This window comes from Streptomyces sp. NPDC048142, from assembly GCF_043202835.1.
Classification (GTDB): domain Bacteria; phylum Actinomycetota; class Actinomycetes; order Streptomycetales; family Streptomycetaceae; genus Streptomyces.
This window is the reverse complement of sequence record NZ_JBIDBC010000004.1, coordinates 214,134-271,804: the sequence shown is the minus strand read 5'-3', so window position 1 is coordinate 271,804 and position 57,671 is coordinate 214,134. Positions and strand designations below refer to the sequence as shown.

The following is a 57,671-nucleotide window of genomic DNA, read 5'->3' as shown; positions in this document are numbered from 1 at the left end:
GGTAGGCGATGCGGCGCTGGGCGGGGTGGAGGAAGACGCGCCAGGCGTCGAAGGGCTTGCTGAGGATGTCCGCGAGTTCGTCGGGTCCGGTGACCAGGGCGATACGGCTGCGGGTACGGGTGACGGAGGCGGCCAGGTCGTCCTTGGCCTCCACGGCGTCGGCGGAGGCGCTCTTCCGTGCCGTGACCAGGTCGCGGTAGATGTCGTCGGGCTCGAACCCTTCGGTCAGCAGCCACAGCGCCTCGAATTGGTCCTCGGGCATCAGCGACCCGAACGCCTCCAGCTGCGCCTTGCCGATGATGGTCCGTGCCGCTCGCAGGGTGACGTCGTCTACGCCGAGGCCCCGCAGGATGGTGTCCGACCACTTCGCAAAGAGCAACTCGGGTGCGGCTGCCGCCTCCTGCGCGAAGAGCGGGGTGATCTGCTCCATCGCCGTCATGTCGCGCACCTCCAGGCAGAGGGTCACCGCGTTGACCGTAAAGAGGCGGCGCTTGGCCCAGGCGTACGCCTTGTCGTGCGGGAGGGCGTGCATGAAGACGAAGATGCCGCTGCCGTCGTCGGGGGCCAGGAGTACGATTCTCAGCCCGTCGTCGACCCTGATCGTGCGCATGCGGGGGTCGCGCGAGCTGACTACGGACTCCAGGTGAATCCCTTTGTCCGCGTACAGTTGACCGATCGTCAGCTCTTGGAACTTGTCCATGGCCTTGTGGACGCGGGTGCGGGTCGGCCCGTCCAGCCGGTTCACGCCTTCCCGGAAGGTCTTGGTGATCGCGATCTGCGGCACGGCACTGCACCTTTCGCCAAGGCCCACCCCACCGGTAGACGTTGACTCAGTTTACAGACCGCTCCATCATCTCCATAAGGGCTCCGCGTATCCAGTGGTGCCCGCGCGAACAAGGGACTTCCGGCATGACTTCGATCCACCCCGGCGCGATCGACCAGGACGACGGGTGCAGCGACGAGGGTGACCCGCTGGACCTCGCGATCGCCCGTCTGCGCGCAGGGGCCACACCGACGTCGGACGAGGTCTACGTCCTGACCCAAGCCGTACGCACCGCTCAGCGCGGGTTCGACGAGATCGGCCGGGCCAATACCGTCCTGGACCAGGCATCGGAGGCCGGCGACGACCTGGCGAGCCTGCTGGAGGACGCCCTGAAGCGGGAGGCCCGCGAAGAGATCCCGGCGGTGCTCGGTGCACTGCGCGCCGAGGCGCAGCGCGTCGAGCGCTCCGAGTCGGACCGGGCGGTCGCCCTCCGCATCCTCCACGGCGACCAGCCGGACGAGCGCGAAGCTCTCGACTCCGTGCCCGCCCTGACCGCTGACCTGCTACCCCGGATGCCGACGCTGTACGACGAAGGGGAGCCGTCCGGCAGCAGCCTCGCCGACTTCTGGGACCGCCCCCAGTTGAACAGTGCCCAGGGGCGAGTCCACCGCGAGCGCGTCGAGAAGGCCGCGGCGCACCTCCTCGACGTGGTCGAACGGGCCGCGGACCGCTCGTTCACCGACCCCCGCTACACCCGGACCGCCCTGGACGAGGCCGATCGCGCGTACGCACTGTGGTGTGCGTGCCTGGACGAGCATTGATTTGCTGGTCACAGGGTGAGGGTGACCCAGACCGCTCCCAGGAGCGCAACGGCCCGCAGCTCGCGGTCGCGCGTGAGCGTGGGCCGGGTTCGTCGCCGACCTCGGGCGGGACCAGTCGCACTGACTGCCCCACCCGAAGGTTTACGCGCACGCCGGGTGGCGCGGCCCCTCGCCCGGCGGCGGGTCCAGCAGTGTCCGGTACGCGCCGCCGGTCACACGGGCCTCTTCCATACGGTCGTAGGCGTTGAGGATGAGGTCCTTAGTGCGATAGGTGCCGTGGGTCGCTTCGTCGTCGCTCTTGATCCTCATGAATGTGTCCATCACGTACTCGACGCCCGCGCGGTCCAGCCCGTAGAGATGGAAGAAGGCAGCATCCAACTCCATTCGGATGGCTTCGCGACGACCTTCGTCCCAGCGGAACGGTCGGCCGTCGATGCCGACCGCCTTGGCGAAGGGCTTCATGTCGACTGCAGTGTAAGAGAGTTCCGCAACCCTAGCGGCGATCCACCCAGCGACGGTCCCCCCGCCCCATGGGCAGCGGGCGTCCCCTGTGCTCGGCGCGGGAACCGGGAGCTGGTAAGTGGTGAAGAACTTCAGGTGCGTGCCGCTGAACTTTTGGCGCGCCACGAAATCCAGGACATACGAGGACAGTGCTGCTTGAAGCAATGCCGGATTGCCCTCCGAAGGCAACATCAACAACGTTCCGTCGGGCACGGCAGTGCGGTGCAGCGCAGTATTGATCATCGTCCGGCGGTCGGAGCTACGGCAAATATCGCGCCAGCCCAGCAACCAGCCTTCGTGCCACTCCCGATCCGCCAGCTTCGTCGCCACCCCCGGCCACATGATCCGGTTGTTCTTCTTGTCCCGCTTCCCTGAGTCCACGTCGAACTCCGGCACCCAGTACCTCGGCAGCGGCGCGTAGTCCGGGTCGTCGTGCTGTTCCGGCGTCACCCTCGGCAGCGTGCCCACATTGGCCTGCGCCTGCGTCTGCCCCTCGTACGTGCCGAGGCGGTGGTCGTAGTGGTGGAGCATCTTCGCCTCGTACAGCGGTAGGTAGCGCCGACCGTCCGAGAGGTGGGTGAAAATGTTCCCGGTGAGCTTCCACCCCTCGTTCTCCAGCTCCGTCTTGCCCCGGAACAGGTGCGAGTCGTTGGACATGTGGAACATGGTCATGAAGGTCAGGCCCCACGGGTTGGTGGCGCCCTTGCCCTGTGCGTCTGCCTCCCTCATCAAGACCGGGACCCGCTTGTAGATCCCGAGGGTGATCTCCGCGTCGCGGCGGGTGCGGAAGACCGGCAGGGTGCCCGTGTTGGGGTTGACCAGCAGGATCTCCTCCGGCGGCATGGCGAACCGGCGGCTGTCGAGGTCCTCCATGTGCCGGGTGCCGAAGGCGAAGGACGCGTTGTCCACCGCCTCGTCCCGGCCTGTGACGGTCAGCAGGGAGAACCGGACGGAGTGGTGCACGTCCCGGCTGAGGATGAACGCCTCGTTCTCGAAGTCGAGGAAAGACGCCAGTCGGGCGGTGCGGACCAGGTCGGAGAAGAACGGCGCGGTCGTCGCGTCGGTGGCGATACCGGTCGGCAGCACTAGCCCGAACCGGCCGACAGGGGCGATCCCGAGCGAGGCGGCCTCGGCGAACACTGCGTACGTGTTGACGTCACCCCGCCCGGCGAGCGGAAAGCGTCCCGAGCCCCGCAGTAGGTGGCTGACACCTTCGGAGACACGGCGGGCTGCGATGAACTCGGCGTGCAGCGCCTGGTCCGCCTCCTCCTCGCTGGTGGCGAGCTTGTCGATGAGCCGCTCGCGGGCCGCCTTGTTCGCGGCTTTCGCGACCGTCTCGTCGCGGATGGCGAAGAACTCCTGCTCCTGGAGTTTGACCCGTTCCCAGGGCGGGTTGCCCAGCACGCAGCTGAACCCGCCCTTCCACCCTGTCCGATTGTCCACGCCCGGCGCGGCCGGATCGGCCGGCACCCGAAACACCTCCGGAAACTCCAGGTGCCAGTGGAAGAAGCGGTACGCCTTACGCAACCGCTTCACCTCCTTCACTGTGCCTGTCGGCAGGTCCGCTCCCCCGTCGGGCGAGTGCAGGGCCAGCAGCGAGTCGGTGGTGAGGGCGGGCGGGGCGGCCTTCTCCGTCTTCTCCCAGACGAACGCCGCGCACCACGCGTCGGCGAGTTCCAGAGCCCGCAGATAGTCCTTGGAGGTGGTGAGCTCACGGTAGGCGCGGGCCTGCCCCTGCACGTCCTCCAGCTCTTCCGAGTCAACATCGGTGATGTTCGCTGTGGCCGTTGCCGCCGCCTCGTTGGACACGGTGAGGACGTACTCCTCGGAGAAGAGAGCGTCCTGGCTGGCGCTGTGCTTCAGGGCTGCCAGCCACCGCCCCCGCTCCTCCGCGTTACGGGCCTTCAGTGCCCGCACCCACTTCGACTCGTCCCCCTCCAGGACCTTGAACGCCTCGTCGGGCAGTCCGTCGCCGAGCAGCTTCGGCGTCGTGCCGAGCAGGCCGTTGCCGTATTTGATGTGCGCGTCGAGGAAGGTGAGCGGCTTGCCCGGTTCCATCGCCTCGATCCACAGCGAGACCTTGGCGAGCTCGACCGCCAACGGGTTGAGGTCGACGCCGTACACGCAACGGGAAATGACGTCGCGCAGAGCGTGCCGTACGTCCTCCGCGCCCGGCTCGGGGTCGTCGGTACGGATCTCGGCGAGGCGACGGGCGATCCGGCGGGCACCGGCGACCAGGAAGTGGCCGCTGCCGCAGGCGGGGTCGCAGATGGTGAGAGCGAGCAGCGCCGCCTCGCGCTCATCCTTCGTGCTGCCGGAGCGGACCGCCTGGTCGATGACCGGGTCCAGGGTGGAGTCGAGAAGGCAGTCGATGAGCGGGGAGGGGGTGTAGTACGAGCCGGAGGTCTTGCGGTCGTTGCCCTCCAGCTTTGCCAGGACGTACGCGTCGGCGCCGTCGATGCGGGGTTCGAGTTCGAGCAGCGACTCGTACACCGAGCCGAGTTCGTCCGCACCCAGGTGCCGGTAATCGACCTTGCGGGGGCGGCCGAGCTTGGCATCGTAGATGACAGCGAGGGCCTTCACCGCCTCGTACAGGGCCTCGTTGGTCAGGCTCAGACCCTTCAATCTCTGGTCCACGTCGGTGGGTTCGAACAGGCCGCCGAGCGCGGGCAGGCCGAGCTCGGGGCGCCCACCGGACTTGCCGAGTCCCTTGATGACCAGGGACAGGGCCTCCCACTGGTCTCCGTGCGGGGTGCCGGGGCGGCGGGAGAGGCGCCGCAGCCGCGCGGTGGAGAAGTACTTCTCGTACGTGGTACGGGCGTCGTCGGACGCGTCTGGGTCCAGGAGCAGGCCGCGGTCCTCGGTGACGAAGAGGAAGAGGAGCCGGTAGACGAGCCGCAGGAGGGCCGGGTGGAGGTCGCGGACCGTTGTCGTGCGAGTGTGCAGGGACGCTTTCAGGGCCGAGTTGTCGGGGTGGGCGATGAGGCCGGTGCCGATGACCGTGAGCGCCTTCTCGACTCCCTTGCGGAGCTCCTTGAGCGCGCGGGTGCCGGAATCGATGGCCTCGGTGCGCCACTTCTCCAGCGGGCAGGAGGCCGGGGGCTCGCCCTCGAAGCGGGTGCGGTGGAGCAGGCGCCAGAGCAGGACGAAGTCGTCGGAGCGGTTGCCCTCGAACATCGCCCGCAGGTCGAACTCGATGAACGCCGCGCCCGTCAGGGACGCGGACTCGCGCAGCAGGCGCACCTGGCGGCCGTTGGACAGGACACCCCAGAGCGTCCTGTCGCCGGAGCGGTTGAGGTACTCCTGCACCATCGACTGCGGAGCCTGCGCGGCGACACCAGAAGTGCGGACGTCCAGCGGCACGTTCCAGCCGGTGAGGTGCACCGGGACGTGTGCCCACCGGTGGCTGACGGGGAAGTCCTTCGCCCCGTCGTGCGCGAGAAGGCCCGGTCCGGGCACGGCGGCGAGCGCGCCGAAGCCGAGCTGCTCGAACAGCGGCAGCAGCCAGCGTTCGGTGGTGAGGCCCACCGCGGGCACGTCGGGGTTGTCGTCCGCGCCGTCCCGTGCGAGGGCGTCCTGGTAGGCGGCCCAGACGCCGCGCAGGTAGCTCCAGGAGCGCTCGGCGGCGTCCCGTACGGACTCGTTCTTCGCAAAGAGGCGGTAGCCGGAGGGTTTGGAACCCGACTGCTCCTTGCCCTCCTTGATCCGTACGAGCAGGTCGTAGGGGAGGAGGCCGCCTACGGTGGCGACGGTGTCGGTGACCTGGGTCCTGGCGAGGCTCATGTGTCCGCTCCCAGCTGGATCGTGGCGGCCGGGCGGTAGAGGAAGACGCCGAGGACGTCCGGGTCTCCCTGCGGGAGGACCTTGAGGCCCTGGAGGCGGGCGCGGGAGGCGGTGCGCACGCGCCGGTGGGAGGCCTCCAGGACCTTTGCGGCGGTGGCAGAGCGGGTGCGCAGCTCGGCCATCAGGGAGTCGTCGGAGGCCGGGTCGAGGGCGGCGAGGATCTTCGTGATGTGCTCGGTGGCGAAGTCGGGGTCGGAGTTCCCCGAGGCCCGTGCCTCCAGGAGCGCGAGCGCCTCCTGCTCCCCGAGCCACTGCGGCGCTTCCGGCCGGCCCTGGAAGGCGACCACCCGGGCGTCCTCGGCGAGCTGGTTGCGTACTGATCCGTCACGGGCTGGCAGGTTCAGCTGGAAGCGGTGCCGTACGAGCAGCAGGGTCGTGGGACGTGACACGGCCGTCGTACGGACCACTCCGCAGCGGCGGGCCGGTCGCTGCCAGGCGAGGGACTTCTCGTGGAACTTGTCGTCCAGGGCCGTGTCCAGGACGAAGCGGGCGACGGCGGTCACCACCGGGTCGGTACGGGTCAGGGCCGCCTCGCCACGCGGGGCGCTCGGCGCGTCGTGGAATACGACAGGGCGGGGATGGCGCGGGCCGAGCGCCGCGGAGACGGTGTCCCGCAGCCCTTGCGGGAGGGCCTCGATGTGTGTGGTGAAACCGCCCTGTTTGCGATCGGCGGGAATCCCGCGCAAGGCCTTGAGCGCCCGGCGGGTGAAGTCCAGTACCTCGTCGCCGGTGCCGAGCGCGGAGCGGATCTCGGCGACCTCGGCGGCCACCTCTTCCTTTTTGATCGCGTGTTGGGCGTAGCGGGAGCGGGAGGCCTTCTCCTGATCGGCGGAGGACTCCCAGGCGATCTCCAGCTGTTCCACGTCCGGCACCTGCTCCTGCCCGAACAGCCCCTCCTGCTCGAACCCCGGGTTCTCGCCGCGCAGGATCAGCTCCTCGAAGACCGCCTGCATGGCGCTCTCCGCCTGCTGCGGCACGGGCACGGAGATGCCGGTGGCCCGGCGGATCCGCTCGTGCTTGCGGATCAGCACCTTCAGGACGATGTCGTCGACGGGGTTGTTCGCGCCGTACAGGGTAAGTGCCTTCACCGTGTCGGTGCGCTGCCCGAAGCGGTCCACCCGGCCCTCGCGCTGCTCGTGACGGGTCGGGTTCCAGGCCAGGTCGTAGTGGATGACGGCGTCGAAGGACTCCTGGAGGTTGACGCCCTCGGAGAGGCAGTCGGTGGCCACCAGGACCCGGCGCTCGGGCGCGGGGTCGCCGTTCTCGTCGGGACCGGTCAGCTCGGCGACCCGGGTCAGGCGCTGGTCGGGTGAGAGTTTTCCGGTGACCGAGGCGACGGCAACCGGGTGCTCGGTGTCCCGCTTGTTCAGCACCTTCTTCAGGTGGTCGGCCACGTAGTCGGCCGTCGCGATGTAGCGGCAGAAGACGATCGGCCGGTAGCCGGAGTCGAGGAGTTCGGTGACCATGGCGACCAGCTTTTTCAGCTTGATGTCGCGAACCGGGCCCGCGAGTTTCCTCGCGGCTTCGGCCATCGCCACCAGACGGGCCCGCTCCTCCTCACCCAGTGGGTCGTCACCCTCGGCGGAGGGCAGAAGGGTGCCGGGCTCCTCGTCGGCGGAGTGCGTGGTGTCGCTGTCGGCCGGGTCGGAAACGGTCTGTCCGCCCGTACGGTCCGCCTCGTCGGGGGTATCCGCCTCCTGGACGCCGGCCCGGGTGTGCAGGGAGCGCACCGCGGCGGCCGGGGAGGAGGACAGGGTCCGCAGCAGAGCCAGCGTCGACCACCAGCGCTGGCGCTGCTGGAGCGCTCCGTCGGCGGCCCGCACGGTCTCCCGGGCGTACGCCAGGACCTCGGCGAGGAGCCTGCGGTAGTCGCGGTGCAGGTCGTAGGAGACCTCGGCGGACTGCCGGGTGGACGGGAAGTGCGCGCCGTCCTGGAAGTCCTCCCGGATGTCGGCGCGGCGGCGCTGCACGAAGTGCTCGGCGAGCGTCCGGCGGCCCGCTTCGGTGTCGAAGCTGACCGTGGCGAGGCGCGGGTCGAGCAGCCCGAGCAGGCGGCGGAAGGGCTCCTCCTTGCCGCTGTGCGGAGTGGCGGTGACGAGGAGCAGGTGGCGGGTGCTGTCGTCGGCGAGCGCCCGCAGCAGCCCGTACCGCTGCTGCGTAGTGCGGGCTTTGGGTCCGGTCGGGGAGTCGGCGACACAGGTGTGAGCCTCGTCGACGATCACCAGGTCGGGGCAGTTGCGCAGGAAGTCCTCGCGGTGGCGGGGCGACTTGATGAAGTCGGTGGACACCACGTAGGTGCCGTCCGGGCGGAAGACCGACTGCCCGTACGGCGTCTCGCGCTCCAGGCGGCCGATGGTGGAGGGCAGCACGAGGCGGGCATCCATGCCGAACTTGCCGTGTAGTTCGGCCCGCCACTGCTCGGCGAGCGCGGGCGAGCAGAGCACCACCAGGCCGCGGGCGTCGCCCTGGGCGAGCAGCTCGGCGGCGATCAGCCCGGCCTCCACCGTCTTGCCGATGCCCACATCGTCGGCGATGAGGAGCCGGACCGTGTCTTGGCGCAGCGCCATGAGTAGCGGCACCAGCTGGTACGGGCGCGGGTCGACGGCGATCGACGCGAGCGAGCGGAAGGGCCCGGCGCCGGCCCGGAACCCGATCCGCAGGGCGGTGCGCAGCATGCCCGCGGTGTGCTGGTCGCCGAGGTCCGACGGCTTGGGCGGAGCGAACGTGGCCGGGACCACGGTCTCCAGGCCGGGCAGCACTCCCGCGATGTCGACGTCCGATCCGCCCAGGGGGCGCAGCACGAGGAGGGCGGGGGTGGAGTCGGGCAGCACGACCCATTCGCGGCCCCGGGCGTGGACGAGGGAGCCGGCGGCGTACGGCTGGACGGCGGTGGTCATACGGGCCTTCCGGGGCGGATGTCGTGTTCGAGGGGTGGTCGGGAGCGATGCGGCGCGTGGCCGCGGAAGCTCGGGCGGGCAGAGCGGGGCGACCGGGCTACGGCCGAGTTCCGTACGGCCGGCGGCTGGGCGCACCACCGGTCCGTACAGACGTCATAGCCCTGCCTGGTCCAAGGTCAGCGGCGTGCCTCGCCGAACACCTGAGGGTACTCGGCGACCTTCTGCGACCAGTCGTCGTCGTACCGGATGCGGATCACGTCCCAGCCGACGTCCTTCAGCCGCTCGACCGCCTCCTCGTCACGGAGTGTGATCTCCACGTGGTCGTGGTGCGGGCCGTCCACGAAGACCGCGACGGGGCCGAACCCGGTGTCGTAGACGAAGTCCGGCTTGGACAGGGCCGTGGACACCTTGACCTGCTGGTGGTCGGGCAACCGGTGGCCGTGCGACTTCAGGTAGTCCACGAAGCGCTCTTCCAGCCTGGAGTCCGCGCCCCCTTTCAGGACTTCGGCGTGCTCGTCCCGGGTGCGGCCTGGATGGCTTCCCTCGACCGTCCCGCCCGCGAAGGTCTGGAGCAGTTCCGCCACGAGCTTGCGGTCGATGGAGCGGTGGTGGCGCTGGTTGCCGAAAGAGAGCAGGCAGTCGTAGCAGCCCTTCTCGCACGGGTCGCCGTTGCGCTTCTCCGCTCCCCGGTCGCGTCCCACCTGGTCGTAGTGGATGATCTCCAGTGCCTTGCGGGCCGCCTGTGCCAGGGCTTTCGGCTCGGCCTGGAGGCGGCGCAGCACCCCGGCGCCACCCTCGGCGCTCTCGATGAACAGCAGGCGCTCGCGCGGGCCGTCGAAGGGCGGCAGCTCCTCGGTGTCGAGTTCGGCGTCCTCTAGCTGGAACTCCGCCTCGATGCCCCGCTCCAGGGCGTACTGGAGGGTGAGCGCGGTGTCCCGGTCGACGGGCTCCGTCAGCTTCAGGACGAGGATGTTCCGGGTGTCCTGCACGTACGGGATGACGGGAACCTTGCGGTGCGCCGTGTCGGCGTCCGCGAGGCCCTCCTGCTCCTCGGGGGTCTCCCTGCCGCCCCGCTTCGAGGTGGAGCCGGCCAGCCACTCCCCGGTAGTCGGGTCCATCCAGAAGCCGATGTCGCCTCTGGCGACGGCGCGGCGGTAGCCCAGGTTGGTGAGCCGGACGGTGGCGCTGTCGCCGTATGCGAGTTCCGCGAGCGCCGTGCCCGACGCGGCTCGTGCGGCGGCCCGCAGCGATCCGTCCCGGCCGTCTTCGTGCTTCTTGAAGCGGTAGGAGATCTCCACCTTGTAGCCGGTGCGCTGGCGCTCCTCCTCGTCGGAGGAGATCCGGTCACGACGGCGCGTGAAGACCGTGTGCAGGTGCAGCAGACCGGTCCGCACGTCATCGAGAGGGCTCTCGCAGACCGGGCAGGTGTCCTCGCGCAGTTCCTCCGGGGACAGGTACGCGCAGCGCCCGCACACCTTGGCGCTCTCGGTGGTCAGCTCACCGGCGGTGTCCGGCGGCAGCTGCACGCGGTCCACCTTGAAACGGCTGCCCTCGTGGTAGATCAGCGCACCCGGACCGAACTCGCGGATAGCGATGAACCGGGAACGCTGGAGGTAGTCGCCGTCGTATCCGCCACGACTGGTGACTCCGGTGCCGGGGATGTACGCGGCCAGCGGCAGCCTGGGGAAGGAGTAGCCGGGCAGGAAGCCCTCGGAGGCAAAGTAGCGGTACGGGTAGAAGTCGGACATCACCGAACGTTCGCCGCCCTGCTCGTTGGCGAGCAACTTGAGCTGTCCCTCAGCCTGCGCCCGACGGCGCTTGGCCTGTTCCTTGGAGCGGCCGGTGGCGGTGCGGTTGAGGATGTTGTCGTGCTGGATCTCCCGTTCCTCTAGGGCCCGCCAGAACAGGTTCTTCCAACGCCCGCACGCAAGGCGGAAATTGCCCGGAGCCGATCGGACCGTCTGCTCCAGCCACTCCTCGTGCCACCAGGAGGTGTCCCGCAGGACGTCGGCACACCCGGCCAGGACCGCACGGGCGCGGGCCAGAGCGCGTCGCTGCGCCGCCGGTTCGTCGATCTTCCCGGCCACCTCGGGGAAGAGTTCGAGGGAGGGCGACTTGCCATCGGAGTCGAGGAGCGCGGTCATGGTGCGGGTGAGTTCGAGTCTCGTCTCGGCCAGCCAGATCGCGTGGACGTGGGAGGTGAGGAGGTCTTCGTTGCCCAGGTCCAGACGCGGCGGGGCGACGGCCCCGGCGACCATCTGCTCGGGCCGGGAGAAGTAGTACTGGTCGTGGCTGTTGCCGGTCGCGCAGTACGTGGTCACCAGGGCGGGCTGCCCACTGCGGCCCGCGCGTCCCGAACGCTGGGCGTAGTTGGCCGGAGTTGGCGGCACGTTACGCAGGTTGACGGCGTTGAGGCTGGCGATGTCCACGCCGAGCTCCATCGTCGGCGAGCAGTAGAGCAGCGGGAGGGCGGTGCCCTTGCTGAAGAGCTTCTCGCGCTCCTCACGAATCTCGGGGTGGACCTGGGCTGTGTGCTCGGCCGCGTGCAGTCCGGCGAAGGTGGCGGCGATATCGCGGTAGAGGCCCTTGAAGAAGGCGTTGACGCGAGGGCCGCTGTCGTCGCGGTAGGTGCGGCGCAGCCGGTCGACCGCCCCGTGGTCGCCGTCGACGGCGTGCCAGCGGATCACCGTGTGGTTGATCCGGTAGCCCGGGTCCTCCCCCCGGCCCTGGGTGATCTCGGTCAGCACTCCGCCGGCGGCCAGCACCGTGAGCAGGTCACGAATGACGTCCTGCGCCTCATCGAGGGACAGTCCCTGGTTCGATGCGGGAAAGGTGGTGGGCTTGCGGACATGGCGGCCGAAGGCGCCACGTCCGGTGAGGTTCAGTTCGCTGCGCCCCCGTCCGGTGCGGCCGGGGCGTCCGGGGCGGGGGACGGCGAGCGCGGCGGGTAGCGGCGCGGCCTCGGTGTCGGCGACCGCCCAGGCGTCGTTGAGCTTGGCGGACTCCTTACGCAGCTCGGCGAATTTCGCCTCGGTGAAGTACGGGGTGTCCACGGCCCGCTGCCGGCGCAACTCGTCCATCAGGACCTTCGCGAGGTTTGCCCGTACGTCGGGAGTCGCGGTCCGCAGCGGATCCGCGGATTCCTTCCACCGCTCCTCGTCACCGGCGATCTCGGCCAGGCCCGCGTACTCCAGGCCGAGCAACCCGGTCTGTTCCAGGTTGGGCATGGTGACGCGCCAGCCGCGCTCCAGGTCCGTGAAGAGCCGGTACTCAGCGACGGCGGCGAGCGCCTCCAGGGTGACTTCGGCCAGCGGCTCCACCTCGGTGGGGTTGGCGGCGTACTCATGACGCGACAGGCCCATGGCCGCCACGACCTCCTCGCCGAGCCGCTTCCAACGCAGTCCGCTTTCACCCGCTTCGACCATGGCGCGGTAGAGGGCTCCGCGCAGCTGGGTGACCATGACGAAGTCGTTGAAGTGCCCCGCCTGAAGGCTGGCGTCCTGCCGGTTGTCGACGAAGGTGAGCAACTTGCGCGCGTCCGGACCGAGATCCTCTTCCGGCACGCTCTTGAGGTGGCGCACGATAGAGGCACTGACGACGGAGGTGGCCGTCGACCGTCCCTCCTGGTCCAGCGTCATCAGTTTGGCGAAGTCCCGCTCCCTGACACTCTCGTAGCCCACGCCGCACTCCAGGCAGAAGAGGAAGGGCGCCGGGAGGTAGGCGGCGTACAGTCCGTCGCGGTCCTTGCCCGCCGAGCTGCCGTCGGGACGCACCCACACCGGCTGCGGAGCCCGCTTCTTGCGGCTCGGAGTGAGGACCGGGGCGCCCTTCTTCTCGTCGAAGGTGAGCCAGCTGTCGGGGAAACGGCGCTGCTCGATGGCCACCCCGAGGTGCTCGGGCCAGGGGTTGGCGGAGGAGATATAGAGATATCCCTGCTCGTCGTCCTCGTCCTCTCGGGTGCGGAAGTGGACCGAGCCGTCGTCACGCTGCTCGCGGGCCACCGTCAGGTACTCCTGGCCGCATTCCCGGCAGAAGGACAGCGGAAGCAGAAGCTTGTCGGGGGCGCCGGGGACGCGTTGCTGGTAGGTGCGGGTGATGTGGCGCTTCCCCTCCGGCTCCAAGGAGACATGGGCGGATCCGCCCTTGGAGAGGAACTGGTGCAGCCTGAAGGCGAACAGAGGGCGGTCGCCGTCCGGCGGTCGGGTCTGCGAACCTGCCTGGAGGGTGGTCCGGATGGCCTCGGCGCACTCGGCGAACAGTTCGTCCTCGGGATGTTCCACCGAGACGTCGAAGGCTTCGGCGCGCAGGAGTGCGGCTGCCTTCTCCACGGTGACGGGTTCGGCGCGCACCAGCGGCGTACTGCCGTCCTCGTCCTTGGTGCGGACAAGGCCGAAGGTTGTCTCGATCCAGCGGGACAGTGGGTCGGCGGCGAGCTGCTCGTACTCCTTGGACGGGTTGTTCTCCCGCACGCGAGCGGCGAGTTCGGCCGGCGTCGGAACATCCGCTCCGGTTGCTCGGACCAGGGTTTCGCCGACGACTCGCTTGGGGTCGATCTCGGTGTCGAAAAGGGTCGAGGCGACCCGGGCGACCTCGCGGCGGCGGGCGGAGGGGGTGCCGCCCGTGGCCATGGTGGCGGAGGTGCCCACGCACTGCAGGGCGGGCGACTCGCAGGCCTCACGAACCCGGCGTACCAGCATCGCGACGTCGGCGCCCTGACGCCCCCGGTAGGTGTGCAGCTCGTCGAGGACGAGGAAGCGGAGCCCCTTGGCGTTGCCGATGAGCTGCTTTCGCTCCTCGGGGCGGGTCAGCATCAGCTCCAGCATCACGTAGTTGGTGAGCAGGATGTCCGGCCGGTCATTGAGGACGGCGGCCTTCTCCTCCTTGCTCTCCTGGCCGGTGTACCGGGCGTAGGAGACCGGCTCATTCTTCTTGCCGTAGCCGGCGGTGAGGAACTTCTCCAGCTCGCCCATCTGGCTGTTGGCCAAAGCGTTCATGGGATAGACGATGATCGCCTTGATGCCGGGGGCGGCACCCTCGTCCTTTTCCCGCAGAACCCGGTCGACGATGGGAACGATGTAGCCGAGACTCTTGCCTGAACCGGTGCCCGTGGTCAGGACGAAGCTGGAGCGGGAAGCTGCCGCCTCGATCGCGTCGCGCTGGTGGCGGTGGAAGGTTACGGGCCGCACGGTGGCGCCCCGCTTGGCTTTGCCCGTACGGAAGATGCGGGCACACTCCGGGTGCAGCAGTCCTCCCTCGACCGCGAGGTCGTCGACGCAACCGCCGGACTCGAAACTCGGGTTGAGTGAGAGGTAGGGGTCGGGCCACTGGTCGCCGTCGGCCAGCGACTTCGACACCTTCTCCTCGATGCGAGGGTCGTCGATCACCACCGATCCGGAGGTGTACTCCTTGTAGTCCCGGATGAGCCGCCGGTGCACTTCGAAGACGTCCACGTGATCCTCACTCGTTCCCGACGCGGTCCGCACGCCACGCTAGCTACCCGCGCCCTTCGCCGTGCGGTACTCCCCTGGATCGTACGGCTCACATAACATCACGGTCATGTGAACTTAGTCAACGCACATAGAGTTCACCAGGGGAGCCCTAACGGCCCATGCTCATGCCAGACTCTTCCCGGGGCGCCCGGGGAGGGGCTCATCGGGATACGGACGGGGTCGCACCGCGTATGGACATCGAACAGCCGATCGCCGAGCGGTACCGCATCAAGCACAGGATCGGCCGGGGCGGAATGGGGATCGTCTGGCTCGCCCGCGACGAGCACCTGGGGCGCGATGTCGCACTCAAGACCATGAACCCGCCGCCAGGCCTCACCGATGAACAGTTGGCTCGGGAATCCGAACGCTTCCGGCGCGAGGCCCAGGCCGCCGCCCGCCTCGACCACGCCGGTATCGCGACTGTCTACGACCTCGGCGAGGAGAAGGGCACCCGCTACCTCGTCATGCAGTACGTCACCGGCATCGATCTCGATGACCGAGTTGCTGAACAGGGGCCGCTGTCGCTCTTGGAGGCCGCCTCGATCGGCGTCCAGATCGCCTCGGTTCTCGGATCCGTACATGTCCGCGACATCGTCCACCGTGACCTGAAGGGCAGCAATGTCATCGTCCGTACCGACGGAGTGGTGAAGGTCCTCGACTTCGGCGTCGCCGCTTTCCTCTCCCCTGACGTCGTCAAGCTCACCACCACAGGTGAGCAGGTGGGAAGTCTGGAGTGCATGGCTCCCGAACAGATCAAGGGCAAGCAGGTTGACCAGCGCACCGACCTGTACGCCCTCGGCTGTTTGCTGCACAAGATGCTCACCGGCGAACCCGTCTTCGCCCACGACTCCGACCTGATGCTCCCCGGCCTCATCCTCGACCGTCCGCCGACACCTCTGCGCGAGCTGCGCCCGGAAGCTCCCGGCGACCTGGAGGAATTGATCCTCCAGCTGCTCGCCAAGGACCCCCGTGCCCGCCCCGCGCACGCGGGTGAAGTGTGGCAGCGGCTTGCCGGCTGGCTTCCTGAACGTGGCGATCCCGCAGCTGCCCTCACCCCGTGGGCGGAGGTAGACCCCTTGCGCCCCTTCACCCACCCCATGGGCCCCGACGCCCGGCCCGTACGCGCGTGGGCGAAGTCGGGCCGGGCAAACTGAGTTTCTCCCCCTTCGTGCCGCAGGCCGCCGCCTTTGGGGCAGCGCGGCTCACTCGTGACGCGTCCTCGGTCGGACCTTACGTCTATGTCGAACGGGCTGACGAGCGCGCGATGGTGTACGGGAACCATTCGAGTACGGCTCGGATCTCGGCCCTGTGCAAGGCATCCAGGGTGGAGGGCCCGGCCCCGCGGCGTAAGACAGGGTGTCTCTGTCCGACCTTGCTTCGGTCTCACCGCTGATTGCGGGATCCTGGCGTCAGCTCTTGAATGGACCGCAGTCGATGGCGCATAGGTGCCCCATTCATGAACTCAACTCGTACAGATCGCCGTTATCGGAGGACAGTGTGGAAGCGAAATCGATGACCCTGCGCGATCTGTTCGGGCCGGACCGGCGACTCGTCGTGCCGGTCTTCCAGAGGCCGTACGTCTGGACGGAGGACCGGAACTGGCGCCCCTTGTGGGAGGACGTCACCGCTCTGGTCCACCAAAGAATGGCTGATGAGGAGGTTCATCCGCACTTTCTTGGCGCGGTCGTGCTGGATCAGCTACTGACACTTACGGGGTCGATGCCCGCCAGACAGGTCATCGACGGACAGCAGAGGCTGACAACACTTCAGGTTCTGCTTGCCGCGGTCCGCGATGTCGCACGGGAGCTCGATGTCCAGGACAGGTACGTACGTGCGCTCGTCAAACTGACCGCCAACGACGACGACATGACCGACGACCCGCATGCCGCCTACAAGGTGTGGCCTACCAACATTGACCGTGACTCGTTCCGCATGGTCATGGACGGTCGGCTCCGGCGGCCCGTCGATGTCGCATTCCCCGTCGCTCCAGACGCCTCGGCGATCGTCCAGGCGTACTGGTTCTTTCGCAACCGCACGGTCGAGTGGGCAGAAGAGCTGAACTACGAAGGCAGGCTGGACAAGGGCTTTGATGCCTTGGTGCGCGTGCTTCGTGACAAGTTCGAGTTGGTCGTTATCGATCTCAAGCCCGAGGACAACGCCCAGGTCATCTTCGAGGCTCTGAACGACCGAGGCACCCCGTTGCAGGCATCCGACCTGGTCAAGAACCTGGTCTTCCAGCAGGCGGAGGAGCAAGGACTCCCGGTGGAGGAGCTGTACAGGGACCTGTGGGCGCAGCTGGAGACGCCTGACTGGCGCAAGGAGGTGCGGCAGGGAAGGCTGAAGCGGCCTCGCCTTGACGTCTTCCTCATGCAGTACCTGACGGGTGAACTCGCCGAGGAGGTGATGGCTCCAGAGCTCTTCCTGACCTTTCGCAGGTACGTCAAGGCCGCTGATATGGGCCTGGTCAATCTGATGAGGCGCCTGGTGGAGCGGGCAGGTGCCTACCGGCGGCTGACAGCCGAGGAACAGCCGCTAACACCGGAAGGCCGATTTCTGCGCACTGTTGGTGTTCTGGACGCCAACACCGTTATGCCCGTGCTCCTGTGGCTGGTGAGCCGTTTCGACGAGGATGACCGGGCCGGCGCGGTGGGCACCCTGGACTCCTACCTGGTGCGACGCACCGTCTGCCGCCTGACGACCAAGAACTACAACCGGCTCTTCCTGGAACTGCTCAAGGAACTGAAGGCGAAGGATGACCCGTCAGTCGTGGCGGACTTTCTGCTCCGACAGGAAACCGACTCCGGGTTCTGGCCCCGCGATCGCGATATCCGAGAAGTCTTTCGGTCCCAGCCGTTGTACAAGCAACTCACACGGACCCGGATGCGGCTGCTGCTGGCCGAGTTGGAGGACTCGCTGTATTCGGGTAAGACCGAGCGACATGTCCACAACGGGGAGTTGACGATCGAGCACCTACTGCCCCAGGCCTGGGAGGAACACTGGCCGCTTCCCGACGGCGGAGGCCTCGGGAGCGTCGAGGCTCATGAGCGCAGGCAGTCTCTCCTCCACACCGTGGGAAACCTGACTCTGCTCACCGGCAGACTGAACACATCGGTTTCCAATGGTCCCTGGGAGCGCAAGAGGAACGACATCCTCGTGCACAGTGCACTTTCGTTGAACCGTTCCCTGCCTGCTCAGTGGGACGAGGAGAGCATCCTGGCCCGGGCTGACCATCTGTCCGAGGCGTTCTCCCGGCGCTGGCAACGCCCGGATGGAGGCGCGCCCACCTCCTCGGTCGCAGGCTTCCCGGCACCCCGGCTGGGGGCGCGGGAGGCTACCCCCGTCGGTAGGCCGGCGACGGTTCAGATGCCCCGGTCCCGGCGCGATGTCGCACGCCACATGCGAGAGGCCTTTTCCGGGCTGCCGGTCGGAAGCGTTCTGACGGTGTCGCAGATAACGGCGGTCCCCACGAGCCAGTACGAGGGCGGGGAGATCAGTCCCGGCGCTGTGGCCGCCAGACTGCGCGCCGACAACGTTCCTGGTATCCGGGCCGTACCTGGTTCCAGCCCACTTTCCGCCCGCAAGATCAGCTGAACGGTCCCGCACTCGTGCGGGGGTGCACTTCCTCGGGACAGAATCCGTCACGAACTGGTGATGCCTGCTGTCGCGGCGAGCTGGTGGAACCAAAGGAGAGAGTTCGGATGGGATGGCGAGAGGGCGCCGGGGAACTGGACGCGCGGATGCTCGAGCGTCCGCTTCCTTCGGATGGAGTGCAAAAGCTGGGAGCCTGGCTGGCCGGAGACGGGGCGCCGTACGCGGACGGGACCGGCGCGCACGCCGTTCGCTACATCCCGGGGTCCTGGGCCGACATCCGGCCGTGGCCCTCGGGGTTGGCTGAGCAGGTCGGACGTAAGCCAACTTCGCTGAGCCGGGCGCAGGTGCTGGCGGTGGCCCGGACTGGGGTAGCAACGGCGAGCTGGACCGAGACACTCGTCGCCAGCTACGTCTGGGGACAGGGTGACATCGGCTACGGGGCCCACCGGCTGGGTGAGATTCTGCGCCCAGCGCCGGTTGAGGCGGTGCTGACACAGGCTATTGCGCTGCTGGCCACCGATGGCGCCGTGGCGGGCTACCGCAGGCTGAGCGGCGCGATCGCAGGTCTTGGACCGGCGTTCTTCACCAAGTTCCTCTACTTCGCCGGTGGTGCCGTAGTGGATGCGCCGGGGTTGTGCCCGCTCATTCTCGACCAGCGCATAGCTCGTGTTCTGCGCGCGTACACGACACGACTGGGGGAGGAGATCGGGCTCGAGGAACCCGCGGAGCTCGCTGCCTGGCTGTGGAGCGACGGCGGGTGGACCCCGCACCGCTACGACGTGTACCTGAGATGGGTACACGGCGCTACCGACCAGCTGGCCGGGTCCACGCACTGGCCGCTCGCTCCCGACCTACTGGAACTGGCACTGTTCAGCGGCGCATGGAACCCGTAGAAGGGGTCCTCTCGGGCCGTCCTCCGATTCGGGGGCACCGCGTCCGCCGCCTCTTTGGGTCCAGCCCCGTGACCAATACTCCCGGACCGCCGTCACGAGGACGCCTGCTGCCAGGTGGTGCGTGCAAACCTGGCGGTCGAGACGTTTCCCGCCGGGTTCGGCCCACCGAACGTGCCGAATGCGCCGGGCCAGGATGAGACGACGGTGCACGCCGTGCCGGTGCAGTCGTCAGTCCAGCTCAACGGGAGCTGACGGCGGGCAGTCTTGGATGGAGTGCGAGATTAACGGTGGACGGCGCCACAGCCGAGACAAAGTAGCGTCCGATCTGGCGAGTCGACTTGCCTCCGCCTGAGTGCTCCTTGGTCCGAATCGCAAGCTCGGAGCCGAGGTTGACGTCGGTGATGCCGAGTTCCTCGCGGAGTCCTCTTATGCTCGCGAGGCAGTTGGTATGAACAGTCCATTTTTGGGGGGCGGAGCCGCATGGCCGACGAGATCAAGTACGAGTACAAGACCGTGCAGACAGTTCGCGGCACCGACGGTTTGGTGATCTCGAAGATGGAGAGGGATGGCTGGGAGCTCGTTGCACAGGCCCAGGGCATGCTTCGCTCCACCCTCAACTTCCGCCGGCCGAAGAAGCCGCAGCCGTGGCTCCTGATCGGCTCGGCGGCGGCCGTCCTTGTGATCCTGGCCATCGTCATCGGCGTTGCCTCTGCACTCAGTGACGGAGACGGGAAGAAAGACGAGCCAGACAAGTCGATGGCCGCTGCGAGCGAGAAGCCGACGGCGGCGGCGACGCCGACCGCAGCCGAGTCGGCTGCCCCTGAGGTGATCACGCCTGAGAACAACCCGGACTTCGCGGCGCTGCTGCTGACGGAACAAACGTGCGGGGAAGCGAACCTGGACTTCGCGACCAGGTATGAGGGCCAGACGGTCGCATTCAACGGCTCGATCAGGCACATGGCGCCCCACGGTGACTACAAGACCCGCTACGACTTCCTTCTGGGCCAAGGCGACGAGGGACCGAACACGACGGCCGGCCCGTCCTTCAAGTACGAGGACGTCAACACGGGGAACCTGAACCTGACCGGCAAGAACATCCCCGCCACCGTCGGCGTAGGCGACAAGTTCCGCTTCATCGCCGAGGTGCGCGAATTCAACGCGGCCCAGTGCCTCTTCTTCCTCGACCCGGTCTCGACGGAAGTCCGGTAGTTGAGATGGGCAGCCGCGTCATCACGGTCAGGGTGCCCGGCCATTTACTCAGTGGTGATCACTTCCTGATTCCGTTGAGTACGAGGGCGGCATGGGCGATGTCGCTGATCCGGCTCGGACCGAGGGCGACCTACGGCAGGGTGTGCCAGCGTTGCTTGAGTTCGGCGTGGGCGGTTCGCTGTCCTGGCTGACCGGCTACCGCAGACTCCACCACCGCTACGAATGCCGCCCCGCAACTATCTGGCCTTCCTCGGACTCGCCGCCGTCCTCTGCTGCTACAGAGGACTCGTCCGGCTCACCACATAAAGCACGGCCTTAGGCATGCTCCGTCTGATCGGATTTGTCGCTGGCGGCCGTCTCGCCGGAGGCCAGAGCAGCAGAAAGAGCGGCGGTGGGTGGGGCGTCCTCGATCCGTTCCGGTTCGGCTGCTTCGTGGTAGGCAACGAATCGGACACCTTCAGGTTGGAGGCGGTTGAAGTAGTAGCAGCCGCTGTTCGATCCGAACGCTGCCGGGTGCATCACGATCAGCGGTGCGAGGCGGAGTGCGCTGCCAACTTCACGTGAGAGGAGGTACAGCCCGTCTTCCTCCATGGCCACGCTGATCGGGATCTGTTCCTGTCTGAAGGGTGCGTTGGGGCCCATAGCCAGGTCCACATCATGGTGAAATACCCTGTTTCTGATCCGGGCGGCGCCGGCGCGCACGAGAAGAAAGTCCTGCCAGCCGGCGCCGATCAGGTTGCGCAGGGTGTGGACGTGACCGGTCAGGACGTCGAGTTGCTCCTTGAGTGACGCGGCGGTTGTCGTACCTGAGTGGCCGCTCCAGGCATTGCGCCGTCGGATCACCTCTCCGAACAGGTTCGTGAGGTCGGCGCTGAGGAGGGTGTCCAGGAAATCGGGTGGTGCGTCGGCAAAGGCTGCTCGTGCTCGTGCCTGCTCGTCGGTGTCGGTTCCGGTCAGTGCGGTGCGATATCTCTTGTTGAGTCGTTGCAGGATGATGTGCCAGACACCGAGGGTGGCCCGCTCGGGGGCGAGTCCCACGGAGCGGATTTGCTCGGCGAGTGCAGGAAGTTCCTGCTCGAGCCGTGAACGGTCCTGGAGCAGGGCTGACACGCTGACGGTGGCGTGAAACTGGATGGTGGCTTCCCAGAAGTGGAACATCTGGTCGCGGCGGGCGTGCAGGTTGCTGTCGCCTTTGGACTCGTAAGCCCAGAGGGCACTGGCCATAGGGAAGGGTAGGCTGGTCGCCCATTGAGCGAGATCTGCCGACGGAATGAGACTGCTGGCTTCGCGGTAGATGTCGGATCGCTTTTTGGGGTCGTTCCAGAGCTCCCGGTGCGAGTCGACCAGGTGACGGCGGGCTGTGACAAGTGCCCGTTCCGCGCGGGCCATTTCCCTCTGGACGGGGAGGTCCGGCAGGGCGACGAGGAGATCGTCAGCCATGCGCCAGGCCTGGTTGAGGTTGACGGCGCGGGGGCTGACGTAGCTGTCGCCGCCGGAGCCGACGGCTGTCGAGCGCAGGTGCCGGCCGAGAGGGGAATTGAGCCACCCCGCCAGGTATTCGGCGTCCGTGTACGCCTTTTTGGGCCGAATCACGAGCACCCGGTTGTCGGGAGCAACTTCGCCAGGGTCCCCGGTCACCGCGTCCAGGTGCGGTTCGATGGGGACGATAAGAGCCTGCTCCCCGGTAACGGCCGACAGCAGGGCGGCGCGCTCGGCGGCCTTGGCCGAGGGGATGTAGCAGAGGTGCTCGGTGAGCTCGGTGAGACGGGCGGTCTTCCAGCCGAGTTGGGTGAGTGCTCGCAGCGCACGCGGGGTTCGGTCGGTGGTGAAGACGCGGTCCACGTCGAACCGCGTGAACGGTGGTTTGCCCACGTCCGTCACGGTCGGTGGCACAGCGGCGTACCGAGTGTCGCGCCAGGCTTCGGTGGTGGAGGTCGTCGGCAGGAGCATGGTCAGGCGCGGAACATCGCCCGGCTCGCGCCTGCTGGTGACCGCGGTGGCGTGGTGGGTGACGCTGACCTGTCGGAAGGACAGATCCTTTGCTGCGGCTGATCGGCTGTAGGCCGACGGCTTTGCATGCCTCAGGCTGCGGGTCAGTTCGTCGAGAGCCGCCTCGCTGATCGTGCGGCGTTCGAGTCGACGAGCGTCCCCGTCCTGATAGAAGCCCCGGAGGTCGATGAACTGCACCTTGTGTCGACGTGCCGCAGGCTTGCGGTTGGAGAAGACCAGGGCGTACAGCCGCATTCCGGTGCTGGTGCTGAGCCCTTCCGGCAGCACGACCACGGCGTCCAGAAGATCCTGGTCGAGCAGCCATGCACGGATAGCGCTGCCGCCCGCGTCGTACAGCGGTCCGGTGGTGGTGAACATGATGCCCCGGCCGCCGCCATCCGCCGGATCCCGAAGCTTGCTGACCAGGATCTGGGCGAATAGGAGCGAGGCGTTGTCGGGCTGTGGAAGCCCGGCGGGGTAGCGGCCTTCCGGTCGGTCGGCCTCGGCTGCGCATGCCTCGTGGCTGTTCCGCCAGGACAGGTTGTACGGAATCTCGGCCACCGTGTAATCGAATCGGCGGTCGGGGAAGGCGTCCTGTGTGAGCGAGTCAGCCTGGCTGAACCTGGAGTCGGCGCCCAGGAGGAAGGCGTGGGCACGGGCATGCCGGACAGTCGCCGCGTTGATGTCCTGGCCGTTGACGGTGACAGTCGTTCCGGTCTGCTCGGCCAGCACCCGGGCCGCGTCCAGCGCCAGGGTGGCAGAACCGCACGCCGGATCGTAGAGATGTGCCGCCTCCATGCGGCTCTCGTGCGCGTACGCAGTCAGGGCGGTTCTGGCAACCTCGACGAGGGAGGTCGACGTGGTGAACGCGCCACGGTGATCCGAGGGCAGGTAGGGGCGGAGCAGGACACGGGCGTAGTGACGCAGCTGGGTCGGCGTGTAGCTGTTCAGTGCCTGTTGCTCACCGTTCAGCAATGAGTCCAACTCAGGAGCTTTGCGCCGTGCGTTCCCCGCGGCACGCAGAAGGTCTTCGAGTTCTGGTGCAGTCAGGCCCGTAGTCCGGGTTCGCCATTCGACGGCGTTCCACAGCAGCACGTCAGCCATCTCGCCGGCATCCATGTGTCCCCGGAGGGAGTCCAGGAGAGGCCACAGGCGCTGGTCGACCGTCCGTTGCTCGTTCGTCATGTGGAGCCCCCCAGGGTGGTCAAATGCGGCCCCGGCTGACCGGGGGTCTGCTTGCGCTCTGACCGTGAACGTCGGCATTCAGCGTGGGGGGATCAACTTACTAGCTGTTGTCTTGTGATTTTGAATGGTGCGTCGAATAGCGTGAGTTGGCCACTGAGCTGTCTTCAACCTGACGGGAGGTTGGGCAGGCGACCTCGGTAGCGGGCATGAAGAACGCCCCTGGTAGACGGGTTCACGGCGAAGACCACCAGTCCGCGAAGAGCCTTTGTGTGTTTGTCTGCCCGTCCAACATCGATCTGTCTCCAGCCGCACCCTGTACCACCTCTCCGATCTCCTCGCAGGCCACGCCGTCAAATCGGTTCCCGTGGCGTCGTCTGACCTGCGGTCGGCAGGCCCTGCTCGTCCAGGCACGCTGTGCTGCGGCGGCACCTGCGCTCGATTCGCAGCAGGCTTCCGCATCGGGATTGCCACGCCTACCGCTAAACACGGCGCCCGTCTACGGCAGGGAACCCGCGCCCACGTGGTGCGGGTCCTCTTCTGCGTGGCTTGGTGTTCAGCAGGAGGACTCGGATGCGCGGCCTGATCCCACGCTGCGTCGAGGCCGGAGACGTCGGGCAGATGGCGGTTCACCTTGGCGACCGGACGCGGTCGGTTTGACACGACCGACATCGGACATTGCGAGGCCACTTCGACGATAACCCTCCGTGAAGGCTGACGGATGCTCAGAGTATGCTGACGTACCGTCAGTCATTCAAGATCATCTTGCACATGCGTTGCACAAGGTGCTGAAAAACAACAGTGATCAGTGGAGGGTCGTGAAAGTAGGTATCCGCAGGTCAGATCGCATCTCGAGGTGTCGTGCCCCGTGCCCCCAAGGGGCACAACACCCCGCCGATCAGATGTCGCGGAAGATCTCGATCTGCGCGCCCACCGAGTTGAGCCGCTCGGCCAGCTCCTCGTAACCGCGGTTGATCACATAGACGTTGCGGAGTACGGAGGTGCCTTCCGCTGCCATCATCGCGAGCAGCACCACCACGGCGGGCCGTAGCGCGGGCGGGCACATCATCTCGGCGGCGCGCCAGCGGGTCGGGCCCTCGACCAGGACCCGGTGGGGGTCGAGGAGCTGGAGGCGGCCGCCGAGGCGGTTGAGGTCGGTGAGGTAGATCGCGCGGTTGTCGTAGACCCAGTCGTGGATCAGGGTCTGGCCGTGCGCGGCGGCGGCGATCGCCGCGAAGAACGGGACGTTGTCGATGTTGAGGCCGGGGAACGGCATCGGGTGGATCTTGTCGATCGGGGCCTCCAGCTTGGAGGGGCGCACGGTCAGGTCCACCAGACGGGTGCGCGCGTTGTCGGCGGCGTATTCCGGGGTGCGGTCGCAGTCGACGCCCATCTCCTCCAGGACCGCGAGCTCGATCTCCAGGAACTCGATCGGCACGCGGCGGATGGTGAGTTCGGATTCGGTCACCACCGCGGCGGCCAGCAGGCTCATCGCCTCGACCGGGTCCTCGGAGGGGGAGTAGTCCACGTCCACATCGATCTGCGGGACCCCGTGCACGGTGAGCGTCGTCGTGCCGACCCCGTCCACTCGTACGCCCAGCGCCTCCAGGAAGAAGCACAGGTCCTGGACCATGTAGTTGGAGGAGGCGTTGCGGATGACCGTCGTACCGTCGTGGCGGGCGGCGGCCAGCAGGGCGTTCTCGGTCACCGTGTCGCCGCGCTCGGTCAGCACGATGGGCCGGTCGGGGGAGACGGAGGAGTCCACCTGTGCGTGGTACAGGCCATCGGTGGCGGCGATCTCCAGGCCGAACCGGCGCAGCGCGATCATGTGCGGCTCGATGGTGCGAGTGCCGAGGTCGCAGCCGCCCGCGTACGGCAGGGTGAACTGCTCCGTCCGGTGCAGCAGCGGGCCCAGGAACATGATGATCGAGCGGGTGCGGCGCGCGGCGTCGGCGTCGATCGCCTCCAGGTCCAGCCGCGCGGGCGGCACAAGCTCCAGGTCCACGCCGTCGTTGACCCAACGGGTGCGCACCCCGATGGAGTTGAGCACCTCCAGGAGTCGGAACACCTCCTCGATCCTGGCCACCCGACGCAGGACCGTGCGGCCCTTGTTGAGGAGCGAGGCGCACAGCAGGGCGACGCAGGCGTTCTTGCTGGTCTTCACGTCGATGGCCCCGGAGAGCCGGCGGCCGCCGACGACCCGCAGATGCATGGGCCCGGCGTAACCGAGCGACACGATCTCGCTGTCGAGGGCTTCACCGATGCGGGCGATCATCTCAAGGCTGATGTTCTGGTTGCCGCGCTCGATGCGGTTGACGGCGCTCTGGCTGGTGGCGAGGGCCTCGGCCAGCTGCGTCTGTGTCCAGCCCCGGTGCTGACGGGCGTCACGGATGAGCTTGCCGATGCGTACGAGGTAGTCGTCTGACATGGCGGCAGGTTATCTCAGATATGAGATGAGAATGATGTGGGGGTGCGCCGTTCGAGTGACGGGTGTGCAACCGGCTCCGTGTGGGTGCCGGGTCTCCCCATCGTCACCCGCGCGGGAGTGAAGGGCGCGGTCTGCGCGTCCGTACGGGCCCGGGGCCGCGCCGTCATGACGCCGTCGGAGGGCAAGCCGGGCCGGCGGGCGACGGGTCGTCGAGGACGGCGGCCACGGCTTCGATCTCGACGAGCTGGTCCGTGTAGCCGAGCACGGTGACGCCCATCAGGGTGCTGGGCGCGTCGTGGTCGCCGAAGGAGTTCCGGACCACTTCCCAGGCGGTCACGAGATCCTCCTGCCGGGCCGAAGCCACGAGGACCCGCGTGCTGATGACGTCCTCGGCCGAAGCGCCCGCGTCGGCGAGTGCGGTCCGCAGGTTCTCCACGGCCTTCGCCGCCTGGCCGGCGTAGTCCCGGACGGCCACGGTGTCGCCGTGCTCGTCGAGCGGGCACGAACCGGCGAGGAAGATCAGCCGTGCCTCGGCGGGCGCCGTGGCCGCGTAGGCGTACTCGGCCACGTCGGAGAGGGTACGGGAGCGGATCAGCGAAACGGCGCTGGTGCGGGTCACGGTGGGTGCGTCTCCTGGGGGTTGGGGCGCGTGCTGGGGGCGCTGGTCGTGGTGGGTCCGCCGGGTGGGCCGTGTGGGATGTGCCGCGGTGGGCCGGTCCTGGGATGCCGCTATCTTTTCAGCGCGCTTCGTGTTCCGCTCTCCCTTTTTCCGGCCGGTCCGCGAGAGCTGCCCGGCCCCGCCCGGCCACCGCCCCGTTCCGCACCCCCTTCCGCCCGCGCCCGGTGAGGACGGGAGCAGGACTTGCGAGGGGCCGCACGGCGCGGGGGCCGCCCGGCGCGGGGGCCGCCCGGCGCGGGAGGGGCGCCGTGAGCGGGAAGCCGAGCATCGCCCGGACCGTCCGAACCAGGGCGACCAGGAGAAGTTCCCCGACGTCGCCCGCCCGCCCGACGTCGCCCGCCCGGTGCGGCAGCGGCCCGCCCCTCCGTGCCGCCGCCCTCGCCCGCGTCCTCCGCCCTCCCGGTGCGCCCTGCGGACAGAGCCCTCCGGCGTCGGGTGGCGGACCTCCGGTGCCGCCCTTCCCGGCTTCGGCGGCTCGGACCGCGCGGCGGGGCAAAAATCCGGAGACCTGGTGAACGGGCAGCCCCTAGGGTGGTCCGATGCCATCGATCAAGCAGGTTCAAATCACCTTCGACTGCGCGTCGCCCACGCGCGTCGCGCACTTCTGGTGCGAGGTATTGGGGTACGTCGTACCGCCGCCGCCGGAGGGGTTCGTCACATGGGGTGATTACGACCTTTCGTTGCCGCCCGAGAAGCGGGATGAGTGGGCCGCCTGCCAGGACCCCTCGGGTGGTGGCCCGCGGATGTACTTCCAGCGCGTTCCCGAGAACAAGGTCGTCAAGAACCGTGTGCACGTCGACGTGCGGGTCGGCACCGGGCTCGTGGGGGAGGAGCGCCTCGCCGCACTGGAGGCCGAGTGCGCGCGACTGCTGGCGCTCGGCGCGGCGCGCGGACAACTGCTGCTCGCCGATGAGGAGAACGAGTCCTGCCTGGTGATGCAGGACATCGAGGGCAACGAGTTCTGTCTCTCCTGAGCCGGATTCCGTCCCGACCGAGCGGGACAGGGTATGTGCCGGAGCGGTCCGGGCGGACGTCCTCGGTCGACGGCGGAAGCTGCGGGGCGAAGCGGCGGACGGCACCGGTGAAGGGGGCCGGGGCGTCGAAGTTCGCGAGATGCCCTGCCCGCGGGATCAGCTCGACGCGGGCGTGCGGATGCGCGCGGCACGCGAGCGGGCTCGTATCCGGCCTTCTCCGGTTCGACACGGGCGGGCGGATGCGCGTGGGCGAAGCCGGTCCAGTTCGGCAAGGAGCCGCAGACCGCATCCTGTCCGCCGTCTCCCGCCGAGTTGATACTGATCAGCGGGTGGGGAACGGAGCCAGAGCACGGTCCCACTGGTCAGCCGCGCGAAGCAGAGCAGCGATGTCCACCTGGGCCTCGACGAAGTACTGGTAGATGTCCGCTCCGTTTTCACCCTGCTGCCATGGGGGTGCCGCCTCCATGGACAAGTGCACACGAATCACCGCACCGTCCTCGCTTCGATCGACGAGGCTGAAGGCGAGGACCGGCTCGACGAACCACGTGTCCGGGGACAACGAGCCGTCGGCGTCAGGTCCGGTCGCCGCAACCGTCCCCGCCGCCACCGCGCGCAGCCAAGCGGACACCTGGCGGGCTTCATCGATCAGCAGGCAAGGATCAGTGAAGGACCAGATGCCCGCCGGAGTCGTCACCGAGCCACAGATGACCAGCCAGTTGTCATCGTATGGGTCGCCGCAGGCCGCGGAGAACTGGTACCGGAGCGGGCGAAGCTCGACACCGCTTGCCTGATCACCCAAGAGCATTGCCAAAGAGTGTCACGGTGTCACGGACCTTCTCGACGCCGCACCGGCCCTCACGGCGCGTCAGCTCAGCCCCATGGGCGAGCTGGGCGAGTCGGGCCGTTCGGCGACGAAGTCGGCCGGCAGGTGGTGTGCCGGTCTGTGGCGAATGTGGCGAATGCGGCGAATGACAGGGCCTCTCTGTGGCGACTGTGGTGAACCACAGGGCATCGAACGGATCTGCGGTCCGGGACTTCTCTTCCGGGCCGTTCCACGGGCCTGCGATAGGTTGCCCGCCATGCCTGAACTCGGATCCGTCACCTGGCCACCGGCACCGATCAAGACCGAGCGGCTCGTGCTCCGCGCGCCCGAGGCCCGAGACCGTGCGGCGTTCATCGAGCTGCTGGCCTCTGCGGAGGTGGGCGCCTTCCTCGGTGGACCTCAGCCGCGTGACGCGCTTGAGCGCGCGATGCCCGGGGCGCCCAGCCGGCGTTCCGGCCTTTTCGTGGTCGATCTCGACGGAGCGATGATCGGCCAGGTCGCGCTCACCAGGGAAACGGGGCACCTTCGTCAGGCCGCCGGGAGGGCCGAGCTCGGTTACCTGTTCCTGCCGCAGGCGTGGGGGTACGGATACGCCGCCGAGGCGTGTGAAGCGGCACTCGACTGGTTCGCCGGCGCGCTTCCCGGCGAACCGGTGGTACTCGCCACCCAGACCGCCAACGTCCGTTCCATGCGCCTCGCGGCGAAGCTGGGGTTCGCCGAGGTGCAACGGTTCGAGGAGTGGGGTGCCGAGCAGTGGATGGGCCTGTGGTCTCCGGACACGCCGTCCGGTTGAGCCTTGGACCCTCAGCCTTGGACCTCAGCCTCAAACCTCAGTGAGGCGAAACCGCCGGTGATCAACTCTCGGTGACCTCGATCAGGCTTCGATGACACAGCGCAGGGGACACCTGGGCATGACCGAGCGGCGGCTATGTACTAGAGTTATCTCGACATCGAGATATCTGCCGAGGCGCACCGCAGCCGCCGCCGGTAAGGGTTACCTAACTAACCCTTACCTTAGCGGATGGTCGGGGCCGTAGACGGCAAAACGCGGCGCCGACTGCCAATGAGGCGCGGCGCGGGATACGCGCACATTGAAGAAGGAGACTGTCGTGTCGGCGAACAGCTTCGACGCCCGCAGCACGCTGCGCGTGGGCGACGAGTCGTACGAGATCTTCAAGCTGGACAAGGTAGAGGGCTCCGCGCGCCTCCCGTACAGCCTGAAGGTCCTGCTGGAGAACCTGCTCCGCACCGAGGACGGCGCGAACATCACCGCCGACCACATCCGGGCCATCGGCGGCTGGGACTCCCAGGCGCAGCCCAGCCAGGAGATCCAGTTCACGCCGGCCCGCGTGATCATGCAGGACTTCACCGGCGTGCCGTGCGTCGTGGACCTCGCCACCATGCGTGAGGCCGTCAAGGAGCTCGGCGGGGACCCGGCGAAGATCAACCCGCTGGCCCCGGCCGAGCTGGTCATCGACCACTCCGTCATCGCCGACAAGTTCGGCACCAAGGAAGCCTTCGGCCAGAACGTCGAGCTGGAGTACGGCCGCAACAAGGAGCGCTACCAGTTCCTGCGCTGGGGCCAGACCGCCTTCGACGAGTTCAAGGTCGTCCCCCCGGGCACCGGCATCGTCCACCAGGTGAACATCGAGCACCTGGCCCGTACGGTCATGGTCCGGGGCGGCCAGGCGTACCCCGACACGCTCGTCGGCACCGACTCGCACACCACCATGGTCAACGGCCTCGGCGTGCTGGGCTGGGGCGTCGGCGGCATCGAGGCCGAGGCCGCGATGCTCGGGCAGCCGGTCTCCATGCTCATTCCGCGCGTCGTCGGCTTCAAGCTGACCGGCGAGCTGAAGCCCGGCACCACCGCCACCGACCTCGTGCTGACCATCACCGAGATGCTCCGCAAGCACGGCGTCGTCGGCAAGTTCGTCGAGTTCTACGGTGAGGGCGTCGCCGCCACCTCGCTCGCCAACCGCGCCACCATCGGCAACATGTCGCCGGAGTTCGGCTCCACCGCCGCGATCTTCCCGATCGACGACGAGACGCTGAAGTACCTCCGTCTGACCGGCCGCGACGCCCAGCAGGTCGCGCTCGTCGAGGCGTACGCCAAGGAGCAGGGCCTCTGGCTCGACCCGGCCGCCGAGCCGGACTTCTCCGAGAAGCTGGAGCTCGACCTCTCCACGGTCGTCCCCTCCATCGCCGGCCCGAAGCGCCCGCAGGACCGCATCGTCCTCGCGAACGCCAAGGAGCAGTTCGCCCAGGACGTGCGCAACTACGTCGTGGACGACATGGAGGCGAGCAAGGAGTCCTTCCCGGCCTCCGACTCCCCGGCCGTGTCCCCCAACGGCGTCCCGTCGAACCCGGTCACCGTGACGGCCCCCGACGGCACGACGTACGAGCTCGACCACGGCGCCGTCACCGTCGCCGCGATCACCTCGTGCACCAACACCTCCAACCCGTACGTCATGGTCGCCGCCGCGCTCGTCGCGAAGAAGGCCGTGGAGAAGGGCCTGACCCGCAAGCCGTGGGTCAAGACCACCCTCGCCCCGGGCTCGAAGGTCGTCACCGACTACTTCGACAAGGCGGGCCTGACCCCGTACCTCGACAAGGTCGGCTTCAACCTCGTCGGCTACGGCTGCACCACCTGCATCGGCAACTCCGGCCCGCTGCCGGACGAGGTCTCCAAGGCGGTCAACGAGCACGACCTGGCCGTGACCTCGGTGCTCTCCGGCAACCGCAACTTCGAGGGCCGGATCAACCCCGACGTCAAGATGAACTACCTGGCGTCCCCGCCGCTGGTCGTCGCGTACGCCATCGCCGGTTCGATGAAGGTCGACATCACCAAGGACGCCCTCGGCGTCGACCAGGACGGCAAGCCCGTCTTCCTCCAGGACATCTGGCCCTCCGAGGCCGAGGTGAACGACGTCGTCGCCAACTCCATCGGCGAGGACATGTTCAACAAGTCCTACCAGGACGTCTTCGCGGGCGACGCCCAGTGGCAGGCGCTGTCGATCCCGACCGGCAACACCTTCGAGTGGGACTCCGAGTCCACCTACGTGCGCAAGCCCCCGTACTTCGAGGGCATGACGATGGAGACGACCCCGGTCGAGGACATCACCGGCGCCCGCGTCCTGGCCAAGCTGGGCGACTCGGTCACCACCGACCACATCTCCCCGGCCGGCGCCATCAAGGGCGACACCCCGGCCGGCAAGTACCTCACGGAGCACGGCATCGAGCGCCGTGACTTCAACTCCTACGGCTCGCGCCGTGGTAACCACGAGGTCATGATCCGCGGCACGTTCGCCAACATCCGCCTGCGCAACCAGATCGCGCCGGGCACCGAGGGCGGCTTCACCCGCGACTTCACCCAGGCCGACGCCCCGGTGTCGTTCATCTACGACGCCTCGCAGAACTACCAGGCGGCCGGCACCCCGCTCGTCATCCTGTCGGGCAAGGAGTACGGCTCCGGCTCGTCCCGCGACTGGGCGGCCAAGGGCACCGCGCTGCTGGGCGTCAAGGCCGTCATCGCCGAGTCGTACGAGCGCATCCACCGCTCGAACCTCATCGGCATGGGCGTCCTGCCGCTCCAGTACCCGGAGGGCCAGAACGCCGAGACCCTCGGTCTCACCGGCGAGGAGACCTTCTCCTTCACCGGCGTCACCGAGCTGAACAACGGCACGACCCCGCGCACGGTCAAGGTCACCACCGACACCGGCGTGGAGTTCGACGGCGTCGTCCGCATCGACACCCCCGGCGAGGCGGACTACTACCGCAACGGCGGCATCCTGCAGTACGTGCTCCGCCAGCTTGTCGGCTGATGAGCTGACGTGAACGAGCGCCCTGCCCCTGCATCTCGCGCGCGGGGGCAGGGCGCTCGCGCGCGACGGGGCGGGGCACTCGCGCTCGACGGTGCGGAAGGCGCCGCGCGGAGCTGCGCATCCTACGACGACGAAGAACCCCGCACCTGGTACCAGGTGCGGGGTTCTTCTGTCCTTGCGAACAGCCCCGACATCACCCCATCAAGTTCAGTAGTGTCTCCGTGGAACGAATTGGGGTGGGTGCCTCTACGGCGCCTTCCTCGCCCGGGCGGGCCTGCGCCTGACGGCACCGCGCACGGCGGGCCGCCTGCCGGGGATCCTGGCGGCGGTCGGCAGGGGCTGCGCGCGCCCTCTCGCGAACGGCGGGCGCGTCCCTGGACGGCCCGGCCTACGGCCGTTCGGTGCCTTTCCGGGGCCGTCCGGGGCTCCGGTGGCTCCCGTCGACCGCGACAGCGCCCACGCGGGCGCGGATCAGACACCGTCCTGGGTGACACTGAGACGCACCAGATCGGCCAGGGTCGGCGCGGTGCGCTTGGCCCGGATGCGGCGGGTGTACGTGTCCACGGTGTGTACGCTGATCCCCAGGCGCCTGGCGATCTGGTGATGGGTCAGGCCGGCGCCTATGTGGGCCAGCACCTGGCGCTCACGGGGCGACAGACTCGGTGGCCCGCTCTGGACTCTGTGGCCGGACATCTCTTCTCTCCATGAGACTGGGGCGGCGGAGCCGACAGGTGTGGGTGGCCCACGGTTTCCGCCCCTCTGCGCGTGCGCGCTTCCTGTACGTCATATGCGACAGGATCTTGCCACAGCATTACCGGACGCGAGCAGGCAAACGCCCCGCACTCTCAACATCCCCATGCCGCAAGGTTGACCAGAGGTCAAGTCACCAATTTGCGGGGCTCCAGGCCAACTTCGAACCGAGCGAGTGTAGGGGCTGTCGCCGTCGTCCGCGGAGGCGTCCGAAGGCCCGGATGGAGGGGGAACACGCGTGGGGCACTTCCGTCTGCTCGTCGTCGGCAACGCGATCTCGGCGTACGGCAGCTTCCTGAACATGGTGGCGTTGAACGTCTTCATCTATCACGTGACGGGCAGCGCGCTGACCACTGGCCTTTTCATGGCGGTACGCCTGGGAACCAACGTCGTCTCGGGCTTCGTCAGCGGCCGCCTCGTCTCGCTGCACGACCGCAAGCGCCTGATGGTGGGCGCCGACCTCACCCAGGCCACGGCGCTGCTGGTGCTGCTGCTCGCCCCCGACGGCGGGCGGGTCGCGCTGCTCTTCGCCCTGGCAGTGGTCAGCGGATTCTGCTCGACGCTGTCCCAGGTGGCGCTGCGCAGCAGCGTCCCGGAGATCGTCGGGGCCGATCACCGCGCCCGGGCCAACGGCCTGCTGGTGACCGGCCGTTCGCTCGCCATGATCGCGGGGTTCGCTTCTTCGGGCGTGGTCGTGGCCCAGTTCGGCTACTCCACGGCGTTCGCGCTCGACGCCGCCACCTTCGTGGTCTCCGCGTCGATCCTCTTCCTGCTGCCTGTCCGTACCCGGGCCGCCGAGGACGAGCGGGACGGGACCGGCGCGGCCGAGAAGTCCGGCGGCGGCCGGTGGGTGTCCCGGACACTGCTGCGGACGGCTCCGCTACTCGCGGTGATGATCGTGATCCGAGCGATCGACGGGCTGGGCTCCTCCTCCCACAACGTGGCTCTGCCCATCTACTCCGGCGGCTTGGACCCGGACCATCCGGCGACGTTCATCAGCCAGTTCTGGGCGACCTGGGCCATCGGCAACATTGCCGCCCAGCAACTGTTCGGCCGCGTCATGGGCAGGCGCGGACGCGGCCCAGGGGAGCGGGCGTTCGCGCTCGGCTCGATCGTGATGTCGGCGGCCTTCATCGTGGTCTTCACCGGCCTGCCCACGGTCCTCGCCGTGCTCGTCGCCCTGATCGCCGGGATGGCCGACGGGTTCACGGAGATCGTGTACGTCACCCGGCTGCAGGCCGCCCCCGACGAACAGCGCGGCCGCCTCTTCGGGCTGTCGGCCTCCGCCGAGAACGCCGGCTTCGGCCTGGGGATGATCGTCAGCGCGGCCCTGCTGGAGTACCTCGCACCCTTGCCCGTCGTGGCCGTCTTCCACGGTCTCGCGATCGCCCTGTGCACCGGCCTGCTCGCCACCCTCCTCGTGCGGCGCGACACCCCCTCGGCGGGGCGGAAGGACACAGGGGCGGGCGAGGGGCCCGAGCCGGACCGAGGCATCTCCCCAGCGGAAGGAAGCCGTTCATGAACCTCCCTGCCCTCCCCTCTTCCCCCGCCCTCCCCGCCGACACCAGGATTGCCGTCATCGGCCTGGACTTCCGCTACCCGGGGGCGGACACGCCCGAGGAGTTCTGGCGGATCATCCACGACGGCACGGACAACGTCACCCGCTTCACCGACTCGGAACTCGCCGCCGCGGGCGTCCCCGCGCACCGGTACCGGGCACCGGAGTTCGTCGCGGCCGGCGGTCTGCTGGAGGACATCGCCGGATTCGACGCGCGGCACTTCGGGATGAGCGCCCGCGAGGCGCAGCTCACCGACCCGCAGCACAGGATGTTCCTGGAGTGCGCCCAGCACGCGCTGGAGAACGCCGGATACCCCGGGGAGCGCGACGGCTCGCGCGTGGGCGTCTACGCCACCACCGGATACCACCTGTACTCCATGGAGAACTACCTGCTGAACAACGTCCTGCGGGGTGAGGTCGCCGACGACTGGCTGTCCAGGATGCAGGTCATGATCGGCAACTACACCGACTTCACCGCGACACGGGTGTCCTTCCGACTCGGGCTCACCGGACCGGCCGTCAACGTGCAGACCGGCTGTTCCAGCTCCCTGGTGGCCGTACAGCAGGCCGCGCAGGCGCTGCTCCTCGATGACTGCGACATCGCCCTCGCCGGCGCCACCGCCGTGCACGTGCCCCAGGTGCTGGGCTACGACTACGTCAAGGGCTCGATCCTCTCCAGGACCGGGCGGGTGCGGGCGTTCGACGCGGACGCCGACGGCACCGTGGGCGGCACGGGCGTCGCGGCCGTCGTACTCAAGAAGCTGGACCGGGCCGTCGCCGACGGGGACACGGTGCACGGCGTCATCCGGGGCTGGGGCGTCACCAACGACGGCGCGGACAAGAAGGCGTACGCCGCCCCCAGCGCGACAGGCCAGCGGGCGGCCATCCGCCGGGCTCTGGAGCGGTCGGGCGTCGGCGCGGAGACCATCGGCTACCTCGAAACCCACGGGACGGGCACCCTCAAGGGAGACCCGATCGAGTTCGACGGCGCCGTGGCCGCCTTCCGCGAGGACACCGACCGGGCCGGCTACTGCGCGCTCGGTTCGACAAAGGCCAACATCGGCCATCTCGACGTGGGCTCGGGCCTGGCGGGGCTGATCAAGACACTGCTCGTCCTCAAGCACGGTGTCATCCCGCCGATGGCGAACTTCAGCCGCCCCAACCCGCTTCTCGCGCTGGCCGGCAGCCCCTTCTACATCCCCAAGTCACCCCGCCCGTGGCCGCGTGGCGACACTCCTCGCCGCGCGGGAGTCACCTCGCTGGGGGTGGGCGGCACCAATGTGCACCTGATTCTCGAGGAGGCGCCCGAGCCCGCGCCGCGCAGCGGCCGGGCCGCCGCGCCGGGGTTGCTGGTGCTGTCCGGCAGCGACGAGGAGGCGCTGACCGCCCATGCCCGCGCCTTCCGCGACCACCTGCGGCAGCGCCCCGGAACGTACCTCGCGGACCTCGTCACCACCGCCGCGCTCGGTCGCGCCCACGGACGGCACCGGCTGGCGGCCCGGGGCGCGACTCCCGACGCCCTCGCCGACGCCCTCGACACCTGGCTGGCGGCTCGCGCCCCCGCTCCGGGCCCGGCGGCGGTGACGACGGGGACGGTGCCCCGTGACCCCACGGCGGGCTTCGCGTTCATGTTCACCGGGCAGGCGGCCCCGTACCCCGGCATGGCCCGGCCACTGTACGAACGCTTCCCCACCGTGCGCGAGGTGCTCGACACCTGTGAGCGCCAGTATCGCGACCTGTACGGCGGCTCGCTGCTCGATGGGCTCCTCGGTGCCGGTGCCGGTGCCGGTGCCGCATCGCGGTCCGAGGCCGTATGGCCCACCGACACCGCGCAGCCCGCCCTGTTCGCGTTGCAGTGCGCGCTCGTCCGGCTGTGGCGCGACGTCGGCGTCGTCCCGGATGCCGTCGCCGGGCACAGCGTGGGCGAGTACGCGGCCCTGTGCGCCGCCGGAGCCCTGTCGTACGAGGACGGACTGCGGCTGACCGCCGAGCGTGGCCGGCTGATGCAACGGCACTGCGCCCCGGGCGGGATGGTCGCGGTGCCGGTCGACCGGCCGACCGCTCAGGCGCTGGCCGCCGGGATGCCGGGGCTGGAACTCGCCGTCACCAACGGCGAACGGAGCCAGGTGCTGGCGGGGCCCGTCGCAGCCGTGGAGAAGCTGTGTGCGCTGCTGGCGGAGCGTGGCCAGCACGGCGAACGGCTGGCCGTGACCCGCGCCTTCCACACCGCCCTGATGGACCCGGTGGTGGAGCCCTTCCGGACCGTCCTGGAGAAGGTGGCGTTCCGCCCGGTCACGGTCCCCTTCGTCAGCGGGCTGGACGGGGCGACCCACCCGCCGGGCTGGACGCCGGACGCCGCCTACCTCGTACGGCAGACGCGCGAACCGGTGCGCTTCGACCGGGCGCTGCACGGGCTCGGCGAGCGGGAGCCCGCCGCACTCGTCGAGATCGGCCCGCACACCACGCTCTGCGGCCTGGCGCGCCGCGTTCTGCCCGGGGCCCGTCCGGTGCCGTCGCTGCGGCGCGGGGCCGGTATCGCGGCGCTGTGGTCGGCGGTGGGCGACCTGTACTGCGCCGGGGCGGACATCCGCTGGCAGGCGCTCGTGGAGGGCAGCGGGGGACGCAGGATCCCCCTGCCCGGCTACCGATTCCAGCACAAGGACCACTGGACAGGGCCGGCGCCGTCGACCGTCCGGTCCGCAGCACCAGAGAGAGAGGAAGCCGTTGTGGCACAGCACGAGGCAGCAGTCGAGCACGTCGTCCGGAACATCGTCGAGCTGACCGCCAGGTATCTCAGTTGTGACCCGGAGGCGATCACCGGCGAGACGTCGTTCTTCGACCTCGGCGCGGACTCACTTCAGATGATCAGCGTGCTGCGCCAGTTGGAGCAGGAGCACCATGTCAAGGTGGGAATGAGGGAGCTGTTCGAGGAGACGGGCACCCCACAGCAGCTCGCGGAGCTCATCGTCAGCCGGATGACCGGACCGCCGCCGCCGGCCCCCGCGGCGGCGATGACGACCGAGGACGCTCCGGAACAGCTTCGGCCGGCGGCCCCGGCCCCGGCCCCGGCGCCGTTCGCGTCCGCGACCGCCGCACCCGCGACCGCCGCACCCCAGGCTGTCGTTCCAGGACCGGGGGGCGCGGTCGTACCCGGGCCCGTGGCCTCCGCCGCACCGGAGTACGCCACGCGCGGCGAACTGGAGGACCTGGCCCATAAGCTGCACCAGATATCGCAGGTACAGATACAGATGATGTCCCAGTTGTCGCAGTTGTTGTCCCGCCAGACCACCGCCCTGACGGCCGGGTCGAACGGCACGGTGTCCCGTTGAGTGCCCTCGACGCCGCCTCGGCGGCCCTCGATCAGGACCTGGCGGCCATGGCTGAACTCTCCCGGCGCATCACGCGGCAGCTAGGGGCCCCGGAGCCCCGGAGGCCGGAACCCCTGAAGCCGGCCGAGCCGCGCGTGCACGGCCCCCGAGTGAGCGTCACACGCTCCTCCGGCATGGTCCAGGGCGCCTCTCCCCGGTCGCAGCAGGACCATCTCGACGACCTCGTCCGCCGGTACACGGCCAGGACCCCGACGTCGAAGGAGATCGCCCAGCGCTACCGACGGGTGCTGGCCGACAGCCGCGCCGTCGTCGGCTTCCGCGGCGGCACGAAGGAAATGCTGTACCCGATCGCCGGGCGGCGGGCGAGCGGCTCCTCGCTGGAGGACGTCGACGGCAACCGCTATGTCGACATCACCATGGGCTTCGGCGTGCTCCTCTTCGGTCACGAACCGGCGTTCGTGACCGAGGCGGTCCGCGAACACCTCTCCCGCGGCATCCAGCTCGGCCCGCGCAACGTCGAAACCGGCGAGGCGGCCGAGCTGCTGGCCCAACTGACCGGCATGGAGCGGGTGGCCTTCGCCAACTCGGGGACCGAGGCCAACTCCGGTGCGATCCGCCTCGCCCGCGCCGCCACCGGCCGCACCAGGATGGTCGTCTTCAACGGCGCCTACCACGGCCATGCCGACGGCGTCCTCGGCCGCTCCTCGGGGACCGGAAGCGATCGGGTCACCGTGCCCGTCTCCAGCGGCATCCCGCACAGCGCCGTCGCGGACCTGCTGGTCCTGGACTACGGAAGCCAGGCGAGCCTGGACGCGATCGAGCGGCACGCGGCCGACATCGCCGTGGTCGTGATCGAGCCCGTACAGAGCCGGCATCCCGCCCTCCAGCCGGTCGGTTTCGTCCGCGAGCTGCGCGAGCTGACCCGGCGCCACGGCATTGTGCTGATGTTCGACGAGATGCTGACCGGCTTCCGCCCCGCCCTGCGCGGTGCCCAGGAGCTCTACGGAGTCACCCCCGATCTCGCGACCTACGGCAAGCTCCTCGGCGGTGGCTTCCCGATCGGGGCCATCGCCGGCCGCGCCGACATCCTGGACGGCGTCGACGGCGGCTACTGGAGCTACGGCGACGACAGCTACCCGCCCGCCGACACCACGTTCTTCGGCGGTACATACATCCAGCACCCGGTGTCGATGGTGGCGGCGCGCGCCGTCCTGACCCACCTCAAGGATCACAGCCCCACCCTCCAGGAGCGGCTCAACGCCCGCACCGAAGAGATGGCGGCCGCGCTCAACACCTTCTTCGAGGCGGAGGAGTTCCCGCTGCGGATGAGCCACTTCGGCTCCCAGTTCCGCTTCGAGCACCGCGCCGACATGGAGCTCTTCTACCACCACCTCATGCTGCGCGGCGTGCATGTGTGGGAATGGCGCAACTTCTTCCTGTCCACCGCCCACACCGACGGCGACATCGAGTTCATCACGGACGCGGTGAAGGACTCACTGCGCGAGCTGCGCGGGGCCGGATTCTTCCTGGGCGGGCCGGCGCCGGCCCCGACACGGACCCCGGCACACACCTCGGCGCCGGTCCCGGGGCCGGCTCGGGCGGAGGTCCCTGCGGTGGCGGCGACGTCACCGACCGTGCCCGCCAGGGCCCGGAGCTCCGTCGCGACCCGCCCGGCCACGCCCCCACCGGCGGGCGGCACCCCTCGTACCCCCGACTTCAGTATCTACTTCTTCGGCGACTACCCGCAGGACGAAGCCCCCCGCCACGGCAAGTACGAACTCGTCCTGGACACGGCCCGCTTCGCCGACCGGCACGGCTTCCACGCACTCTGGATGCCCGAGCGGCACTTCCACTCCTTCGGCGGCCTCTTCCCCAACCCCGCCGTGCTCGCCGCCGCGCTCTCCCGCGAGACCGAGCGCATCCGGCTCAACGCGGGCTCCGTCGTCCTCCCCCTCCACGACTCGATCCGGGTCGCGGAGGAGTGGTCGATGGTGGACAACCTCTCCGGCGGACGGATCGGGCTCGGCGTCGCGAGCGGCTGGCACGCCCGTGATTTCGCCTTCTTCCCCGACCGGTTCGGCCGGCACCGGGAGTCGATGTACGAGCAGTTGGACGAGGTACGCCGGCTCTGGCGGGGCGAAGCCGTGCGGCGCACCACCGGGGACGGCGAGGACGGCATCAGGCTCTTCCCCCGGCCCGTCCAGGACATCCCGCCCCTGTACACGGCGGTGGTCGGCAACCCCGCCTCGTACGAGCTCGCGGCCCGCAACGGCCTGGGTGTGATCACCAATCTGATGACCCAGAGTGTCGAGCAGCTTCGTGACAACATCGCGCTGTACCGCCGTACGCGCGCCGAGCACGGCCTGGACCCGGACACCGGCCGGGTGGCCGTACTGCTGCACACCTACCTGACCGCCGACCACGCCACCGCGCGGGCCGAGGCGTACGAGCCGCTGTCGCGCTATATGCGGGCCTCTCTCTCGCTGTTCGGCGGCGTCACCAACAGCCTCGGCCACAAGACCGACCTGTCCGGGCTCAGCGAGGACGACCTGGATGCGGTGTTCCACCGCGCGTACGACCGCTACTGCGACCAGCGCGCGTTGATCGGATCGGCTGACAGTGTCTCCCGCGTCGTCGACGAGGTGACCTCGGCCGGCGCCGACGAGATCGTCTCGCTCGTCGACTTCGGGGTGGCGCCGGACGCGCTGCGCGCCGGTCTCACCCACCTCGACGCGCTGCGCCGCCGGTACGCGGAGTTCCCCCGTACCGCCGCCGCTCCCGCCACCGCCAGAACCGGAGCCGGAACCACCGCCGAAGCCACGACCGGAACCGAAGCCGGATTCAGCGACGTCGCCCCGCTCTCACCCGGCCAGACGCGCATCTGGGTCCTGGAGCGCCTGCTGCCGGGCCGTACCGCCTACAACGAGACCAAAGCCATCCGCCTCGACGGCCCCCTCGACATACCCGCCCTGCACGCCGCGCTGCGCGGCCTCGTGGCGCGGCACGAAGGGCTGCGCACCGTCTTCCGGCAGGTCGGCGACGAGCCGCGGCAGCTCGTGCGCGCCTCGGGTGAACCGGACTTCGCGGTGGTCGAAGGCACGGGGCCGCACGACGCGGTGCGCCAGGTCCTGGACGCCGAGAGCGCGCGCCTCTTCGACCTGGAGAACGGGCCGCTCTTCGTCACCCGGCTGGTCGAACTGGCCGAGAAGCGCCACGTGCTCGTCCTCTCCCTCCACCACATCGTGGTCGACGCGGCCTCGGCCGCCGTCCTGGCCCGAGACCTCTCCGCCCTGTACCGGGCGGAGACCGACGGTGTCCCCGCCGCCCTTCCCGTGATCGACCGGAGCTACGCCGACCACGCCCGCGAACAGCTCGCGGCTCTCGACAGCCCCGAGGCCGCCGACGACCTGGCCTTCTGGCTCAAGACCCTCGACGGCGAGCTGCCGGTCCTGGATCTGCCCTGTGACCGGCCACGGCCCGAGACGATGACGTCGAACGGCCGGGCGGTGTTCCACACCCTGGACGCCGGGCTGTCCGCGCGGCTGCGGGAAGTGAGCCGCGCCCACCGCTCCACCCTGTTCATGACGCTGCTCGCCGGGTACGCGGCCATGCTGCACCGGGTCACCGGGCAGGAGGACATCGTCATCGGCGTGCCGATGACGAACAGGCCGCGGGAGGCGGCCGATCTGCTCGGGTTCTTCGTCAACACCCTCGCGCCGCGCTTCGATCTCTCCGGCGACCCCACGTTCGCCGCCCTGCTCGGCCGGGTGCGTTCGGTCGCCCTGGACGCGTACGACCACGCGGATGTGGCGTTCGAGGAAGTGGTGCGCGCGCTCGCGCCCCGGCGGGTGACCGACCGTACGCCCGTCTTCCAGGTACTCGCCGAGTTCGAGGGCGACGAGCCGTTCCGCTTCGAGCTGCCCGGGGTGGCGGCCACGCCTCTGGACGCCGGGCCGGACAAGGCCCTGACGGACCTCGCGGTCTACTTCACGGACCAGCCCCAGGGCATCCGCTGCCATCTGGAGTACAACACCGACTTGTTCGACGCCGACACCGTCGAGCGGTTCTTCGGAACGTTCCGGGAACTCCTCGAAGCGGCCGCCGACGCCCCGGAGACCCCGCTGTCCCGCCTCATCGCTCCGGTGACGGTCGGCGACGCCGTACCGGAGGCGTGGCAGTGCGGACCGGCGCGGGCACTGGAGGACACCACTGTGCACGCGCTGGTCGCCCGCCAGGCCGCGACCGCACCTGACCGCACTGCGGTGATCGACGGTGGCACGGAGCTGACCTACCGCGAGCTGGAGGAGCGGGCCGAGCGGCTCGCCACCGTGATCCGCGAGCGGAGTGGGCCTGCCCGCACCGACGAGACGGTCGTCCTGTGGCTGCCGCGCTCGGCGGATCTTGTCGTGGCCATGCTCGCCGCGGTGAAGTCCGGCCGCGCTTATGTGCCACTGGACCCGTCCCTGGGCCGGGTCCGGGCCGAGGCGGTGATCGCCGAGTGCGGGACCCGGACCCTGCTGACCACTCGCTCCGGGGCCGCCGCCCTGACGCTGCCCCCGGGCCTGGCCGTCGTGACCCCCGACGATCGCCCACAGGGCACCGCCGTCCCCGGCATCCCGGACCCGACGTCGCTCTGCTACGTCATCCACACCTCCGGCAGTACCGGCGCCCCCAAGGGCGTCGCGGTGGCACACCGCAGCGTCGTCAACCTCTGCCAGTGGCACCGGCGCCGTTTCGGATTCACGGCCGCCGACCGCAGCGCACTCGTCTGCAGCCAGAGCTTCGACGCCGCGGTTCTGGAGATCTGGCCGGCCCTGACCGCCGGCGCCTCCCTCACCGTCGCCGACGACACCGTACGCAAGGACCCGCTGGCCCTGGCGCGCTGGTACGCGGCCGAGCGGGTCACCTTCTCCATCCTGCCGACGGCCCTGGGCGAGGCGGTGCTGGAACTTCCGGCGGACGACCAACCACCGCTGCGCCACCTGCTGATGGGCGGCGACGTGATGCGTGTCCGCCCGCGCCCGGGCATCCCCTACGAGGTGCTCAATGTGTACGGCCCCACCGAGGCCACCGTGCTGTGCACCGTCGAGACCGTCACCCCCGACGGGGCGGAGATCGCGATCGGCCGCCCCGTCGACAACGTCCGGCTGCGCGTGCTGGACCCGTCGGGCGAAGCCGTCCCGGTCGGCGCCGCGGGAGAGCTCCACATAGGCGGCGCGGGCGTGGCCCGTGGCTATCTGCACCGGCCCGGGACGAGCGAGGAGCGCTTCCCGCCGGACCCCGCCGGCGCCTCGGGGGACCGGACGTACCGGACGGGCGACCTCGTGCGGTGGACGCCGGAAGGGAGCCTGGAGTTCCGGGGACGGATCGACGACCAGGTGAAGGTCCGGGGGTACCGGGTCGAGCCGGAGGAGGTCTCCCACGCCCTCGGCGGTCTCGACGGCGTACGCGACGCGGTGGTGCTCGCCCGCCGGGACGGCCGGGGCGAGGCGTACCTGGCCGCGTTCGCCGTCCCCGCCGACCCGGTCGGGGAAACCGCCGCCGACCGGCAGGCCTTCGCCGACCTCATGACCGACGAACTGGCCGCGAAGCTGCCGGAATATCTCGTACCGCGGGCATGGGCGGTCCTGGCGCGACTCCCGATCGGCGTCAACGGCAAACTGGACCGCTCGGCCCTGCCCGACCCCGGGATCGTCACCGCCGCACCGGGCACCGCCGCACGGGGCACCGCCGCACCGGACACGGCCGCACCGGGCACCACCACCTCCGCTCCCCTGGCGGCCCCGGCCACGCGGGGCTCCGCCCCCGGGGCGGGCGGGGAGGGCACCGAGGGGCGGCTACGGGCCGTCTGGGCCGCCCAGCTCGGCACGAACGCCGACGCCATCGGATCCGACGCCTCATTCTTCGACCTCGGTGGACACTCGATCACCGCGATCCGGCTGATGAACCGGGTCCGCGCGGAATACGGCACCGAATACCCGATGGCGCGTTTCTACCAGGAGCCGACACTGCGGGCCATGACCGCCCATCTGGAGGGCACGGCCACCCACCGAGCTCCCGAGGATCCCGCTGATCCGGCCGACGCCGGAACCGTGGAGGACCGGGCTCCGGCCACGTCCCAGCAGGCCGGCTTCGCGGTCAGGCACCACCGGCACCCGCTGCCCCAGGTGTTCAACGTGGTCATGCGGCTGACCTTCTCCGGCTCCCTCGACGTAGCCGCGCTGCGCACCGCGCTGACCCGGCTCGTGGAGCGGCACGAGTCGCTGCGCACCCGCTACACGGGGGCCGGCGAGGAGTGGCAACAGGAAGTGCTGCGGGCCCGTCCGGTGGATCTGCCCGTCGACGACCTCACCGCGTGGACCCGTGAGGCACGCGAGACGGAGGTGGAGCGGATCAGCGCGGAGGCCACGGAGACGCCCTTCGACCTGTCCCAGGGGGTCGCTCCGGTGTTCCGTCTGATGCGCACCGAGGACACGACGTGGGTGCTGCTGACCGTCCTGCACCACTCCACGTGCGACGGGTGGGCGTTCAGCATCCTGCTGAAGGAGCTGGCCGCGCTCTACGGCGCGGCCGTCGAGGGCGTACCCGACACCCTGAGGACGGCACCGCCGCAGCCCACCGCGTACGCCCGGTGGCAGCGGGACCGTACCCGCGACACCGACGGCGGCCGCAGGACGGACAAGGCCCGCAGGGCGGAGTACTGGGTGCGCGAGCTCGGCGACGCCCCCTTCCACCTGGAACTGCCGCTGGACCGGCCGCGGCCGGGAGCGCTCAGCGGGAAGGGCGCCGTCCATGTGTTCACCGTGCCCGCCGACGTACGCGAGGACGTGGAGGCACTGGCCAGACGCCGTGGCACCACCCCGTACGCGGTCACCGCGGCGGCCCTGGGCCGACTCCTCGCCGATCTGTCCGGACAGGGGGACGTCCTCCTGGACGTGTCCTACGCCAACCGTGAGAGCGAGGAGTTCGAATCGCTCGTGGCCTGCACGGTCGTCCCGATGGCGCTGCGGGTCCGGGTCGGCGCGGCCGACTCCTTCGCGGCCCTGGTGGACCAGGTGGCACTCGCCTCGGCCCAGGCCATCGACCATATCGTCGCGCGCCGGGAACTCGTGGCGGCTTTCCGCGAGCGGCTCGGGGTGGAGATACCCGACCGGCTCCCGGTCGGCTTCGCCTACCAGAACTCCCTGGAGACGGACATCGAGCTGCCGGGCGTGACCGTGTCCGTCGAAGATCTCGCACCCGCCGCCTCCCGCCGAGAGCTCACCTTCGGGCTCATCCCCGCCGGGGACGTGCTGACGGGGTTCGTCGAGTACACGGCCGACCTGTGGGACGTCACGACGGTGGAGGGCTGGGTGCGCGACTACGCCGAGCTGCTGGCGAAGGAGGTCCGGCAGGCCCTGCGCGACTGAGTGGATGGTCACAGCAACGGCCGGCCGGGCGCTGTCAATGCCGAAGGCGACGTGTGCGCTCGTTCCGACCTGGAGGCTGCGCGAGCATGGCCCTATGCCGGTGTGGGTCCGCGTGTACGACGAAGACCGAGATCTGTGGCAGTACTTCGCCTCCCTGGAGGAGGTACCGCGGTTTCGGGAGCGGTCGGACATCGCCGCGATGGGCCGTTACCAGCAGCGATACGGTGCCCTCGCCGGAGCACCTCGCAGTACGTGCTCCGCAGCCTGATCCGCGAGTAAGCAGCCTGATCCGCAAGTAGGCGGCAGCCGGCACTGCGCGAGGGCCGCGTCCCGGGTCTCCCCGGGGCGCGGCCCTCGCGCCGTTTCCGCGACCGCGGCCCGAAGGACCGTCTCAGCCGGACGACCCCGACGGCATCCGTGTGAGGTCGACGAGCCGGCAGGTCGTGCCGGGCGGCACCTCGCCCAGGCCGTGGACCTCCTTCACGGCGCTCCTGCCGGGCCGGAGGTTGACCACTCCGGTCACGCCGTCCGTGACCCTGACGCCGTCCTTGTCGAGGAACTCGACCCCTATGTGGTAGGTCGCCGTCCCGGACGAGCCGTTGACGACCTTCACCTCGGCCGACTGCCATCCGATCTGCGGATCGCGCTCGCACGCCGTGATCGTGACGTCCTCCTCCACGTCCGGCTCCGTGGCGGTGGGCTCCGGCGCGGGCTCCGCCGGAGCCGCGTCGTAGGGAAGGTCCGACCGCTTCGGCGGCAGCGCGACGGAGTCCGAGACCGACTCCAGCAGCGAGTAGACCAGTGCCACCACCGCTCCGGCCACCACGAGGCCGCCGCCCACGGCGAGGGTCACGATCAGGCCCGTACGCTGCTTGCGCGGCGGCGCGGCGGGCGCGGCCCACGGTGAGGCCCACGGCGCCGGGTGTTCCGGCTTCCGCTCCGGCTGCGGCTGTTCGGGCGGCGGCGGTGGAAAGCTGCCGGACATGCGGTCCCCCCACGGGAAGTCGATCAGGTGACGGGCTTACGGTACGTGGCGCCACTCGCGCCACCGGCACCACCCGCACCACCCGCACCACCCGCACAGAAAGTGAACGGACCACCATGGGCGAGCTGATCCTCATCCGGCACGGCGAGACCGAGTGGTCCCGCTCCGGACAGCACACGAGCTACACCGATCTGCCCCTGACCCCCCTGGGCGAGCGGCAGGCACGTGCCCTCGTCCCGCTGCTGGCCGACCGGCACATCGAGCTCACGCTCGTCAGCCCGCTGATCCGGGCCCGCCGCACCGCCGAACTCGCCGGGCTCGCCGCACCCCGGGTCACCCCCGAGCTGCGGGAATGGGACTACGGCGGGTACGAGGGCGTCACCACCCGGGAGATCCGCCGCACCCGGCCCTTCTGGAACCTGTGGACCGACGGCGTCGACCCCGGCTCCCCGGAGCACCCGGGGGAGAGCCCCGCCCAGATCGGGCAACGGGCCGACCAGGTGCTCGCGGGCGTCCGGTCGGCCGCCGAGCAGCTCGGGGACGGGGACATCGCACTCGTCGCGCACTCGCACTTCCTGCGCGTCCTCACCGCCCGCTACCTCGGCCTGACCCCGGCCGAGGGGCGGCTCTTCCAGCTCGCCACCGGCGCCGTCTCCCGGCTCGGCACCGAACACGGCCGGCCGGTCGTCGTCGCACTGAACCTCGCGCTGCCCGAGAGCCTCCAGAACCTCTCGGCCCAGGGCGGCTGAAACGCCGACGGCCGGCGCCCCGCCACGGGACACCGGCCGCCCGCACTCACCACGTACGCGTCAGGAGAGCAGCTCCACCTCCGCGAGCGTCGCCGAACCCGTCAGCACCAGCCGGTACTTCGCGTACGCACCGGGCCGGTCCACCGAGAACACCCGGGTCTGCCGGTCCCAGGCGAACGACTGGCCGGAGCGGCGGTCGATGTCCCTCCACTTCTCGCCGTCGGCCGACCCCTGGAGGGTCCAGCTCTTCGGGGCCTCGTCCGCCGCCGCCGACGTCAGCGTGTACTGGACCCCCTTCGTGGCCGGGCCGGAGCCGACCGGCAACTCCACCGAATCGACCGTGGCCGAGGTGGCGGAGGTGTCGTCGAAGAGCGCGCCGTCGCCCCTGAGCGCGTCGCCCCTGGGCGTCGGGACCTTGTCGTCCTTCTGGACGGAGACCGGGGCCGCGTCCTCGCCCGTGCCCCAGGCCGACGGCTTCGGGCCCATGTCGAACTTCAGCGTGCCGCCCCTGGCCAGCAGGTCGTGGGGGAGCGCGGTGGAGGTCCACTTCCTGCCGTTGACCTGCACGCCCTGCACGTAGATGTTCTTCGCGCTGTTCCTGGGGGCCTTCACGACCAGCTTGCGGCCGTTGTCCATGCGGACGGTCACCTTCGTGAAGAGCGGCGAGCCGATCGCGTACTCCCCGCTGCCCATCACCAGCGGGTAGAAGCCGAGCGCCGAGAAGAGGAACCAGGCCGACTGCTCGCCGTTGTCCTCGTCGCCGTGGATGCCCTGCCCGATCTCGCTGCCGACGTACAGCCGGCCCAGCACCTCACGGACCTTCTCCTGCGTCCTGTACGGCTGCGAGGCCGCGTTGTACATGTACGTGGCGTGGTGGGCGACCTGGTTGCTGTGCCCGTACTGGCCCATCCGCACGTCGCGCGCCTCGGTCATCTCGTGGATGACCCCGCCGTAGCTGCCGGCGAACTCGGGGCCCGCCGTCTCCGGCGTCGAGAAGTACGTGTCCAGCTTCTTGCCCAGGCCCGCGCGGCCGCCGTACAGGTTGGCCAGGCCCCGGCTGTCCTGCGGGGCGGTGAAGGCGTAGCCCCAGCCGTTGGTCTCGGTGTAGTCGTAGCCCCAGACGCGGGGGTCGTACGCGCCGGAGGGCAGCCGCCAGTCGCCGTCCGGCTTCCTGCCCTGGAAGAACCCGGCCTTGTCGTCGAAGAGTTTGACGTACTTCTGCGCCCGGTTCATGAAGTACTCGGACTCTTCCTCGTACCGCGCCTTCCTCGTCTTCCGGTACAGCTCCTGGCCCATGCGGGCGATGCCGTAGTCGTTGACGTAACCCTCCAGCGACCAGGACAGGCCCTCGTGGGTGGCGGTGTCCGCGTAGCCGGTGAAGACGGAGGTCTGAAGGCCCTTGCGGCCGACGCCCGGGGACGGCGGGGCCACGGTGGCGTTCTTGAGCGCCGCGTCGTACGCCGCCTCGGCGTCGAACCGCACGCCCTTGACGTACGCGTCGGCGAACGCCACGTCCGAGCTGGTGCCGGTCATCAGGTCCGCGTAACCGGGGGAGGACCAGCGCGAGGTCCAGCCGCCGTCCTTGTAGTGCTGGACGAACCCGTCCACCAGTTCGCCGGCCTTCTTCGGGGAGAAGAAGGAGTAGGCGGGCCAGGTCGTGCGGTAGGTGTCCCAGAAGCCGTTGTTGACGTACACCTCGCCGTCGACGATCTTCGCGCCGGTCCGCGTCGGGGTGTTCTCGCCGGTCGCCCGGGAGAAGGGGCTGGCGTACTTGTTCCTGCCCTTCACCTTCTCGTGGCCGGAGTTCGGGTAGAGGTAGAGCCGGTAGAGGCTGGAGTAGAGCGTGGTCAGCTGGTCCGTGTTCGCGCCCTCGACCTCGATCGTGCCGAGGACGTCGTCCCAGGCGCTCCGCGCCTTGCGCCGCACCCTTTCGAAGGAGGCGGACTCCGGGATCTCCATGGCCAGGTTCCGCTTCGCCTGGTCGACGCCGATCAGCGAGGTGGCCAGGCGCAGGTCGACCGTGCGGTCCCTGCCCGCGTCGAAGCGGAAGAAGCCGGTGACGTCGTCGCCCCCGCCGCCCTTCAGCCTGCCGCTGTCGGTGACCGGCGCGTCGAAGACGCCGTACACGAACATCCGGGTGGCCCCGGTGGACAGGCCGCTCCTGACGTCCGTGTAGCCGGAGAAGGACCGGGTCTCCGGGTCCAGCGTGATGCCGCCGTCGTTCGAGACGTTGTCGAAGACGAGGCTCGCGTCCTTGCCCGGGTAGGTGAACCGCATCCGGGCCGCGTGGTCGGTCGGCGTCATCTCGGCCTTGAGGCCGTTCTCGAACGTGACGCCGTAGTAGTGCGGCTTCGCCGTCTCGTTCTCGTGCCGGAACGGCAGCGCGCGGGCCGACCGGGACGCGTCCGGGGTGCCGCTCGCGGCCGACGGCATCACCTGGAAGGTCTGCCGGTCGCCCATCCAGGGGCTCGGCTCATGGCTGGCACCGAAGGCCTGGAGCGTGGGGAGGTTGTCCTCGTTGTTGCCCCGGTGGTAGTCGTACAGCCAGCCGGTGGTGCCGGCGTTGGTGACCGGCGTCCAGAAGTTGAAGCCGTGCGGGACCGCCGTGGCCGGAATGTTGTTGCCGCGCGAGTAGCCGCCGCTGGAGTTCGTGCCGCGGGTCGTCAGTGCGTAGTCCGACAGATGCGCCCTGCGCTTCTCCGGCTTCCTCGGGGCGATCGTGATGTCGTCTATCCAGCCCTGGAACTTCGCCGGGCCCTCGGCGGAGTCGTACGCCACCAGGATCCGGTCGACCGTCCTGCCCGCGGCGACCGTGCCGAGGCGGGCGGCGACCTTGTTCCACTGGTTGACGTAGAGGCGCTTGGCGTCCGCCTGGCCCTGCGGGGTCAGCAGCCCGCCGTGGCTGTCGGTGGCCTTCAGCTCGCTCAGGTACGTGCCGTCGGTGAACGCGAGGTCCACCGCGACATGGGTGGCCGGGTAGTTCAGGTCCGTCTCGCCCATCTGCGGGTAGAGGAGGTAGGACAGCTCGGTGTCCTTGGTGACGGCCGTGTTCACGTCGAAGATCTTGTTGTACGAGTAGGCGCGTCCGCCGGGCGTGTGCGTACCCGCGTAACGCAGTGCCCTCTTTCCGGTGAATCCCGCGCCGGGCTTCGCGGTGGGAGAGCCGGAGGGGCCGCGGTCGGGCAGGCTGCGCATCTCCTCGGGGACGGGCGCGGAGGTGTCACCGTTCGAGAACTGAACGTCGGCGAGCTGGAGAATGTCCGCCGCGCCGTTGTTCTTCGTGATCTCCAGCCGGAAATGCCGGTACGCGGTGCCGGTGGCGAAGTCGTACGTCTTCGTCTGGTGCCGCTTCGCGAAGGTCTCGCCGGCGCGGGTGTCGAGGCCGGTCCACCGGGTGCCGTCCGCCGAGCCCTTGAGCGTCCAGTCCTTCGGGTCGCGCCCGGCGTGGTCATTGGCCGAAGTGAGAGCGTACGTCACGACCTTGACGGGTTCGTCCAGATCGAACTCGACCCAGCCGGTGGGCTTGAACGTCAGCCACTTGGAAGCCGGTTCGACATCGACGAGGTTCTCCTTGACCTCGCCTCCCGCGGTGTTCTCGGCGCTCGCGCGGAGCTCCGTGACCCGGTCGGTGACATTGCCCGGTATGCCGGAGGAGAAGCCTCCGTCGACGCCGGAGGACCGCTTCTCGCCGTCGGGCCCCTCCTCGACGGTGCTGCGCCAGTCCGGCTGTCTCTCGTCCGCTTCGAAGGAGGTGCTGAACGTCCGGTCGCCGGGAGGCCTGCGGTCCGGCGACGAGGGCTGTGCGGTGGCGGCCGCGGGGGCGGTCACCACCAGGGCGAGGGCTGCCGCCAGGGCGGCCGCCGCGGGGGTCCGTCTCCGGCGGGGGGCCGGGAGGGGGGCCGTGCGGGGGACTTCGTCGGAGCCGTGATTGAGGCCGCGTGGTGGCTGCATGCCGAGCCGTTCCTCCCCGGGAAAATGCCTGGACAACGTTGTCATAGCGGGATGCAGGGTCCAGTAGGGATCCAAGTGACGGGACGTGTCAAGGGTGTTGCCGCAGGGCTCGCCGGCGAATCGGCCGGAATGGGGAAATAGCCGCCGCGGGAGGAGGGCGTGGGGTGCCGAGGTGTCCGTGAGGTCTCAACTCGGGAAAGACTGCCGCCCAAACCGGCTCTCGATCTTGCTCAGTCGGCGACAAGTGGACTATACCTGTCGGCATCTGCACAGCCGGTTCACGCGGACGTGCACGCGGGGGAAACGGGGACGGTTGTGAGGACGCCGGGTGCGTCCTCACTGTACGGTCTCCCGAAATCCCCACCGCGCCGGCCTGTCCGGTGCCGCACATCTGCACATCTGCACGACCCAAGCGCAACTGACCGCGGTGGCGGGGCCCTTCGCCTGAGGCGAATTTTCGACGGGTGACCGGTACACCGCCTGAGTCCTGGAGAAGGCGAGGACTTGAGCATGGGATCCACCTCCGCCCACAACAATGAGGGCCTTGGCCGTCGCGATCTGATCAAGCGTTCTGCCGCACTCGGCCTGATCGCTGTTCCGACGATGAGCTTCCTGTCCGCCTGCGCGAGCGGTGACAGCGGCAGCGACGACAAGGTCGAAAAGGGCGAAAAGACCGAGAAGAACCCGCTGGCCGTCAACGGCAGCGCACCGCTGGAGATCGTCATCTTCGACGGTGGCTTCGGCACCAAGTACGCCGAGGACGCCAAGGCCGTCTACGAGAAGACCTATCCCGAGGCGAAGGTCAAGTTCTCCGCGACGCAGAAGATCCAGTCGGTTCTTCAGCCCCGGTTCAACGGTGGCACCCCGCCGGACCTGATCGACAACTCCGGTGCCCAGCAGATGGACATGGGTGTCCTGGTCGGCAAGAAGCAGCTCACCGACCTGACCCCGCTGCTCGACGCCCCCTCCATCGACGACCCCGCCAAGAAGGTCCGCGACACCCTGCGGCCGGGCATCATCGAGATGGGCCAGTTCGACGGCGATCCTGTCTGGATCATGTACTACGCGTACACGGTCTACGGCGTCTGGTACTCGCAGACCGCGCTGGAGAAGCTCGACGCCACGTACCCGGAGACCTGGGACGAGATGCTCGCGCTCTGCGCGAAGGCGAAGAAGGAGGGCATCGCCGGCTGGACGTACCCCGGCAAGCACCCGTACTACCTCCCCTTCTCGCTGTACCCCTTCATCGCCAAGATCGGCGGCGTGGAGGTCCTCGACGCGATCGACAACCTGGAGCCCAAGGCCTGGGAGCACCCCGCGGTCAAGGCGGCCTTCGAGGCGTACTACGAGCTCGTCGCCAAGGACTACATCCTCAAGGGCACCCCGGGCCTGGACCACCGCGGTTCCCAGGGCGCGTGGGCCCGCGGCAAGGCGCTGTTCATCCCGAACGGATCCTGGGTCGAGAACGAGGAAGCGGCGATCATCCCCAAGGACTTCAAGCTGTCCGTGGGCGCTCCCTCCGGCCTCGACTCCTCGGACAAGATGCCCTTCGGCACCCTCTGGGCGTCCGGCGGCGAGCCGTTCATCGTCCCGAGCAAGGCGAAGAACGCCGAGGGCGGCATGGAGCAGCTGCGCATCATGCTCAGCGAGGCCTCCTCGAAGTCCTTCACCACGAGCACCAAGTCGCTCTCCGCCTACAACGGCGGCACGGACGGCATCGAGCTCTCCGACGGGCTGAAGTCCGGTGTCGCCGCACTGGAGAAGGCCGGCACCAACGTGGTCAACCCGCGCCTGCAGGACTGGTACGTGAAGCTCCAGAAGGAGCAGATCGGTGTCGCCGCGCTCGGCGAGATGATGGCCGGCCGCGCCAAGCCGGCCGAGACCATCAAGAAGATCCAGGCCTTCGCCGACGCGACCGCCAAGGACCAGTCCATCAAGCACTTCAAGCACCAGTGACCACGCGTCACCAGCGGCGGGCAGCAGGGGAAGGTCGGAGTCGGTAACGATGCAACACGGTAAATACCGGTTCATAGTCGGGTTCTTGGTGGTCCCGATGGCTTTGTACGTCATCTTCGTCATCTGGCCCTTCATCCAGTCCATCTACTACTCGTTCACGGACTGGACGGGGCTGAGTCCCGACTTCAAGATGGTCGGGTTCGACAACTACACCAAGATGCTCGACGACGACATCTTCTGGAAATCGCTGCAGCACAGTGTGCTGCTGGCCGTTCTGCTGCCGCTGGTGACGCTGGGGCTCGCACTCTTCTTCGCCTTCATGCTCAACGTGGGCGGGCGGCGCCGCAAGGGCGCCGCCGTCACCGGCGTACGGGGCTCGGGCTTCTACAAGATCGCCTACTTCTTCCCGCAGGTGCTCTCGATCGCGATCGTGGCCATCCTGTTCCAGTTCGCCTTCGACCCGGCCCAGGGCATGATCAACGGCATGCTCAAGGCCGTGGGCATCGACGACGTACCGAACTGGCTGGGCGATCCGGAGCTGGCCCTGTGGTGCATCATGGCGGTCCTCGTCTGGTGCACGACCGGCTTCTTCGTGGTGCTGTTCTCCGCGGGCATGGCCTCCATCCCCAAGGACTTCTACGAAGCCGCCCTGCTGGACGGGGCGAGCCGCTTCACGACCTTCTTCCGGATCACGCTGCCCCTGCTGTGGGACACGGTCCAGTCCGGCTGGGTCTACATGGGCATCCTGGCGCTCGGCGCCGAGGGCTTCGCCATCGTCCACATCATGAGCGTCGGGCCCGGCGGGCCCGACTACTCGACCACCGTCCTGCCGCTGTACGTCTACCAGTCGGCGTTCCGTGACGGACAGGCGGGCTACGCGACCACGATCGGTGTCGCCCTGCTCATCGTGACCCTGGCGTTCGCCGCCGTCGTCATGCGGGTGGGCCGGCGCGAGCGGCTGGAGTTCTGATGAAGACCACTGACACCCCTCCCTCCGACGCCGCGGGGTCCTCCACCGGCGTCGACGCCTCGAAGGTCCCGGCCCAGCGCACCGCCGGCGCGAGCCCACCGGCTCCCACGAGGAGCAGCGAGGGCCACGTCCTCAACGTCTTCTCGCACGGCGTGCTCGTGCTGTGGGCGATCATGGTCGTCCTGCCGCTGTTCTGGGCGGTGATGTCCTCGTTCAAGACCGACTCGGACATCTTCAACACGCCGTGGTCGCTGCCCGATTCGCTGAACTTCGACAGCTGGGGCCGGGCCTGGAGCCAGGCCCACATGAGCGAGTACTTCCTGAACACCGTCCTGGTGGTGGGCGGGTCGCTCGTCGGCACCCTGGTCCTCGGGTCCATGGCCGCCTATGTGCTCGCCCGCTTCGAGTTCCCGGGCAACCGCTTCATCTACTTCCTGTTCGTCGGCGGCATGAGCTTCCCGATCATGCTGGCGCTGGTCCCGCTGTTCTACGTCATGGACAACATGGGGCTGCTGAACACGATCCACGGCCTGATCCTCGTGTACATCGCGTACTCGCTGCCGTTCACCGTGTTCTTCCTGACCTCGTTCTTCCGTACGCTGCCGACCTCGGTGGCGGAGGCGTCGATCATCGACGGGGCCTCGCACACCCGTACGTTCTTCCAGGTCATGCTGCCGATGGCCAAGCCGGGCCTGATCAGCGTCGGGATCTTCAACTTCCTGGGGCAGTGGAACCAGTACATGCTGCCGACGGTGCTGAACACCGACCCGGAGAAGCGGGTACTGGCCCAGGGCCTGGTGGAGCTCGCCTCCAGCCAGGGTTACAAGGGCGACTACTCCGGCCTCTTCGCCGGCCTGGTGATCGCGATGCTGCCGGTGCTGGCGGCGTACATCATCTTCCAGCGCCAGGTCGTCTCCGGCCTGACGGCGGGCGCCCTGAAGTAGCCCGCCTCTCGCGTACGGCCCGGTGCCCCGGCGGAATCCCTCCGCCGGGGCACCGGGCCGTTGTGGTGTGCGCCGGCGCTCAGGTCTTGACGGGAGGCACCCCCGAACGGTCAGCTTAGGGTTCACATGTTGGAGGAAGCCGGGGTCTCATCGCTGCGGCCCCGGCCGGGGCGGTCCTCAGGACCGCCCGCCAAGGGCAGGAGTGGATGGGTCGATGGAGACTCCCGGGTCGCAGACATCGCTGCACAGAGCCAATCTGGAGCGGGTCGTACGCGCCGTACGGATGGCAGGATCGCTCACCCAGGCGGAGATCGCCCGGAGCACCGGGCTCTCCGCGGCCACCGTCTCCAATATCGTCCGGGAGCTGAAGGACGGCGGGACGGTCGAGGTCACCCCCACGTCGGCGGGCGGCCGGCGGGCCCGCAGCGTCTCGCTCAGCGGTGACGCGGGCATCGTCATCGGCGTCGACTTCGGCCATACGCATCTGCGTGTCGCCGTCGGCAACCTCGCCCACCAGGTGCTCGCCGAGGAGGCCGAGCCGCTGGACGTCGACGCCTCGTCCGCGGAGGGCTTCGACCGGGCCGAAGTGCTGGTCAAACGGCTGATCGAGGCCACCGGGATCGGCCCGGACAAGGTGATCGGCATCGGGCTCGGCGTGCCGGGCCCCATCGACGTCGAGTCGGGCACGCTGGGCTCCACCTCGATCCTGCCGGGCTGGACGGGCATCAACCCCAGCGAGGAGCTCTCCGGCCGCCTCGGCGTGCCCGTGTACGTCGACAACGACGCCAATCTCGGGGCGCTGGGCGAGCTGGTCTGGGGGAGCGGGCGGGGCGTCAAGGACCTCGCGTACATCAAGGTGGCCAGCGGCGTCGGCGCCGGTCTGGTGATCGACGGGACCATCTACCGGGGGCCGGGCGGAACGGCCGGCGAGATCGGGCACATCACGCTCGACGAGTCGGGCCCGGTCTGCCGCTGCGGCAACCGCGGCTGCCTGGAGACCTTCGCCGCCGCCCGCTACGTCCTGCCCCTGCTCCAGCCCAGCCACGGCCCCGGGCTCACCATGGAGCGGGTGGTCCAGCTGGCCCGGGAGGGCGATCCGGGCTGCCGGCGGGTGATCGGCGACGTGGGCCGCCACATAGGCAGCGGTGTGGCCAACCTGTGCAATCTGCTCAACCCCAGCCGCGTGGTGCTCGGCGGCTCGCTGGCGGAGGCCGGGGAGCTGGTCCTGGGGCCCATACGGGACTCCGTGTCGCGTTACGCGATCCCCAGCGCCGCCCGGCAGCTCTCGGTGCTGCCCGGCGCGCTCGGCGGCCGGGCCGAGGTGCTGGGGGCGCTCGCCCTGGTGCTCAGCGAGATGGGGGATTCAACCCTTTTGGAGAGCAACCTCCCTGCGGCGACTCCTGCCTTCACTTAGATAACGAATGGCACCGTTGTCATCTCGTTAAGGATTTACTCCTTGACGCTAGCGCTGGGGCCGAGTTGACTTCCAGCCACCTCGGCCGCAACGTCGCGGCCTCGTCAGGGAGGTTCGAGAATGAACACGCGTATGCGTCGTGCCGCCGTTGCCGTTGCCGCCACCACGATGGCGATCTCGCTGGCCGCCTGCGGGAGCGCCAAGGAGTCCGGCGAGAAGGCCGAACAGGGCTCGGAGAAGAAGGGCGACGACCTGAAGATAGGTCTGCTCCTCCCCGAGAACCAGACGGCCCGTTACGAGAAGTTCGACCGGCCGATCATCGAGAAGAAGATCAGCGAGCTCACCGGCGGCAAGGCGGAGGTCGTCTACGCCAACGCCAAGCAGGACGCGACCATCCAGTCGCAGCAGGTCGACACCATGATCACCAACAAGGTCGACGCGCTCATCGTCGGCGCGGTGGACGCCAAGGCGATCGCGAACAGCGTCAAGAAGGCCAAGGACGAGGGCATTCCGGTCGTCGCCTTCGACCGCCTCGCCGAGGGTCCCATCGACGCCTACACCTCCTTCGACAACGAAGAGGTCGGCCGGGCCCAGGGCACCGCCCTGCTGGAGGCCCTGGGCGACAAGGCCGACGGCGGCACGATCGTGATGATGAACGGCGCGATCACCGACCCGAACGCCAAGCTCTTCAAGAAGGGCGCCAAGTCCGTTCTCGACGGCAAGGTGAAGTACGGCAAGGAGTACGACACCAAGGAGTGGAAGCCGGAGAACGCCAACGCCAACATGGAAGCGGCGATCACCGCGCTCGGCAAGGACAAGATCGACGGCGTCTACTCCGCCAACGACGGCATGGCGGGCGGCATCATCACCGCCCTCAAGGCCGCCGGTCTGCCGAAGCTCCCCCCGGTCACCGGCCAGGACGCCGAGCTGGCGGGCGTGCAGCGCATCGTCTCCGGTGAGCAGTTCATGAGCGTCTACAAGTCCTACCCCGCGGAAGGCATCGTCGCCGCGGAGATGGCCGTCGCCCTCGCCAAGGGCGAGAAGCTCGACTCCATCGCCACCTCCACGGTCGACAGCGCCAGCCAGAAGGACATCCCGACGGTGCTCGTCCCGGTCATCTCGCTGACCAAGGACAACATCAAGGACACCGTCGTCAAGGACGGCATCTGGACGCTGGACGAGATCTGCTCGGCCAAGTACAAGGCCGCCTGCGACGAGATCGGTCTGAAGTAGGCCCTCGGGGACCTGCCCCGGGACCCGGCCCGCCCCCGAGCCGCCGGGTCCCGGCCCGCCCCCGAGCCCGCCGGGCCCCCGCCGTAACGCCCACCGCGCCTCCGCGAGGGCGAAGCGGCCCCACCGACCGCGCACGCGACCGCCGCACACCGGCCCGCACGCGCCACGAAGCCTGTCCGGCGCCCCGCACACCAACCGTCCCGCTACCGGGCGGGGCGCCGGACGGAACGCTCACACCTCATCTGTTCTCTTTGCTCGACACCGCCGCGCCTTCCCCCGGGTGCGGCATCCCCGCCGGTCAGGCGGCGAAGGAGATGGTTCATGTGTCCGCTACGCCCGTGTTGGCGTTGCGAGGGGTCTCCAAGCGCTTCGGTGCCGTCCAGGTACTCACCGATGTAGAGCTTGAGGTCCACGCCGGCGAGGTGGTCGCCCTGGTGGGTGACAACGGCGCCGGTAAATCAACGCTGGTCAAGACGATCGCCGGAGTGCACCCCATCGATGACGGCGTCATCGAGTG

29 protein-coding genes and 2 pseudogenes (2 of these 31 cut by a window edge) are annotated in these 57,671 nt (G+C 69.1%); 19 read left to right on the top strand and 12 right to left on the bottom strand.

What is annotated here, in order from left to right; translation table 11 throughout:
- On the bottom strand, positions 1 to 784 hold the beginning of the coding sequence (locus ACGF2Y_RS08075; protein WP_392944087.1) for a UvrD-helicase domain-containing protein. It extends 1,355 nt beyond the left edge of the window; 784 of the gene's 2,139 nt are visible here — the first part of the coding sequence; the start codon lies at positions 782 to 784; its stop codon lies beyond the left edge, outside the window.
- Between the two features lie 125 nt (positions 785 to 909).
- Here ACGF2Y_RS08075 and ACGF2Y_RS08070 point away from each other — a divergent pair, with 125 nt between their 5' ends.
- Entirely contained in the window at positions 910 to 1,584 is a 675-nt protein-coding gene (locus ACGF2Y_RS08070; protein WP_037830928.1) for a hypothetical protein, read from the top strand.
- Between the two features lie 141 nt (positions 1,585 to 1,725).
- Here ACGF2Y_RS08070 and ACGF2Y_RS08065 read toward each other — a convergent pair whose 3' ends face one another.
- From ACGF2Y_RS08065 to ACGF2Y_RS08055, 3 genes are all read right to left on the bottom strand, one after another.
- A complete protein-coding gene (locus ACGF2Y_RS08065; RefSeq protein ID WP_392944084.1) occupies positions 1,726 to 5,868 on the bottom strand; it encodes an Eco57I restriction-modification methylase domain-containing protein in 4,143 nt (1,380 codons plus the stop codon).
- On the bottom strand, positions 5,865 to 8,825 hold the full coding sequence (locus tag ACGF2Y_RS08060; RefSeq protein ID WP_392944082.1) for a helicase-related protein: 2,961 nt from the start codon (positions 8,823 to 8,825) through the stop codon (positions 5,865 to 5,867). Before ACGF2Y_RS08060 ends, ACGF2Y_RS08065 begins: the two co-directional genes overlap by 4 nt.
- 176 nt (positions 8,826 to 9,001) lie before the next feature.
- The gene (locus ACGF2Y_RS08055) at positions 9,002 to 14,275 is read right to left on the bottom strand and encodes a DEAD/DEAH box helicase (protein ID WP_392944080.1); all 5,274 of its coding nucleotides are present in this window, start codon (positions 14,273 to 14,275) and stop codon (positions 9,002 to 9,004) included.
- A 230-nt stretch (positions 14,276 to 14,505) separates the two neighbouring features.
- On the opposite strand from ACGF2Y_RS08055, the gene ACGF2Y_RS08050 reads away from it, so the two are divergent.
- The 5 genes and pseudogenes from ACGF2Y_RS08050 to ACGF2Y_RS08030 all read left to right on the top strand — a co-directional run.
- The gene (locus ACGF2Y_RS08050; RefSeq protein WP_392944079.1) at positions 14,506 to 15,468 is read left to right on the top strand and encodes a serine/threonine-protein kinase; all 963 of its coding nucleotides are present in this window, start codon (positions 14,506 to 14,508) and stop codon (positions 15,466 to 15,468) included.
- 358 nt (positions 15,469 to 15,826) lie between these two features.
- Entirely contained in the window at positions 15,827 to 17,905 is a 2,079-nt protein-coding gene (locus tag ACGF2Y_RS08045; protein WP_386300142.1) for a DUF262 domain-containing protein, read from the top strand.
- A 107-nt stretch (positions 17,906 to 18,012) separates the two neighbouring features.
- Positions 18,013 to 18,798: a hypothetical protein gene (locus ACGF2Y_RS08040; RefSeq protein WP_392944077.1), complete on the top strand. Its 786-nt coding sequence runs from the start codon at positions 18,013 to 18,015 to the stop codon at positions 18,796 to 18,798.
- 480 nt (positions 18,799 to 19,278) lie between these two features.
- Positions 19,279 to 20,007, top strand: a complete 729-nt coding sequence (locus tag ACGF2Y_RS08035) for a DUF4839 domain-containing protein (protein ID WP_392944075.1) — start codon at positions 19,279 to 19,281, stop codon at positions 20,005 to 20,007.
- Positions 20,008 to 20,182: 175 nt separating this feature from the next.
- Positions 20,183 to 20,313, top strand: a pseudogene (locus tag ACGF2Y_RS08030) (IS5/IS1182 family transposase); the annotation flags it as partial.
- Between the two features lie 9 nt (positions 20,314 to 20,322).
- Here ACGF2Y_RS08030 and ACGF2Y_RS08025 read toward each other — a convergent pair.
- The 3 genes from ACGF2Y_RS08025 to ACGF2Y_RS08015 form a co-directional block, all read right to left on the bottom strand.
- Positions 20,323 to 23,181 (bottom strand): N-6 DNA methylase, encoded by a 2,859-nt coding sequence (locus tag ACGF2Y_RS08025; protein ID WP_392944073.1) that lies wholly within the window; start codon positions 23,179 to 23,181, stop codon positions 20,323 to 20,325.
- An 895-nt stretch (positions 23,182 to 24,076) separates the two neighbouring features.
- On the bottom strand, positions 24,077 to 25,606 hold the full coding sequence (locus tag ACGF2Y_RS08020) for a helix-turn-helix domain-containing protein (RefSeq protein ID WP_392944071.1): 1,530 nt from the start codon (positions 25,604 to 25,606) through the stop codon (positions 24,077 to 24,079).
- 163 nt (positions 25,607 to 25,769) lie between these two features.
- Entirely contained in the window at positions 25,770 to 26,225 is a 456-nt protein-coding gene (locus ACGF2Y_RS08015) for a RidA family protein (RefSeq protein WP_392944069.1), read from the bottom strand.
- Between the two features lie 599 nt (positions 26,226 to 26,824).
- On the opposite strand from ACGF2Y_RS08015, the gene ACGF2Y_RS08010 reads away from it, so the two are divergent.
- Positions 26,825 to 27,259 carry a VOC family protein gene (locus tag ACGF2Y_RS08010; RefSeq protein ID WP_392944067.1) on the top strand — a complete coding sequence of 145 codons (435 nt, stop codon included), beginning with the start codon at positions 26,825 to 26,827 and terminating at the stop codon, positions 27,257 to 27,259.
- Positions 27,260 to 27,335: 76 nt separating this feature from the next.
- On the opposite strand, the pseudogene ACGF2Y_RS08005 reads toward ACGF2Y_RS08010, so the two are convergent.
- Together ACGF2Y_RS08005 and ACGF2Y_RS08000 are read right to left on the bottom strand one after the other, a co-directional pair.
- A pseudogene (locus tag ACGF2Y_RS08005) lies at positions 27,336 to 27,446 on the bottom strand (alpha/beta hydrolase); the annotation flags it as partial.
- A 135-nt stretch (positions 27,447 to 27,581) separates the two neighbouring features.
- Positions 27,582 to 28,064 carry a hypothetical protein gene (locus ACGF2Y_RS08000; RefSeq protein WP_392944065.1) on the bottom strand — a complete coding sequence of 161 codons (483 nt, stop codon included), beginning with the start codon at positions 28,062 to 28,064 and terminating at the stop codon, positions 27,582 to 27,584.
- Between the two features lie 274 nt (positions 28,065 to 28,338).
- On the opposite strand from ACGF2Y_RS08000, the gene ACGF2Y_RS07995 reads away from it, so the two are divergent.
- Positions 28,339 to 28,875, top strand: a complete 537-nt coding sequence (locus tag ACGF2Y_RS07995) for a GNAT family N-acetyltransferase (RefSeq protein WP_392944063.1) — start codon at positions 28,339 to 28,341, stop codon at positions 28,873 to 28,875.
- Positions 28,876 to 29,191: 316 nt separating this feature from the next.
- On the top strand, positions 29,192 to 31,906 hold the full coding sequence (gene acnA / locus ACGF2Y_RS07990; protein WP_392944061.1) for an aconitate hydratase AcnA: 2,715 nt from the start codon (positions 29,192 to 29,194) through the stop codon (positions 31,904 to 31,906).
- 471 nt (positions 31,907 to 32,377) lie between these two features.
- Here acnA and ACGF2Y_RS07985 read toward each other — a convergent pair whose 3' ends face one another.
- Positions 32,378 to 32,599, bottom strand: a complete 222-nt coding sequence (locus tag ACGF2Y_RS07985) for a LuxR C-terminal-related transcriptional regulator (protein WP_392944059.1) — start codon at positions 32,597 to 32,599, stop codon at positions 32,378 to 32,380.
- A 295-nt stretch (positions 32,600 to 32,894) separates the two neighbouring features.
- Between ACGF2Y_RS07985 and ACGF2Y_RS07980 the strand changes: the two genes are divergently transcribed.
- Genes ACGF2Y_RS07980 through ACGF2Y_RS07970 form a run of 3 tightly spaced genes read left to right on the top strand, consistent with a single transcriptional unit; the run spans position 32,895 to position 44,952 of the window.
- On the top strand, positions 32,895 to 34,178 hold the full coding sequence (locus ACGF2Y_RS07980; RefSeq protein WP_392944057.1) for an MFS transporter: 1,284 nt from the start codon (positions 32,895 to 32,897) through the stop codon (positions 34,176 to 34,178).
- Positions 34,175 to 37,543, top strand: coding sequence for a type I polyketide synthase (locus ACGF2Y_RS07975; RefSeq protein WP_392944055.1), 3,369 nt, complete (start codon positions 34,175 to 34,177; stop codon positions 37,541 to 37,543). The genes ACGF2Y_RS07980 and ACGF2Y_RS07975 overlap by 4 nt, the downstream gene beginning before the upstream one ends.
- Positions 37,540 to 44,952: a MupA/Atu3671 family FMN-dependent luciferase-like monooxygenase gene (locus ACGF2Y_RS07970; RefSeq protein WP_392944053.1), complete on the top strand. Its 7,413-nt coding sequence runs from the start codon at positions 37,540 to 37,542 to the stop codon at positions 44,950 to 44,952. Before ACGF2Y_RS07975 ends, ACGF2Y_RS07970 begins: the two co-directional genes overlap by 4 nt.
- Positions 44,953 to 45,343: 391 nt before the next feature.
- Here ACGF2Y_RS07970 and ACGF2Y_RS07965 read toward each other — a convergent pair whose 3' ends face one another.
- Positions 45,344 to 45,937, bottom strand: coding sequence for a hypothetical protein (locus ACGF2Y_RS07965; protein ID WP_392944051.1), 594 nt, complete (start codon positions 45,935 to 45,937; stop codon positions 45,344 to 45,346).
- Between the two features lie 116 nt (positions 45,938 to 46,053).
- On the opposite strand from ACGF2Y_RS07965, the gene ACGF2Y_RS07960 reads away from it, so the two are divergent.
- Positions 46,054 to 46,686: a histidine phosphatase family protein gene (locus tag ACGF2Y_RS07960; RefSeq protein ID WP_392944049.1), complete on the top strand. Its 633-nt coding sequence runs from the start codon at positions 46,054 to 46,056 to the stop codon at positions 46,684 to 46,686.
- Between the two features lie 60 nt (positions 46,687 to 46,746).
- Here ACGF2Y_RS07960 and ACGF2Y_RS07955 read toward each other — a convergent pair whose 3' ends face one another.
- Complete coding sequence (locus ACGF2Y_RS07955) at positions 46,747 to 50,637, bottom strand: GH92 family glycosyl hydrolase (RefSeq protein ID WP_392944047.1); 3,891 nt, start codon at positions 50,635 to 50,637, stop codon at positions 46,747 to 46,749.
- 510 nt (positions 50,638 to 51,147) lie between these two features.
- Here ACGF2Y_RS07955 and ngcE point away from each other — a divergent pair.
- The 6 genes from ngcE to ACGF2Y_RS07925 all read left to right on the top strand — a co-directional run.
- A complete protein-coding gene (gene ngcE, locus ACGF2Y_RS07950) occupies positions 51,148 to 52,593 on the top strand; it encodes an N-acetylglucosamine/diacetylchitobiose ABC transporter substrate-binding protein (protein WP_392944045.1) in 1,446 nt (481 codons plus the stop codon).
- A 49-nt stretch (positions 52,594 to 52,642) separates the two neighbouring features.
- Complete coding sequence (locus tag ACGF2Y_RS07945; RefSeq protein WP_392944043.1) at positions 52,643 to 53,563, top strand: carbohydrate ABC transporter permease; 921 nt, start codon at positions 52,643 to 52,645, stop codon at positions 53,561 to 53,563.
- Positions 53,563 to 54,507, top strand: a complete 945-nt coding sequence (locus ACGF2Y_RS07940) for a carbohydrate ABC transporter permease (RefSeq protein WP_392944041.1) — start codon at positions 53,563 to 53,565, stop codon at positions 54,505 to 54,507. The genes ACGF2Y_RS07945 and ACGF2Y_RS07940 overlap by 1 nt, the downstream gene beginning before the upstream one ends.
- A gap of 214 nt (positions 54,508 to 54,721) precedes the next feature.
- Entirely contained in the window at positions 54,722 to 55,921 is a 1,200-nt protein-coding gene (locus ACGF2Y_RS07935) for an ROK family protein (RefSeq protein ID WP_392944039.1), read from the top strand.
- Between the two features lie 120 nt (positions 55,922 to 56,041).
- The gene (locus ACGF2Y_RS07930) at positions 56,042 to 57,154 is read left to right on the top strand and encodes a sugar ABC transporter substrate-binding protein (RefSeq protein ID WP_392944037.1); all 1,113 of its coding nucleotides are present in this window, start codon (positions 56,042 to 56,044) and stop codon (positions 57,152 to 57,154) included.
- A gap of 314 nt (positions 57,155 to 57,468) precedes the next feature.
- On the top strand, positions 57,469 to 57,671 hold the beginning of the coding sequence (locus ACGF2Y_RS07925; protein ID WP_392944035.1) for an ATP-binding cassette domain-containing protein. The gene runs 586 nt beyond the window's last position; only the first 203 of its 789 coding nucleotides appear in the window; it begins with the start codon at positions 57,469 to 57,471; its stop codon lies beyond the right edge, outside the window.

What these genes read in the sequence shown, in the direction of transcription:
- ACGF2Y_RS08070 (WP_037830928.1), top strand. Translation starts at nt 910, where the DNA reads ATGACTTCGATCCACCCCGGCGCGATCGACCAGGACGACGGGTGCAGC.
- ACGF2Y_RS08065 (WP_392944084.1), bottom strand. Translation starts at nt 5,868, where the DNA reads ATGAGCCTCGCCAGGACCCAGGTCACCGACACCGTCGCCACCGTAGGC.
- ACGF2Y_RS08060 (WP_392944082.1), bottom strand. Translation starts at nt 8,825, where the DNA reads ATGACCACCGCCGTCCAGCCGTACGCCGCCGGCTCCCTCGTCCACGCC.
- ACGF2Y_RS08050 (WP_392944079.1), top strand. Translation starts at nt 14,506, where the DNA reads ATGGACATCGAACAGCCGATCGCCGAGCGGTACCGCATCAAGCACAGG.
- ACGF2Y_RS08045 (WP_386300142.1), top strand. Translation starts at nt 15,827, where the DNA reads ATGACCCTGCGCGATCTGTTCGGGCCGGACCGGCGACTCGTCGTGCCG.
- ACGF2Y_RS08040 (WP_392944077.1), top strand. Translation starts at nt 18,013, where the DNA reads ATGGGATGGCGAGAGGGCGCCGGGGAACTGGACGCGCGGATGCTCGAG.
- ACGF2Y_RS08035 (WP_392944075.1), top strand. Translation starts at nt 19,279, where the DNA reads ATGGCCGACGAGATCAAGTACGAGTACAAGACCGTGCAGACAGTTCGC.
- ACGF2Y_RS08025 (WP_392944073.1), bottom strand. Translation starts at nt 23,181, where the DNA reads ATGACGAACGAGCAACGGACGGTCGACCAGCGCCTGTGGCCTCTCCTG.
- ACGF2Y_RS08020 (WP_392944071.1), bottom strand. Translation starts at nt 25,606, where the DNA reads ATGTCAGACGACTACCTCGTACGCATCGGCAAGCTCATCCGTGACGCC.
- ACGF2Y_RS08010 (WP_392944067.1), top strand. Translation starts at nt 26,825, where the DNA reads ATGCCATCGATCAAGCAGGTTCAAATCACCTTCGACTGCGCGTCGCCC.
- ACGF2Y_RS08000 (WP_392944065.1), bottom strand. Translation starts at nt 28,064, where the DNA reads ATGCTCTTGGGTGATCAGGCAAGCGGTGTCGAGCTTCGCCCGCTCCGG.
- ACGF2Y_RS07995 (WP_392944063.1), top strand. Translation starts at nt 28,339, where the DNA reads ATGCCTGAACTCGGATCCGTCACCTGGCCACCGGCACCGATCAAGACC.
- ACGF2Y_RS07985 (WP_392944059.1), bottom strand. Translation starts at nt 32,599, where the DNA reads ATGTCCGGCCACAGAGTCCAGAGCGGGCCACCGAGTCTGTCGCCCCGT.
- ACGF2Y_RS07975 (WP_392944055.1), top strand. Translation starts at nt 34,175, where the DNA reads ATGAACCTCCCTGCCCTCCCCTCTTCCCCCGCCCTCCCCGCCGACACC.
- ACGF2Y_RS07965 (WP_392944051.1), bottom strand. Translation starts at nt 45,937, where the DNA reads ATGTCCGGCAGCTTTCCACCGCCGCCGCCCGAACAGCCGCAGCCGGAG.
- ACGF2Y_RS07960 (WP_392944049.1), top strand. Translation starts at nt 46,054, where the DNA reads ATGGGCGAGCTGATCCTCATCCGGCACGGCGAGACCGAGTGGTCCCGC.
- ACGF2Y_RS07955 (WP_392944047.1), bottom strand. Translation starts at nt 50,637, where the DNA reads ATGCAGCCACCACGCGGCCTCAATCACGGCTCCGACGAAGTCCCCCGC.
- ngcE (WP_392944045.1), top strand. Translation starts at nt 51,148, where the DNA reads ATGGGATCCACCTCCGCCCACAACAATGAGGGCCTTGGCCGTCGCGAT.
- ACGF2Y_RS07945 (WP_392944043.1), top strand. Translation starts at nt 52,643, where the DNA reads ATGCAACACGGTAAATACCGGTTCATAGTCGGGTTCTTGGTGGTCCCG.
- ACGF2Y_RS07940 (WP_392944041.1), top strand. Translation starts at nt 53,563, where the DNA reads ATGAAGACCACTGACACCCCTCCCTCCGACGCCGCGGGGTCCTCCACC.
- ACGF2Y_RS07935 (WP_392944039.1), top strand. Translation starts at nt 54,722, where the DNA reads ATGGAGACTCCCGGGTCGCAGACATCGCTGCACAGAGCCAATCTGGAG.
- ACGF2Y_RS07930 (WP_392944037.1), top strand. Translation starts at nt 56,042, where the DNA reads ATGAACACGCGTATGCGTCGTGCCGCCGTTGCCGTTGCCGCCACCACG.